37 protein-coding genes, 6 tRNA genes and 1 pseudogene are annotated in these 47,096 nt (G+C 39.5%); 25 read left to right on the top strand and 19 right to left on the bottom strand.

What is annotated here, in order from left to right:
* The first annotated feature begins 49 nt into the window (after positions 1–49).
* Positions 50–126: transfer RNA gene (locus CIK00_RS19080), tRNA-Trp, on the top strand.
* Between the two features lie 821 nt (positions 127–947).
* Here CIK00_RS19080 and ilvY read toward each other — a convergent pair.
* A complete protein-coding gene (ilvY, locus tag CIK00_RS19090) occupies positions 948–1,817 on the bottom strand; it encodes an HTH-type transcriptional activator IlvY (protein ID WP_101770220.1) in 870 nt (289 codons plus the stop codon).
* Between the two features lie 136 nt (positions 1,818–1,953).
* On the opposite strand from ilvY, the gene ilvC reads away from it, so the two are divergent.
* Positions 1,954–3,438, top strand: coding sequence for a ketol-acid reductoisomerase (gene ilvC, locus CIK00_RS19095; protein ID WP_101770191.1), 1,485 nt, complete (start codon positions 1,954–1,956; stop codon positions 3,436–3,438).
* A gap of 79 nt (positions 3,439–3,517) precedes the next feature.
* Here the strand turns inward: ilvC and ubiK are convergent, their stop codons facing one another.
* The 6 genes from ubiK to CIK00_RS19125 all read right to left on the bottom strand — a co-directional run bounded on the left by ubiK (position 3,518) and on the right by CIK00_RS19125 (position 13,214).
* A complete protein-coding gene (ubiK, locus tag CIK00_RS19100) occupies positions 3,518–3,787 on the bottom strand; it encodes a ubiquinone biosynthesis accessory factor UbiK (RefSeq protein WP_101770192.1) in 270 nt (89 codons plus the stop codon).
* A gap of 105 nt (positions 3,788–3,892) precedes the next feature.
* Complete coding sequence (locus CIK00_RS19105; RefSeq protein ID WP_101770193.1) at positions 3,893–6,970, bottom strand: multidrug efflux RND transporter permease subunit; 3,078 nt, start codon at positions 6,968–6,970, stop codon at positions 3,893–3,895.
* Positions 6,971–6,986: 16 nt separating this feature from the next.
* Positions 6,987–8,090: an efflux RND transporter periplasmic adaptor subunit gene (locus CIK00_RS19110; RefSeq protein ID WP_101770194.1), complete on the bottom strand. Its 1,104-nt coding sequence runs from the start codon at positions 8,088–8,090 to the stop codon at positions 6,987–6,989.
* A 27-nt stretch (positions 8,091–8,117) separates the two neighbouring features.
* Complete coding sequence (locus tag CIK00_RS19115; RefSeq protein ID WP_101770195.1) at positions 8,118–8,684, bottom strand: TetR/AcrR family transcriptional regulator; 567 nt, start codon at positions 8,682–8,684, stop codon at positions 8,118–8,120.
* A 233-nt stretch (positions 8,685–8,917) separates the two neighbouring features.
* Entirely contained in the window at positions 8,918–12,055 is a 3,138-nt protein-coding gene (locus CIK00_RS19120) for an efflux RND transporter permease subunit (protein WP_101770196.1), read from the bottom strand.
* Positions 12,056–12,068: 13 nt separating this feature from the next.
* Positions 12,069–13,214, bottom strand: a complete 1,146-nt coding sequence (locus CIK00_RS19125; protein ID WP_101770197.1) for an efflux RND transporter periplasmic adaptor subunit — start codon at positions 13,212–13,214, stop codon at positions 12,069–12,071.
* A 307-nt stretch (positions 13,215–13,521) separates the two neighbouring features.
* On the opposite strand from CIK00_RS19125, the gene rep reads away from it, so the two are divergent.
* Complete coding sequence (rep, locus tag CIK00_RS19130) at positions 13,522–15,537, top strand: DNA helicase Rep (RefSeq protein ID WP_101770198.1); 2,016 nt, start codon at positions 13,522–13,524, stop codon at positions 15,535–15,537.
* Between the two features lie 96 nt (positions 15,538–15,633).
* On the opposite strand, the gene CIK00_RS19135 is transcribed toward rep, so the two are convergent.
* Positions 15,634–16,044: a c-type cytochrome gene (locus CIK00_RS19135; protein WP_101770199.1), complete on the bottom strand. Its 411-nt coding sequence runs from the start codon at positions 16,042–16,044 to the stop codon at positions 15,634–15,636.
* A gap of 259 nt (positions 16,045–16,303) precedes the next feature.
* Here CIK00_RS19135 and CIK00_RS19140 point away from each other — a divergent pair.
* The 5 genes from CIK00_RS19140 to CIK00_RS19160 all read left to right on the top strand — a co-directional run bounded on the left by CIK00_RS19140 (position 16,304) and on the right by CIK00_RS19160 (position 16,944).
* A tRNA-Arg gene (locus CIK00_RS19140) sits at positions 16,304–16,380 on the top strand.
* Positions 16,381–16,415: 35 nt separating this feature from the next.
* Positions 16,416–16,491: transfer RNA gene (locus tag CIK00_RS19145), tRNA-His, on the top strand.
* Between the two features lie 161 nt (positions 16,492–16,652).
* Positions 16,653–16,729, top strand: a tRNA-Pro gene (locus CIK00_RS19150).
* Positions 16,730–16,738: 9 nt separating this feature from the next.
* A tRNA-His gene (locus tag CIK00_RS19155) sits at positions 16,739–16,814 on the top strand.
* A gap of 53 nt (positions 16,815–16,867) precedes the next feature.
* A tRNA-Pro gene (locus CIK00_RS19160) sits at positions 16,868–16,944 on the top strand.
* Positions 16,945–17,384: 440 nt separating this feature from the next.
* Here CIK00_RS19160 and CIK00_RS19165 read toward each other — a convergent pair.
* Positions 17,385–19,589 carry a hypothetical protein gene (locus tag CIK00_RS19165; RefSeq protein ID WP_101770200.1) on the bottom strand — a complete coding sequence of 735 codons (2,205 nt, stop codon included), beginning with the start codon at positions 19,587–19,589 and terminating at the stop codon, positions 17,385–17,387.
* Between the two features lie 317 nt (positions 19,590–19,906).
* Between CIK00_RS19165 and CIK00_RS19170 the strand changes: the two are divergent.
* Positions 19,907–20,071: pseudogene (locus tag CIK00_RS19170) on the top strand (ABC transporter permease); the annotation flags it as partial.
* A gap of 78 nt (positions 20,072–20,149) precedes the next feature.
* Here the strand turns inward: CIK00_RS19170 and CIK00_RS19175 are convergent.
* A complete protein-coding gene (locus CIK00_RS19175; protein ID WP_101770201.1) occupies positions 20,150–21,514 on the bottom strand; it encodes a YjiH family protein in 1,365 nt (454 codons plus the stop codon).
* A 558-nt stretch (positions 21,515–22,072) separates the two neighbouring features.
* Here CIK00_RS19175 and CIK00_RS19180 point away from each other — a divergent pair.
* The 3 genes from CIK00_RS19180 (at position 22,073) to CIK00_RS19190 (ending at position 24,383) form a co-directional block, all read left to right on the top strand.
* The gene (locus CIK00_RS19180; protein WP_101770202.1) at positions 22,073–22,465 is read left to right on the top strand and encodes a hypothetical protein; all 393 of its coding nucleotides are present in this window, start codon (positions 22,073–22,075) and stop codon (positions 22,463–22,465) included.
* Positions 22,466–22,682: 217 nt separating this feature from the next.
* Positions 22,683–23,273, top strand: a complete 591-nt coding sequence (locus tag CIK00_RS19185; protein ID WP_101770203.1) for a hypothetical protein — start codon at positions 22,683–22,685, stop codon at positions 23,271–23,273.
* A gap of 312 nt (positions 23,274–23,585) precedes the next feature.
* On the top strand, positions 23,586–24,383 hold the full coding sequence (locus tag CIK00_RS19190; protein WP_167388585.1) for a GGDEF domain-containing protein: 798 nt from the start codon (positions 23,586–23,588) through the stop codon (positions 24,381–24,383).
* An 82-nt stretch (positions 24,384–24,465) separates the two neighbouring features.
* Here the strand turns inward: CIK00_RS19190 and CIK00_RS19195 are convergent, their stop codons facing one another.
* The 3 genes from CIK00_RS19195 to CIK00_RS19205 form a co-directional block, all read right to left on the bottom strand.
* On the bottom strand, positions 24,466–25,920 hold the full coding sequence (locus CIK00_RS19195) for an EAL domain-containing protein (protein ID WP_101770205.1): 1,455 nt from the start codon (positions 25,918–25,920) through the stop codon (positions 24,466–24,468).
* 338 nt (positions 25,921–26,258) lie between these two features.
* Positions 26,259–27,614, bottom strand: coding sequence for a glutathione-disulfide reductase (gene gorA, locus CIK00_RS19200; RefSeq protein WP_101770206.1), 1,356 nt, complete (start codon positions 27,612–27,614; stop codon positions 26,259–26,261).
* 197 nt (positions 27,615–27,811) lie between these two features.
* The gene (locus tag CIK00_RS19205; protein ID WP_101770207.1) at positions 27,812–28,651 is read right to left on the bottom strand and encodes a 23S rRNA (adenine(2030)-N(6))-methyltransferase RlmJ; all 840 of its coding nucleotides are present in this window, start codon (positions 28,649–28,651) and stop codon (positions 27,812–27,814) included.
* Between the two features lie 213 nt (positions 28,652–28,864).
* On the opposite strand from CIK00_RS19205, the gene prlC reads away from it, so the two are divergent.
* Positions 28,865–30,907 carry an oligopeptidase A gene (gene prlC, locus CIK00_RS19210; protein ID WP_101770208.1) on the top strand — a complete coding sequence of 681 codons (2,043 nt, stop codon included), beginning with the start codon at positions 28,865–28,867 and terminating at the stop codon, positions 30,905–30,907.
* Positions 30,908–31,013: 106 nt separating this feature from the next.
* Here the strand turns inward: prlC and gppA are convergent, their stop codons facing one another.
* Positions 31,014–32,504: a guanosine-5'-triphosphate,3'-diphosphate diphosphatase gene (gene gppA / locus CIK00_RS19215; protein ID WP_101770209.1), complete on the bottom strand. Its 1,491-nt coding sequence runs from the start codon at positions 32,502–32,504 to the stop codon at positions 31,014–31,016.
* A 19-nt stretch (positions 32,505–32,523) separates the two neighbouring features.
* Complete coding sequence (gene rhlB / locus CIK00_RS19220) at positions 32,524–33,840, bottom strand: ATP-dependent RNA helicase RhlB (RefSeq protein WP_101770210.1); 1,317 nt, start codon at positions 33,838–33,840, stop codon at positions 32,524–32,526.
* A gap of 112 nt (positions 33,841–33,952) precedes the next feature.
* Between rhlB and trxA the strand changes: the two genes are divergently transcribed.
* The 5 genes from trxA (at position 33,953) to fre (ending at position 38,911) form a co-directional block, all read left to right on the top strand.
* A complete protein-coding gene (trxA, locus tag CIK00_RS19225; RefSeq protein ID WP_045032077.1) occupies positions 33,953–34,279 on the top strand; it encodes a thioredoxin TrxA in 327 nt (108 codons plus the stop codon).
* Positions 34,280–34,476: 197 nt separating this feature from the next.
* On the top strand, positions 34,477–35,742 hold the full coding sequence (rho, locus tag CIK00_RS19230; RefSeq protein WP_101770211.1) for a transcription termination factor Rho: 1,266 nt from the start codon (positions 34,477–34,479) through the stop codon (positions 35,740–35,742).
* 236 nt (positions 35,743–35,978) lie between these two features.
* Positions 35,979–37,841: a 4-hydroxy-3-polyprenylbenzoate decarboxylase gene (gene ubiD / locus CIK00_RS19235; protein ID WP_101770212.1), complete on the top strand. Its 1,863-nt coding sequence runs from the start codon at positions 35,979–35,981 to the stop codon at positions 37,839–37,841.
* An 86-nt stretch (positions 37,842–37,927) separates the two neighbouring features.
* Complete coding sequence (locus tag CIK00_RS19240) at positions 37,928–38,191, top strand: 2Fe-2S iron-sulfur cluster-binding protein (protein ID WP_101770213.1); 264 nt, start codon at positions 37,928–37,930, stop codon at positions 38,189–38,191.
* A gap of 9 nt (positions 38,192–38,200) precedes the next feature.
* A complete protein-coding gene (fre, locus tag CIK00_RS19245) occupies positions 38,201–38,911 on the top strand; it encodes an NAD(P)H-flavin reductase (protein ID WP_101770214.1) in 711 nt (236 codons plus the stop codon).
* A 47-nt stretch (positions 38,912–38,958) separates the two neighbouring features.
* Here fre and CIK00_RS19250 read toward each other — a convergent pair whose 3' ends face one another.
* On the bottom strand, positions 38,959–39,846 hold the full coding sequence (locus CIK00_RS19250) for a carboxylate/amino acid/amine transporter (RefSeq protein ID WP_101770215.1): 888 nt from the start codon (positions 39,844–39,846) through the stop codon (positions 38,959–38,961).
* A gap of 137 nt (positions 39,847–39,983) precedes the next feature.
* Positions 39,984–40,406 (bottom strand): universal stress protein, encoded by a 423-nt coding sequence (locus CIK00_RS19255; protein WP_101770216.1) that lies wholly within the window; start codon positions 40,404–40,406, stop codon positions 39,984–39,986.
* 254 nt (positions 40,407–40,660) lie between these two features.
* Between CIK00_RS19255 and ftnA the strand changes: the two genes are divergently transcribed.
* The 7 genes from ftnA (at position 40,661) to cspE (CIK00_RS19290) (ending at position 45,756) form a co-directional block, all read left to right on the top strand.
* Positions 40,661–41,191 carry a non-heme ferritin gene (ftnA, locus tag CIK00_RS19260; RefSeq protein ID WP_101770217.1) on the top strand — a complete coding sequence of 177 codons (531 nt, stop codon included), beginning with the start codon at positions 40,661–40,663 and terminating at the stop codon, positions 41,189–41,191.
* Between the two features lie 74 nt (positions 41,192–41,265).
* Positions 41,266–41,604 (top strand): universal stress protein UspB, encoded by a 339-nt coding sequence (uspB, locus tag CIK00_RS19265; protein ID WP_193435492.1) that lies wholly within the window; start codon positions 41,266–41,268, stop codon positions 41,602–41,604.
* Positions 41,605–41,752: 148 nt separating this feature from the next.
* Positions 41,753–42,862 (top strand): mechanosensitive ion channel family protein, encoded by a 1,110-nt coding sequence (locus CIK00_RS19270; RefSeq protein ID WP_101770218.1) that lies wholly within the window; start codon positions 41,753–41,755, stop codon positions 42,860–42,862.
* A gap of 146 nt (positions 42,863–43,008) precedes the next feature.
* Positions 43,009–44,196, top strand: coding sequence for a BaiN/RdsA family NAD(P)/FAD-dependent oxidoreductase (locus CIK00_RS19275; protein WP_101770219.1), 1,188 nt, complete (start codon positions 43,009–43,011; stop codon positions 44,194–44,196).
* Between the two features lie 381 nt (positions 44,197–44,577).
* Positions 44,578–44,784 (top strand): transcription antiterminator/RNA stability regulator CspE, encoded by a 207-nt coding sequence (gene cspE / locus CIK00_RS19280; protein ID WP_036789206.1) that lies wholly within the window; start codon positions 44,578–44,580, stop codon positions 44,782–44,784.
* Positions 44,785–45,123: 339 nt separating this feature from the next.
* Positions 45,124–45,333 (top strand): hypothetical protein, encoded by a 210-nt coding sequence (locus CIK00_RS19285; protein WP_045032057.1) that lies wholly within the window; start codon positions 45,124–45,126, stop codon positions 45,331–45,333.
* A gap of 213 nt (positions 45,334–45,546) precedes the next feature.
* Positions 45,547–45,756, top strand: a complete 210-nt coding sequence (cspE, locus tag CIK00_RS19290) for a transcription antiterminator/RNA stability regulator CspE (protein ID WP_011218617.1) — start codon at positions 45,547–45,549, stop codon at positions 45,754–45,756.
* Between the two features lie 55 nt (positions 45,757–45,811).
* Here the strand turns inward: cspE (CIK00_RS19290) and CIK00_RS19295 are convergent, their stop codons facing one another.
* Entirely contained in the window at positions 45,812–46,000 is a 189-nt protein-coding gene (locus tag CIK00_RS19295; RefSeq protein ID WP_144043185.1) for a hypothetical protein, read from the bottom strand.
* A gap of 83 nt (positions 46,001–46,083) precedes the next feature.
* The coding region (locus tag CIK00_RS19300) for an Orn/Lys/Arg family decarboxylase (protein ID WP_459178071.1) at positions 46,084–47,096 on the bottom strand (1,013 nt) is incomplete at its 5' end.

Here is a 47,096-nt window from a genome sequence, read left to right on the forward strand (position 1 = left end):
TCCACTCCGCCATTTATTTAAGACACAGTTAAGTCTTTAAAACAACTACAGGGGTGTAGCTCCAACTGGCAGAGCAGCGGATTCCAAATCCGCGTGTTGGGAGTTCGAATCTCTCCACCCCTGCCATCTTCAAGAAAGCCTCGATAGTAATATCGGGGCTTTTTTACGTCTGTATTATTATGATCGAGCGGTGTAGCGTTAATTGGCAGAGCAGCGGATTCACCATTCCGAAAATCAGCGCGTGTTGGGCGTTCGAGTATCGTAACTCCTGCCATCTTAAAGACGGTTCATATCGAAAGATATGAGCCTTTTTGCTATCTGTAATTTATGAATATAGTTCTTACTGGCAGAGCAGCAGATTCCGCCATACCGAAAATCAGCGCGTGTTGGGCGTTCACGTACCATAACTCTTGCCATATTCAAGAAAGCCTCGATAGTAATATCGGGGCTTTTTTATGTCTGTATTATTATGATCGAGCGGTGTAGCGTTAACTGGCAGAGCAGCGGATTCTCCATACCGAAAATTAGCGCGTGTTGGGCGTTCGAGTATCGTAACTCCTGCCATCTTAAAGACGGTTCATATCGAAAGATATGAGCCTTTTTGTTATCTGTAATTTATGCTTGTAGCGTTAATTGGCAGAGCAGCGGATTCGCCATTCCGAAAATCAGCGCGTGTTGGGAGTTCGAGTATCGTAACTCTTGCCATCTTAAAGAAGGCTCATATCGAAAGATATGAGCCTTTTTGCTATCTATAATTTATGAATATAGTTCTTACTGGCAGAGCAGCGGATTCGCCATTCCGAAAATCAGCGCGTGTTGGGCGTTCGAACCTCGTAACTCCTGCCATCTTCAAGATGGCCTCGACAGCAATGTCGGGGGCTTTTTTACGTCTGTATAATTTAAGTATTGCTTCAGCTGACAGAACGGTAGGTATTAATATAAAGAGATTAAAATAATTGCAGTAACGCCTTTAATACACTTTCTTGATGGCGTGATTGTTTACAACATAGTCCTAAGCTTAATGGCGCAATAAACTCAGCGGGGAAGCGCTGCACTTTATCACTCATTGGGCTGTTATTAATCACAATATCTGGTGCAATTCCAATACCACAGCCTAATGCTACCAGGCTCACAATGGCTTCATGGCCAGAAATCTGCGCGTAAATTGGTGGCGTGATCTTTTTGTCTTTGAACCAAGTATTCGCTCGTGATCTTGCAGGACCCGATTCTGCAACAATAAAAGGTAATGCTTGCCAGTTAGGACCATCATTTAATAATTGTTGAATCGCTGGAGGAGAAATAGCCGGCGAGATCACTGACATTGGGATATGGTCTAATTCAATATAAGTCAGCTTATTTGAGAGATGTTCGGGCTTTGCTGTAATGGCAACATCAACTTCGCCATTAAGTACTTTATCAATAGCTAATGCGGAGTCCCCCGTTAATAATTGAATTTCTATTTGCGGATAGCGATGTCGAAAAGCCGTTAGTATTGAGGGTAAATGACTATAACTAGCTGTTACAGAACAAAATATTTTCAGCTTCCCCTGTAATAATGAGCTATCACTGTTTAATTCTATTTTTAGTGAAAGCCAATTAGAAATGATAGTTGTGGCGACTGGGATCAATTTTTTTCCAGCTATCGTAAGTTCAACGCTGCGATTATCTCGACGAAATAAGCTTTGCCCTAACTCTTGTTCTAGGCGTTGAATAACACGACTCAGCGCGGATGGACTAATATGCATTGCCTGTGCTGTTTGATGAAAACTCAGCGAATCACTTAAGTGAATAAAAAGTTGTAGGTTTTTAATGTTCATCGGCTTATGTTGCATAATTTGCAATTAATTGTTGTGAATATATCACTTTGAGCAACAACTTTCCTGATCTACTATCAATCTATTCGATAAATAAATATCGAACCAAGGATAAATATATTTCACGGAGTTTGTTGTTATGGCTAATTATTTCAATACCTTAAATTTGCGCCAGCAGTTGGATCAACTGGGTCGTTGTCGTTTTATGGATCGTACAGAGTTTGCAACTGAAGCTGATTACCTCAAAGGTAAAAAGGTGGTTATTGTCGGATGTGGTGCGCAAGGTTTAAACCAAGGTCTTAATATGCGTGACTCTGGATTGGATGTGTCTTATGCCCTACGCCAAGCTGCGATTGATGAGCAACGTCCATCCTTTAAAAATGCACGTGATAATGGTTTTGACGTTGGTAGTTATGAACAACTGATTCCACATGCAGATTTAGTGGTAAACCTTACGCCTGATAAGCAACATACCAATGTGGTTGCAACGGTGATGCCACTGATGAAGCAAGGTGCTGCATTAGGTTATTCTCACGGTTTTAATATTGTTGAAGAAGGGATGCAAATCCGTAAAGATTTAACGGTGGTAATGGTAGCGCCTAAGTGTCCGGGTACGGAAGTGCGTGAAGAATATAAACGCGGTTTTGGTGTGCCAACCTTGATTGCTGTCCATCCTGAAAATGATCCTCATGCTGATGGTATTGAAATTGCTAAAGCATGGGCTGCGGCAACGGGAGGGCATCGCGCGGGTGTGCTTGAGTCATCATTTGTGGCTGAAGTGAAGTCGGATTTGATGGGAGAGCAAACTATTCTCTGTGGCATGCTTCAAGCGGGTTCTATTGTTTGTTATGAGAAAATGCTGGCTGATGGTATTGCGCCAGAGTATGCCGGTAAGTTGCTACAATTTGGTTGGGAAACGATCACTGAAGCACTGAAGTTTGGTGGTGTGACCCATATGATGGATCGCCTTTCAAATCCAGCTAAAGTCCAAGCATTTGATTTATCTGAGCAACTAAAAGCGTTGATGCGTCCGTTATATAATAAACATATGGATGATATTATTTCAGGTCATTTCTCAAATACCATGATGACTGACTGGGCTAACGATGACGCTGAATTATTAGGTTGGCGTGGTGAAACGGCTGAAACACAATTTGAAAACTATCCTGCATCAGATCTTCAAATTTCAGAGCAAGAATACTTTGATAACGGTATTTTGATGGTCGCGATGGTGCGTGCAGGGGTTGAGCTAGCCTTTGAGGCGATGACGGCGTCAGGTATTATTGATGAGTCGGCTTATTATGAGTCATTGCATGAGTTACCGCTGATTGCCAATACGGTCGCGCGTAAACGTTTGTACGAGATGAATGTGGTTATCTCTGATACTGCGGAGTACGGTAACTATTTATTTGCTAATGTGGCAACACCGTTATTGCGTGATCATTTTATGGCTACGGTCACTACGGATGTGATTGGTAAAGGTTTGGCGACAACAACTAACTTTGTTGATAATCAAAAGTTGATTGAAGTAAATGAAGCATTACGTAATCACCCAGTTGAAGTGATTGGTAAGCAACTACGTGGTTATATGAAAGACATGAAGCATATTGCTGTTGGTGGTTAATATTTAGTTTCAACTATAATTAAAAATAAAGCCCAGTTTGATGAGAACTGGGCTTTTTAATGGGTGTTGTTATCATTGATTAAGCGTTGGTGCTGTTGTCTTCAGCATTTAATTTAGCTTCAAATGCTGCCATTTTTTGCTCAAGCTCGGTCAATTTTTGACGAGTGCGCAATAGCACTTGCGTTTGGACGTCAAACTCTTCACGAGTGACAATATCAAGCTTACCTAATTGTGATTGAATCACCTGACGTACTTTTTGTTCAACATCATTACCTAGATCTTTAACTGGTTTAGGCATTGCGTCTTGAATTTGTTTAGCTATTTGCTCAAGTTTTTTTGAATCGAACATGATCCGTTTACTCCGTTGCGAAAATCGTTATTAACTATTGTAATTGTCGGTGAGATAAAAAGAAAAGGGCGCTGATGACTCAGCGCCCTTTTTTGTTTTGATAAATTAGAAGTGGTTATCTAAACCATCGTCATCTTCAACAAATACAGGTAGTGGTTTATGTTCACTTGCCAAGAACGTATAAATAACGGGTAATACGAACAAGGTAAATAGTGTACCGATAGATAAACCAGCAACGATAACAATACCAATACTGAAGCGTGATGCTGCGCCTGCACCTGATGCGTACAACAGTGGTACTAGACCTGCAATCATTGCACATGTTGTCATTAGGATTGGGCGAAGACGGATCTTCGCAGCTTCCATCACAGCATCCATACGGTTTTTGCCGTGGTAGAGCTGTTCTTCTTTGGCAACTTCACAAATCAATATACCGTGTTTGGTTATCAAGCCTATGAGGGTTATCAAACCTATCTGCGAGTAGATGTTCAGTGTTGTTGCACCCCACGCGAGGGCAATCAGTGCACCACAGATAGCGAGTGGTACTGAAACAAGGATAACGAGTGGATCACGTAATGATTCAAATTGAATCGCAAGCACTAAGAAAATAATTGCTAGTGCTAGACCAAATGTAGCGTATAGCGCATTACCTTCAGTCACATACTGACGGCTTTCACCTAAGTAGTCATGACCGTAACCTTTCGGTAATACTTTAGCTGATTCAGTATTTAACCAATTTACAGCTTCACCAATTGAGGTGCCTGGGGCTAATACTGCACCGATGGTTGCCGCATTTTGTTGGTTAAAGCTTGGTAAGGTTGGTGGTGCTGGGGTTACTCTGATCGTTACTAGACTACCTAGTGGAATCAAATCTCCGCTCTTTGTTTTGACATAATAATTGTTTAAATCTTGAGGATTAAAACGATCTTTACGCTCAACTTGTGGAATAACTTTGTAAGAACGACCCAAAATATCAACGCGGTTAATATCGCCACCGGCTAACATTGTACTTAGAGTATTACCAATAGCTTGCATGGTGACACCATAAGCACCGGCTTTATCTTTATCGATATCAATGTTCATGGTCGCAGAATCATACTTCAAGTCTAAATCTGAGTAGACGAACATTGGGTTATCTTTCACTTTAGTCAACATTTCAGCAGCCACTTGGAAGAGGCTCTTAAAGTTGTTAGGTGTAGTGATAACAAACTGCACTGGCAAACCAGAACCAGCACCTGGAAGGCTTGGCATTTGGAAGGCAGTAACCGCCATTTGTGGAATATTTTTGATTTTTTCAGTTACGTCATTCGCGACTTCAGTTTGGCTTTGATCGCGTTGGCTCCATGGTTTTAATGTAGCTAGACCAAATGCTTGGTTAGCCGAAGGAATACCTGAGAAGATCTGTGCATATTCAACATTTTTTTCTGAGGTTAATACTTTATTAACTTGATCCATGGTGTCTTGAATGAAATCAAGGTTGGCGTTTGCAGGCGCTGTACCCATAAATACCACCACACCATTATCTTCAGCAGGTGCTAATTCACTTGGAATAAATTTGAATAATAACGGCAAGCTTGCACAAGCACAGAGAGCAAACACGATAACAACTAAACGCATGTGCATGATGCCATTAAGCATTTTTTCATAACGTAACGTTAGTCGGTCAAGAAAACCGTGTACTATCAGTTCAAATTTATTAGGCTTTTCATTTTCTTTCAGGAAAGTTGCACACATTACTGGTGATAATGTTAAGGCAATAATTCCTGAAATAAATACCGCACCTGCAAGGGTTAGCGCAAATTCTTTAAATAATGAACCTGTTAAACCACCCATTAATGCAATTGGCGCGTATACCGCACCTAAAGCAATAGTCATTGAAATCACGGGAATAGCGATTTCACGAGTACCAAGAATGGCGGCTCTAAATGGCGTTTGTCCGAGCTTGATGTGCCGTTCAACGTTTTCTAATACTACAATCGCATCATCAACTACCAAGCCGATCGCAAGCACTAAAGCCAGCAATGTCATTAGGTTCCATGAGAAACCGAATAACTGCATTACTAATGCCACACCAACCAATGATAGTGGAATGGTAATAATTGGAATGATAACTGAGCGTAGTGAACCGATAAATAGTGCAATAACCACTAATACGATCAATGCAGCTTCAAGAATGGTTTTAATAACTTCATGAATAGAGTCATTAATCGCAATCGTTGAGTCATACATGATTGTCATTTTGATGGTGCTTGGCATGTTACGTTCAATGGTTGGTAATAATTCACGAACGTCTTTAGCAATGTTGATTGGGTTGGCACTTGGTGCCGCTTCAATCGCACCGACGACGGCTTCTTGACCATTTGCCGTTGCACGGTAGCTATCACTGCTACGTGATAATGTTACTTTAGCAATATCACCTAAACGGATCACTTGACCGTTATTACTTGATACAACTAGTTTCTCTAGTGATGCTGGGCTATTTGATTGTGTGTTGGCACTACCGTTGTACAACACGAAATCATTATTAGCTTGACCAACAGCAGATTGGTAGTTGTTTGCTTGTAGTACTTGAGTCACGTCACTAGCAGATAAGTTAAATGCTGCCATTTTTTGTGGATCAAGCCAAACACGTAATGCAAACGGTACACCACCGTACATATCTACTTTTGCCACACCACCAACCGTAAATAATTGCGGTTTTACTACACGTTCGATGTAGTCAGTAATTTGACTTGAGCTTAATGTTTTACTGGTGAAACCAAGGTAGAGCACACCAGTACCACCACCAGTAGAAAGTGAAATGGTTGGATCTTGAGTCTCTTTGGGTAACTGAGCCCGCACCGAGTTAACTTTGGCAAGAATATCCGCCAAGGCTGCATTCGGGTTGGTGTTTAATTTCATTTGTACGGTAATGCTCGACATTCCCATTATGCTTTTGGCAGTGATGTAGTCGATATTATCGGCTTGAGCAATTGCTTGTTCTAGTGGTTGAGTGATAAATCCTTGAATAAGATCAGCACTGGCGCCGTAGTAAGCCGTACTTATGGTTACTACGGTATTAGTCATGTCCGGATATTGACGAACCTGCATTTTAAAAATCGCCTGAAGGCCAAGCAATGCGATCATTAAACTGATCGAAATTGCTAATACCGGGCGTCTGATGAATATATCAGTAAAGCGCATCCTGAGCGTTCTCCAGTTACAGCAATGGGATTTCAGCAGGAGCCTTCAGTGCGTCATTTTTAACGACATGCACTAATGACTTGTTGCTAAGACGAATTTGACCGCTAGTTACGATCTGCTCTCCAGCTTTTAAGCCTGAAAGAACTCGCACTTTATTACCTTTATTTAAACCTGTTGTTACCACTGTTTGTATTGCACGTAATTTGCCATCAATAGTACGTAATACATACACTGTGTCGCCGTAAAGGGTGTAAGTAATCGCTGTTTGAGGCACTACGATTTGATCGGTAATGGTTGGTTGAACCACACGCGCACGGGCAAACATACCACTACGTAACATGCCACCGCTGTTAGGAATGTCAGCTTGTACTTGAATTAAACCTGTTTGGGCGTTAACAGCGGGTTCAATCGCTGTAATTTGGCCTTTAAAATCAGTATTTTTGTAAGCATCGATATTGATATCAACAGCTTGGCCTATTTTGATCTTAGATATATCTGTTTGTGGTACGGTAAAACGGAAACGCATCGTTGTCGTGTCTTCTAAACGAATAATTTTGGTACCAGGTTGAATATATTGACCTAAATAAACATTACGTAGACCAATTTCACCCGCAAAAGGTGCGCTTATATTACGACGTTGAATAGATTCTTTTAATGATTTGATTTGAGCAACTAGTGCTAGGTAGTTTGCTTTTGCTTCATCAAGACTAGATTTTGATACTGAGCCTTTACGATAAAGATCTTTATAACGTTGGTAAGATGCTTGTACTGATGGCAGTTTTGCTTCGGTACTTTGTAAGCTAGATTGCTCAACATTGGAATTAATAGAAACCAGAAGCTGGCCAGTTTTTACCTTTTGACCTGATTCGAAATTAATGTCACTGATCACGCCTGCCGCTTCTGATGTTAAGGTAACACCTTGCATTGGCTCAATGAAACCAATCGCTTGCAGTGCTGGGTACCAGTTTTCTGCTTTAGTCGTGGTTGCGGTTACCGGATAATTAGCTTCCGGCATATTTGCCATATATTCGGCTATTTTATGTTCTTTAAAAAGATTGAAACCAATTACGCTTCCAAATAGCAGAAGAGCAAGAAGTAACATCACGATCCATTTTTTCATTGTAAGGTACGCTCCGAAATTACAATATTAATGTTGAATAATGGCATCCCAAGAAGCATTGATAGCTGCATCAAGCTCGCTATCAGTGATCTCTAATCTACCATTGATTTTTCGACGAGCTAAATAGCAACTCGTTTCTAAGCTCAGTGTACTTAAAATCTCATTATTAAGCGGTTTAAATAAATGACAGGCTTTACCTTCGTCAAACATTTGATTGACGCAGCTAAAGAGTTGTTTATTTAATGCTTTCTTTTCAAAAGAATTGTTGCGAGGCAAGTGTTGAAATTGTCCTTGATTAATTAATGGAGCCTCACCATTAATAGACATATGCCATAGGTTTAGCCACATAATACGGTAGCGCTGTTTTATCGACATGCTATCGTTAATATTATGACTAATTTTTTTCGCGATATAACCTAAAATATGTTCATGGAGTTGATACAGTAAATCATCTTTATCGTTGAAATAGCGATAAATTGTGCCTGTTGCAACTTGAGCTTCTTTGGCGACCATTTGCATGGATAATCCATGAAAGCCATAGGTGGCTAATAGTTTTTCGGTTGCAGTTAATATTCGCTCTTTTTTATCAGTCATGGCTGTTTATATTTAATAGGAGTGGTATGAATGAATGTTCATTCAGCGCTATTGTAGGATTTGATTATTGATTCGCAAGCCTTATTTACGTATTTATATCATTAATTATAATGACTAGGTGTTTGCGGTTATGCTTATTGAGTGGGATGTGGAGAGACGTAGTGATAAAAAACAAAAAAAGCCCATATCAGTCTTGATATGGGCTTTTATATTAATGACGGTTTAAGCCGTTATTATTGCTGTGTTGGTGGTGTGTTCTTGGTTGCCGATTTTTCTTTACCGCGACTAAAGATACGCTCTACTACCACAAAGAAAATTGGAATAAAGAAAATACCTAAGAATGTCGAACTTAACATACCGCCAAGTACTGCGGTACCAATGGCATTTTTACCACCAGAACCAACACCCGTACTGATTGCTAATGGGACAACACCAAGACCAAAGGCCAGTGATGTCATTATAATTGGACGTAGACGAACACGAACAGCGTGCAATGTTGCTTCTACTAATCCAGCCCCTTTTTCGTAGTATTCTTTGGCAAATTCCACGATCAGGATGGCATTTTTGGTGGCTAGACCTACCGTCGTTAAGAGGCCTACTTGGAAGAATACATCGTTAGGCAGACCACGAGCATTCATGGCCAGTAGAGCACCGATAATACCGAGTGGTACTACTAATACCACCGCAAAAGGTACCGACCAACTTTCATAAAGTGCGGCAAGAACTAAGAACACCACCAAGATAGATAGTGCATAAAGCATGGGGGCTTGGTTGCCTGATAGTCGTTCTTCATACGATAAACCATTCCACTCAACACCAAAGCCTGGTGGTAATTTTTTCACCATCGCTTCAATATCAAGCATTGCTTGACCAGTACTGTAACCTGTGACAACACTGCCTTGAATGTTGACTGCTGGGGTGGCGTTAAAACGTTCTAGACGCGGCGAGGCATATTGCCATTCTCCAGTAGCAAAAGCTGAGAATGGCACCATTTCACCTTGGTTATTACGAACATACCAAGTATTAAGATCCCCTGGTTTCATACGGTATTGTGCATCGCCTTGAACGAAAACTTTTTTCACTCGCCCACGGTCAATGAAGTCATTGACGTATGAGCTGCCCCAAGCAGTACCTAAAACTTGGTTTACAGATTGAATATTAATTCCTAAAGCCCGAATTTTTGATTGGTCGATGTTGATTTGGTACATCGGTGCATCTTCTTGACCATTCGGGCGAACACCGACTAAGTTAGGGTTTTCAGATGCTAATTTAAGTAATTGGTTTCGAGCGGCAATCAGTTTGTCATGTCCTTGGCCACTTCGATCTTGAAGGTAGAAATCAAAACCACTTGCGGTACCCAATTCGATAACGGCTGGCGGTGCAAACGAGAATACCATCGCATTTTTAATTTTTTGGAAATAGCCCATGGATCGGTTAACGATTGAATTAACATCCATACCAGGCAGTTGACGATCGGACCAATCTTTCAAGCCCACAAACGCCATACCCATATTTTGACCACTACCCGCAAAGCTAAAGCCAGAGACACTAAATACGCTTGCGACGCTGTCAGCTTCTTGGGTTAAATAGTAATCAGATACTTTATCCATTACTTCTTGGGTTTGTTCTTGGGTTGAGTTGACGGGCAATATTGCCTGACTGAATAAGATACCCTGATCTTCATCGGGTAAGAAAGAGGTTGGCATCCGCATGAATATCCAGCCAACAGCAACGGTTAAACCAAGAAAGATTAGCATTACACGAATTGAACGTTTGATCATTGCCGCAACGCTAGATTCATAGCGGCTCGTTAACTTATCAAAGGTGCGGTTAAACCAACCAAAGAAGCCTTTTTCATTACTGCCATGCTCAACAGGTTTAAGCATGGTGGCACATAGCGCAGGGGTGAGGATCATTGCCACCAATACGGATAATGTCATTGCGGTTACAATGGTTATCGAGAATTGACGATAAATAACACCCGTAGAACCTGACATAAATGCCATTGGTACAAATACAGCTGAAAGGGTTAATGCAATACCAACCAGAGCGCCAGTAATTTGATCCATCGATTTTCGGGTTGCTTCAACGGCACTTAAGCCTTCTTCATGCATGACTCGTTCGACGTTTTCCACCACCACTATCGCGTCATCAACCAGCAAGCCGATAGCAAGTACCATGGCGAACATGGTAAGGGTGTTAATAGAAAAACCGGCTAATGACAGCACCGCAAAGGTACCAAGTAATACTACTGGTACAGCGATGGTTGGAATTAAAGTTGCTCTAAAGTTTTGTAAGAAGAGGTACATGATGATAAACACCAAAGCGACCGCTTCAAATAGAGTATGTACAACACCTTCAATCGATTTTTCAACAAACGGTGTTGTATCGTAGGGGTAAACTGCTGTTAGGCCTTCAGGGAAGAATGGCTTTAATTCTTCAATTTTAGCTTTAACCGCTTCTGCTGTTGCAAGAGCGTTTGCACCTGTTGCTAGCTTTATACCTAAACCACTGGCTTGTTTACCGTTATAAAATACTTGTACTGAGTAATCTTCAGCACCCAATTCAACCCGTGCAACATCACTTAAATGGACTTTTGCTCCAGAAGAATCAGACTTAACAATAATGTTCTTAAATTGTTCAGGGGTTTTTAAACGACTTTGGGCTGATACGGTTGCGTTAAGCTCTTGGCCTGGTAGTGATGGCGATGCACCAAGTTGACCGGCAGACACCTGCGCATTTTGTTCTTTGATTGCCGCAATGACATCAATACTTGTTAGGTTATATTTTGTTAGCTTGAGAGGATCTAGCCAAATACGCATCGCATATTGAGCACCAAAAGCTTGGATTTCACCTACACCAGCAACTCGACTCATTGGATCTGATACATTGGAACTGATGTAGTCCGAAATGTCATTTTTATCCATTGAGCCATCTTCGGAATAGAATCCGACCACCATTAAGAAGCTTGAGCTAGATTTATTAACTTTAACACCTTGTTGCTGCACTTCCATTGGTAGTAATGGCAGCGCCGATTGAAGTTTGTTCTGAACTTGTACTTGAGCAATATCAGGATCAGCCTCGGCATTAAAGGTTAGGGTAATTTGGGCATTACCAAAGCTATCACTGGTTGATGATAAGTAACGTAAATTATCGATACCCGTCATGCGTTGCTCGATAACCTGTGTAACCGTATCTTCCATTGTTTTAGCATTAGCACCAGGGTAGTTAGCACTAATGACAACGGTTGGTGGTGCTATGCTAGGGTATTGCGAAACTGGTAGTTTTAGAATGGATAAGACACCAGCTAACATAACAATAATGGCAATCACCCAAGCAAAAATAGGGCGATCAATAAAGAAGCGAGCCATAATTTATTCCCTATTATTGCGATTGAGTGGCTGTTGTTGGGGTTGGTTCAACCACAACGCCTGGACGGATTTTTTGTAAACCATCAACAATTACTTGATCGCCGTCTTTAAGTCCGCTAGTGATCCGCCATTGATTATCAATTGTTTCTGCTGTGGTCACCGTACGTGATTCCACTTTATTTTCAGCGCCTACAACCATCGCAATGGCTTGGCCTTTACTGTTGCGAGTAATGGCTTTTTGCGGGATCATGATCGCTTTTGGATCGGTTCCCGTATTCAGTACTGCGCGAACATACATTCCAGGTAGTAAAACGCCATTAGGGTTTGGGAATTCGGCACGTAAAGTAACGGACCCTGTATTTGGATCAACATTTACTTCAGCAAACTGTAGTGTTCCGTGATGAGAATAAACACTGCCATCTTCAAGAATGAGTTCAACATCAGCATTATCGCTAGCTTGAAGTTGACCTTGTTTAAGGGCTGATCTTAAACGTAGTAATTGGGTGCTTGATTGCGCGATATCAATATTAATCGGATCCAATTGCTGAATAGTGGCTAATACTAGCGGTTGACCCGCACTGACTAATGCACCTGGTGTTACGGATGATTGACCAATACGACCCGCTATTGGGGCTTTAACTTTGGTATAATTGAGATCTATTTTGGCTTTATTAACACTCGCTTTTGCAACATCAATACCAGCAAGAGCTACTTTATATTTTGCTTTGTTATCATCATAGGTTTGTTTACTGATAGCGCCGCGATTAACCAAGGTTTGGCTACGTTTAGCAAGTGCTTTGGCAGAATCTAGGTTGGCTTGAGCTTGGGCTAAACCCGCTTTTGCACTGAGGTATGCGGCGTTATAAGTTGCTGAATCAATGCTATACAATGATTGCCCTTTGCTTACACTACTGCCTTCTTTGAAACTACGTTCAGTGATGATGCCTGATACTTGAGGACGAACCTCTGCTTCAAGGTAGGCTTTACTACGACCAGGGAGTTCTACATGGATGGCTTGTGGATGAGAACTGACGATAAGTGTGTCTACAGGTACACTTTTTGTAGCTTGCTGAGATTGGTCTTTGGATGTGTTTTGGTCACAAGCTGATATCCCTAGTGTTAAGCTGATAATAGTAGCAATAGCTGCGATTTTCCGCATGAAATCTCCTAGATTTAAGCAATATAATTACTGTTAAGTATTATTTTCTTATTTAACAGTAATGTAACGTTTATTTGCTGTTTTGTAATCAACATTTAAGCTTATTTAGAATTCAGTTCGATTTGCTCTGATTAATTTTAGACCTTATTTAATATATTTAACCAAAATCTAGTGTTAAGTTGATTTAAATGATGAAATTAAAACAAAATGTTAATAAGTGATAAAGTGTCATTGCACGTTAAGTGAATAGACTTGTAATTAAAGCGCGTTAACATGCGCCCAATTTTTAATGACGTCAGGATAACTAATGAAACTGAACCCAAGGCAAACAGAAGCAGTTAAATACGTTTCTGGGCCGTGCTTAGTCTTGGCAGGAGCCGGCTCAGGTAAAACACGTGTTATAACCAATAAAATCGCTTACTTAGTTCAGAAGTGTGACTATAAAGCACGTAATATCGCTGCTTTAACCTTCACCAATAAAGCTGCGCGTGAAATGAAGGAGCGTGTTGGTCAAACATTAGGTCGTCAAGAGTCTAAAGGGTTGATGGTGTCAACTTTCCATACCTTGGGGCTTAATATTGTGCGTCGAGAATGTAAATATTTAGGCTTAAAAGCTAATTTTTCATTGTTTGACGATCAAGATCAGATGGCGCTATTGAAAGAGTTGACGGAAGAAGAACTCGATGGTGATAAGGATTTATTAAAGCAATTACAGTCAACAATTTCTAACTGGAAAAATGACATGTTGTCGCCGATTGATGCGGCAGGTCGAGCGCAAACTGAGCGTGATCAATTGTTTGCCCATTGCTATGAAATGTATCAGCGTCAAATGAAAGCTTATAACGCACTTGATTTTGATGATTTGATTTTAATGCCAGTATTGTTGCTACGTGACAATCAAGACGTACGCCAACGGTGGCGAAATCGAATTCGTTATTTGCTGGTGGATGAATATCAAGATACCAATACTAGCCAATATCTGTTTGTGAAATTGTTGGTTGGTGAACGAGCACGATTTACCGTAGTTGGCGATGATGATCAGTCTGTTTATTCATGGCGTGGTGCTCAGCCAGAAAACTTAGCCTTACTTAATAAAGATTTTCCGAATCTTAAAGTGGTTAAGCTTGAACAAAATTATCGTTCGACTAGTCGTATTTTGCGAACGGCAAATATTCTTATTGCTAACAATCCGCACTTGTTTGAAAAAGAACTTTTTTCTGCCATTCCTGACGGCGCAATGGTTAAAGTGTTAACCGCAAAAAATGAAGATCATGAAGCTGAAAAAGTGGTTGGCGAATTAATTGCGCATCGCTTTATGAATAATACTGCTTATAAAGATTATGCAATTTTATATCGAGGTAATCATCAGTCACGACTATTTGAAAAATCATTAATACAAAATCGGATCCCATATAATATTTCAGGTGGAACATCATTTTTTTCTCGGGCTGAAATTAAGGATATGATGGCTTATTTACGGCTATTGACCAACCCTGATGACGATAATGCTTTTTTACGTATAGTGAATACACCCCGACGTGAGATTGGTCCAGTTACCCTCGAAAAGTTGGGAACATATGCCAATATGCGAGGAAAGAGCTTGTTTGCTGCCAGTTTTGAAATGGGGCTTGAGCACCATCTTTCAGGGCGAGGCTTAGAATCATTGCAGCGATTTACTCACTGGATCAATCAGCTAACTGATAACGCTGAACGTGGTGATACGGTTGCGGCAGTGCGCCAATTAGTGCGTGATATTCATTATGACGATTGGCTTTACGAAACGTCTGCCAGCCCTAAAGCTGCTGAAATGAGAATGAAAAATGTCTCAGATCTATACAGTTGGATCACCGCTGATTTAGAAGGTGATAACTACGATAATGAAGTTAAAACGCTGAAAGAAGTAGTCCAACGATTAACCCTACGCGACATCATGGAGCGCGGGGAAGATGATAGTGATGCTGATCAAGTGCAGTTAATGACTTTACACGCATCTAAAGGATTGGAATTTCCTTATGTGTTCTTGGTTGGGGCTGAAGAGGGTATCTTGCCACATCAAACTAGTATTGATGAAGATAATGTCGATGAAGAACGCCGTCTTGCTTATGTGGGGATCACCCGCGCGCAACGAGAGCTGACGTTCACGTTATGTAAAGAGCGTCGCCAATATGGTGAGTTGCTCAAACCAGAGCCTAGTCGTTTCTTGTATGAATTACCGCAAGATGATCTCGACTGGGAAAGTGAACGTAAGCCTGTGACGGCAGAAGAGCGAATGCATAAGGGGCAAGCCCATATTGCTAATATTCGTAATTTGTTTAAAAAATAACGGCTAGCGAAAGATCTATCATAAGTAAGGGGGAGAGATCCCCCTTACTGATACTAAATACAGTCAATAAATCAAATGTAACGAGTAAAAATTATTTTAGTTTGGTTTAATCATGTAATTAATGGTGGCCACAATTTCATCATCACTGCAGTCCATACAAGTTCCTTTTGCAGGCATAGCATTAAAACCTTCAATGGCGTGTTTAGCTAGAACTGCATCACCTTGGCTCATACGAGTGGCCCAATCATCTGCGTCACCTTTTTTTGGTGCTCCCATCAAGCCATTGTTATGACAAGAAGCACAATATTGGTCATAAATGACTTGGCCTGTTCGCGAAGACGTTGCTATAGCAGCGATTGGCGGTGTCGTCCCTTCAATATGTATATTTCCTATGGGTTTTATTCGATCATTGATCGCAGTGGCTGACATGTCAGCTGCTATCGTCGTGGTCGAGAAACAAAGACTGGTACAAATAGCGATAAGGCATGGTCGTAAAGATAAATCCATTTTTGGCACCTTTATACATCCAGTTATTAAGGGAAAGTAATAAAATACTGCTTAAGAGTATGCTGATTTATACGTACAACAGATGTTGCAATTTGGTAAGTATAGCAATAATGATGAATGTTCAAGGCTGATGTCGTGCTGTGTATGATACGAATCAACATCGATTTGCTGATAAAATCAGCGAGCGGAATAAAAACAAAAAAAAACACTTGCCGAGTCGCGTTCTGATCCGTAATATTCACCTCGTCGATAGGGCAAGGCGCCCGTAGCTCAGCTGGATAGAGCGTTGGCCTCCGGAGCCAAAGGCCGAAGGTTCGAATCCTTTCGGGCGCACCATCATCCGGTCGTATTGGCAAAGGTAAAAAACATTGGTGGCTATAGCTCAGTTGGTAGAGTCCCGGATTGTGATTCCGGTTGTCGCGAGTTCGAGCCTCGTTAGCCACCCCATATTATAAGATGTTGATCTCCCTGTCAGCATGTTGGCTTTTAAAAGCCCGCTTGTTTTACAAGCACACAGAATTTAGTCAGTGATAACGTAGTTTTATAGCGTATCCCAGGCTTCTAGGATTAGCGGACCAGATGGTTTGTTTTCTTAGTAACGATTTAGTCGGTGAATAGCGCAGTTTGGTAGCGCATCTGGTTTGGGACCAGAGGGTCGGGGGTTCGAATCCCTCTTCACCGACCACTAACAATGGTGGCTATAGCTCAGTTGGTAGAGTCCCGGATTGTGATTCCGGTTGTCGCGAGTTCGAGCCTCGTTAGCCACCCCATTATTCAGGTTATCTTTTATTAGAGACCTTGGCCTTGTAAGCCTAAACATTGTCGGTGAATAGCGCAGTTTGGTAGCGCATCTGGTTTGGGACCAGAGGGTCGGGGGTTCGAATCCCTCTTCACCGACCACCATTAAGAAAACCGTATTGAAAGATACGGTTTTTTTTCGTCTGTATAAAAGTAAATCGGTATCATTGGTTTAAAGCTAGAGGATCGGGGGTTCACCGATATTAGAATCTAGCTCTTCACCTACCATCATTAAGAAAACCTGAATCGAAAGATTCAGGTTTTTTTTCGTCTGCAGTTTGTGAAAATAGTGGCTAGCTCAGTTTGGTGGCGCATCTCTGAGTTTTAAGAAAATAGCGGACTAGAGGGGCGTTGATAGTGTTGGTTTAATTATGTCAACCATCGGTAGGTTTAGTGATTAACTTGCTAGGTGATTGGTTGCGGGATGTGTTTAACCCTAAGATTTATAAAGGTTAGATTAGATTTGCTATCTTGAGAGTAAATGAAGAAAGGCGACCGTGTGGTCGCCTTTGTTGATTAGTCCGCTTTGGCTACGGGAGAAATCACTTGAGACTTAGAGTACGCCATTTATTAGCAATGCTTTGTGCTGTTTGCTGGTTAGTAAACAAGATATTAAGATTGATTGTATCTCTTTCTGTGTCTTGTTTGCTTTCTAATAATATAGTGCCATCTTTTTGATTTACTTCAAGAATATTGTATGTTGTATAATCTAAAGTAATTTCCCCGGAATCAGACATATTCTCATTAGTAAGAGTTACTGATTGGACATTGATATTATCGGGGTAACTTTCTAAATAATAATAAGTATTATCTTGAAATTGTTCTTTTTGAAGATCTTTAGCTATTTGGTTGTTAATTGGGTGTGTTAACCAAATATCAAGTGGGCCTTTTTGCTCGGTTGGATCACCTGCAAGAATGATATTTGACGATGAGTAAAAAATATTAAATGTTTGGTTTTCTTTTGGGATGTTAATGCTATTAGATTTATCCACATTAAAAGTATAAATACCACCGAACTCAGGATCTTTGATATTTATGTGGCTACCATCAACAATTTTTGCAATTATTGGTTTTGAGCTTTCTTCTACAAGATATGAGGTCATATACCATTTTTTACCATCAATAAAATCTTTTTTGATACTCTCTGGCGTTATTACATAAGGTGCATCTGGCTTCAGAGGCTCAGGTTTTACACCTTTTGCAATATTGAACGTAATAGTTGCTTCCGCACTTTGAGCATTGATACCATCATTGGCTGAAATGGTTAACGTCATTTCGTCTGCATTGATTGGAGTGCCAGATAAGATCAGGTCGCTATTTTGCTGTGTTACCGTAATACCGTTGCTCGTATTTGTCTTTGTAGATTTAAATGTAGGAGTAATTGTTAATGAGTCGCCATCAGTATCGCTAAATAAAGATGATACAGGGTAAGTCACATCACCGATCGGCTCACCTTGTGTTAACTGTAAGCTATCAGCATCATTTTGAAGTTCTGTTTGTCCTGCTTTGATCAACGTTGGTGCAGCATTAGGTGTAACAGCGGTAACTTTTAATGTAATAATGGCTTTTGCACTTTGAGCGTTAACACCATCATTGGCTGAAATGGTTAACGTCATTTCGTCTGCATTGGTTGGTGTGCCTGATAATATAAGCTGATTACCTTTTTGTGTTACCGTAATACCGTTGCTCGTATTTGTCTTTGTAGATTTAAATGTAGGAGTAATTGTTAATTGATCGCCATCAATATCGTTGAATAAATCGGAAATAGTATAAGTCACATCATCACCGATCGACTCACCTTGGGTTAGCTTTAAGCTATCAGTATCATTTTGAAGTTCTGTTTGTCCTGCTTTGATCACTGTTGGTGCTGTATTAGGTACAACAGGAGTAATTTCAAATGTCAGCGTTGCTGGCTCACTGAGTGCGCCGTTATTGTTAGCAATAACTTCTATTGTGAACGCGCCTGCTTGAGTGATTGCACCTTCAATTGTATTGCCTTTATTGGTTAACCCTTGTGGCATACCTTTTACATGGTATGTTAATACCGAGCTATCACCATCAAGGGTAAATAGAGTCGTTAGATCAATTGGTTGGATTTTATCTTCAATCTTTAAAACTTGCGGCTTGATTGTTTTTGCATCTTGACTTAGTTGCGGTTGTTCGATGTTTTCAGTTGAACCCCCCTCTTGAATTACAGGCACCGATGTATCTGATACATCCATCGCTTTATTTACTAAGTCTGCAATATCAACACTATTGTACTTAACTGATGTTTCTTCTAGCGCATTAATAATTTTTTCTAAGATTGGGTTTTTATTTGGGTTTCCAAAAATATTAATGTTTGGATATTTATTAGTAAATTCAGAAAAATTGTCTTTAACAGTATTTTTAGCATCAGTAACCGTTAGATTTTTATTATTTTTCATCGCATTAACAACTAATGTTGTTATTGGTGTTACAAATGTTGATGTTGCTGGCGCGGAAAAAGTATGTCCATCTGTTTCGACAATAATCGTTTTATTTTTATCTTGCGCGGTAATAACGAGTTGACCAATACCATCATTATTTGTCATAACGCCATTGTTATCACATGCAATAGGATTGCTTGTCAGGCACATTTTCACATTAGGAAAGTCACTATTAATTGTTGTTGTAGATGTTGCTGTGTCACTACTACCACTATTACAACCAGAAAGTGTCAAGACTGAAAGAAGTGCGGTTGCGAGGATAGATTTCTTGAATTGCATTATTATGCCTATTTAGTATATATATATGCGTTGAATTTTAGATATTTTCGCAAATAAAACAAACCTATTGCATACTAAATTTGATTTGTATCAAGTTATATATTCTGTAGGTGAATGGTTTGTATTAGTAGTATTAAAATGTGTTCAATTTATATAGATGTAATGATAATAATTATATAAATTAATTGCTTACTTACTAATAGATGTTGATAGCGCTGAGGATGTACAGTTATGTTTTTTAATCATAATGATTGCTCTTATTGGCTCTGTAGAGTGTTGGCTGTGTTCTCTAATAAGCACGTGCTTCTATTTATTAGCCATCGTTAGGCTCACTGATCAGCATTGGCTTTAACTATATTTTCTCTGGCTCATGGTGGATCACCGCGTTCACTGGAATAGTACTAATTACCTTAGTGTTAGTGATTAACTGGCTAGGTGATTGGTTTCAGAATGTATTTAACCCTAAGATTTATAAAGGTTAGGTCTGTGTGGTTATCAAGTGAGTAAATGAAGAAAGGCGACCGTGTGGTCGCCTTTTTGGTATTTATTAACCGTATAATTTAGAAAATCAAATGTGCCATTAGCGCAATTACTGGCAGAGTGACTAAGGTACGCAGAATGAAGATCACAAACAACTCCCATGCTTTAACGGGGACTTTACTACCAATGAGTAGTGCGCCAATCTCAGACATATAAATCAATTGGGTGACTGACATCGCGGCAATAATAAAGCGGGTCATATCACTTTGAATGGTTGATGCCAAAATTGATGGCAAGAACATATCAGCAAACCCGACGACGATTGTTTTTGATGCTGCTTCTGCTTCTGGAATATGTAGCAATTCAAGGAATGGAATAAATGGCATTCCTAGGTAATCAAAAATAGGGGTGTTTTCAGCGATCACTAATGCGATGGTACCAATTGCCATCACAACCGGCAGCACGCCAAACACCATATCAACCGCGTTTTTAATACCATCAAGCAGAATTGCAGGTAAGCTTTTTACTTCAGCTGCTTTTTTTAGTGCTTGCTCTAGTCCGTACGAGAAAATGTTATGACCTTCAGGAACCGTTTCATCATGTGATGATTCAGTGGTGCCATTAATATAGATATTTTTCTTACGTGATAACGGTGGTAAGCGTGGCACGATAATCGCGGCAACTAAACCCGCTAAACAGATGGTTAAGTAAAACGGGACAAACATATGCTCTAAATTAACTTGAGCAATGACCACTAAGCTGAAAGTAATCGATACTGCTGAGAATGTTGTTCCAATAACCGCGGCCTCACGCTGGGTGTACATGCCTGATTCATATTGCTTACTGGTCAGTAATACGCCAACAGAGCCATCACCTAACCATGAAGCAATACAGTTAACAGATGAACGACCAGGTAGCCCAAAAATAGGGCGCATGATCCGAGTAAATAAAGTACCAAAGAATTCGAGTAAGCCAAAATTAAGCAGTAGTGGTAATAATAATCCCGCAAAAATAAATACTGAAAACAATACTGGCAATAAATCATTTAAGACTAAGCCACCGGTGGCATCGTTACGGAACATTACCGGGCCAAGGCTAAAGTAGGTCATCACCGCAAAGATAGCGCCAAGTTGTTGCACAATAAACCACATGGGAGATGGGTTTAATATACCATTGACGAAGCTATTACGGATGATAAATCCGGGTTTAAACAGTTTAGTGATAATAGACATTATAGCAGTGAAGCTAATAATAGCCGTCACAATGGATGTTAGCGAATTTTCAAAATGGCTTTGAATAGTTTTGGCTAATACTGCAATGGGAATAGTGATATCACCATCAAAGTTAATTGGTGCCATAAATAAAAATACCCCCATTAATGATGGGATGATAAACATTAACCAATTATGGATATTTTTAGGTGGTGTTACTGCTTGTTGATGCATATTTTTATATAACCTACTGGTAGAAACGGCCGAATTAATGGGGGTATCCCCGAGGTCTTGTTAGAATAACTATTCATTGTTATCCCATAAATAAGAATTTGAAGACTACCGTTTTTATTGAATAGATGGAATAGTCAGTAACGAAAAAATTGGTTATTTATGCTGTTTTTTAAGTTTTTTATTCGAACTAAGCGTTTTTTCTACTTGAAGCATATAGTGTCTACATACTATTAAAAATAAAATACTTATTTATAGTGTCAGAGCGTTATTACTCGCATATTGTTACCGTATGGTAATAGTCTTTATATTTTTAAGCTATTGTTGATTTTTTGTGATCCGTTAGACTCCATCACACCAGAAAGCATCACCCAAGATGATGCCTAATTAAATAAATATTTGGTTGAGGTTATGAGAATAACTTAGCGAGTACCGACATTTATTTATGTGACTTCTAAATCCAATAATAGATCGTATTACTATCAAGGTAATACGATCACAAATACTCAATAAGATGAAAGTATTAACTTTGGTCTTATATATGAAAATAAGGATCTACCAATGACAACATTAACAACTAAGCCAGGTATTACACTGATTAAATCAGGTACTTTTAAACTTAATGATTTAAGTAAATTACTTGAAGTTGAAGGCTTAAAAAGTGACATGGCTGAAGTTGCTGTAACTACTAACAGTAATGCACTAACGATTGGTCACTTCACCATGTCTCCTGGTGTTGAATTTGAATACTTTTATGATTCTGTTGAGTACAAAGTGATCACTAAAGGTAAAATTGTGGTTCGTGATGAAGCGGGTACTAAATATGTTGCTGAAGTTGGCGATGTTATTTTATTTAGCCCTGATGTTAAGGTTATCTTTGATGCTGAGAGTGATGGTGAAGCTATCTATACTGCACATCGCCCAGCGGCTGCAGATTTCGCACCTGCAAAATAAAAGATATAATATTTAGTTTTTATAAATTAAAGCCTTAACTTATTGTTAAGGCTTTTTTATGATTTTAAAATATAACTATTACTGTTTGGTAACAGTGTTTTTGATTTTGATAGTATTGTTAATCACAAGGTAATGGTTAGAATAGATCTATATCATAAATGCTTGTTAATTTCGTATAGACTGAAATGATTGAGCTTAAATAACGATGAGGTACACCATGGCAGTACATTCAAATCAGCAATTTCATGTCGGTCAGATCATTGATGAACATCCGTTTGTTGCTGGTGATGGCGCAGTTATTGAGATGTTCCGTAATGATATGAGTAATATCGTTTTTATTGGCTTAACGGGCATCACAGCAGAAGAACAACAAATGATGGCAGAAGCCACTGCAGAGTTTGGTTTGATGAAAACTGATAATGGTGGTTGCTTGGTTGTCTTTAAATTAGCTGAGCTAGCGTTTGATATTCAGTTTAATGCCGCAGCTATCCCAAGTGAGTATTTTCAACAGCCAACAACATCAACATTGGCATTATCAATGATGGCACTTGATACTGCTAACAATGAACTTAAAGTGATCCGTGAGTTGTCGTTACCAGAAGCTGTGACTCAACAGATGATTGACGTCATGCAAGCTCAACGTGCAATTGAAGACCCAATGGCCGTTAACGCTGAGAACATGCATTTATTAAATACTGTTAGTACTGAAGAGTTATTAACTAAAATTACCTTAACCCCCATTCAAACGGTGATTGCGCCAAGCTGTAGCTGTGGTCATAACCATGAAGATGGTCATCATCATCATTAGTTAGCTTGATAAAACTCAAAACAAAGACACTGCTTTTAAGCGGTGTTTTTTTATCTTAATAATTAAACCGCAGTGAAAACATGGAAATTAAGTTGTCGGTACTAACTGTGTTTCATATGAATTTTTGATATAATATATTATAGGGTGATACTCTTCAGGATTGTTATAAGATATAAAGGATGTTTTTAAAAGATGTTTAAATTGTACCAATTACTAAAAAAGCACAAAAAAAAACTTTCAACGTATAATCGTACAAAGGGAGTTCTTATTATTACACTATTTTTATGTGTTTTTTCTAATATATGCATTAGTATGATTTTATTTTCTGATATAAAAATCCCGCATGAGAATAATATATTGTATAAATATTCATTTGATATACTAAATTTAGTATTTATATTAATTTCTTTTATATTACTTCAATGGACTAATTTTTTAGTTAAAGAAGCATATATAATTTTGAGTATTGGTTTGTTTTTATGGGGCGGTTCTTTATTAGCTACTGTTTATAATGATGTTAGTATACAACCAATATGGGTTTCACTATGGATATATAATGTATTTAAAACAATAGGTATATTATTATTAATAACCGGAATAATTATTTCAATAAAAAAAACAAATAAACAATGTAATTATTTTAAGATGCTTGCAACAATTGATGATTTAACTGAACTTCCTAACCGTAGATATTTCTATGACGAATTAAGAAAGCATGAAAATAAGATGCTTTTATTTATTATGATTGATATTGATAATTTTAAAAAAATCAATGATAAATATGGACATGAAGAAGGTGATAGAATTTTACATTGTTTTGGGAAGGTTTTATTAAATTATAAATATGAAAATATATTTTCTGCACGATTAGGTGGTGATGAATTTTCAGCATTCATTATCAGTAATGATAAACAAGAGGCTGTTATTTTTGCGGAGTATCTTTTAAATGAGATAAAAGAAATTATAGTTAGAGATGAAAATTATATGACACTGAGTATAGGTATGGCATATAAATCACCCGTTGAATCAAATAAAGTAGGATTACAAAGAGCAGATAAAGCACTATATAAAGCTAAAAGTAACAATATAAATCGATTTGAATGGGAATAATTTAGCTGTGTTTTATTTTTAGATAAACAACATGACATGATATAAAAATAAATATAGATAGTACTTTTAATTATAAATGTTATTATTTGTATAGATGTGGTTCACTAACAGTTCTATTTATAAACTCACTTGAATTACAAGGAGTTGAATAATAAAACCCTTGGCACAAATCAATATTTAAGCTATTTATTTTTTCTAATTCTGATATCGTTTCGATGCCCTCTGCAACAATCATTAAATTCAAAGAATTACCTAAAATAGCCAAAGTTTCAAGCATATTACTTTTTGACACGGCAAATTTATCTGATATAAAACATCGATCTATTTTCATTATATCAAAAGGTAATTCTTGTATGGTTATTAGATTGGAATATCCAGTACCTACGTCATCAATAGAGAGTAATACTGATTCTTTTTTTAATTGATGCATTATTTTATTTATTTCATTTAGATAAATAAAATTATTTTCGCTTTCGGTTAATTCAATGATAATTCGATTTTTTACCATTGGATTTTCTTTAATGAAACTGATGATTTTAGTCATAAATATTTCATCAAGAAGCATTGTGACGGTAAAGTTGAAACTTAGCATAAAGTCTTTATTTATATTTGATTTTTTTATAGTAGCAAATGATTTTTTTATTAAAGTGAAAGTGACTTCTTTTATATCATTAGTTTTTTCTAGGTCAGAAATAAATTCAGATGGTGGGATGATAAGTCCATTTGAATGCCATCGACATAATACTTCAGCTGCAATAAATTTCTTTTGTTTAGCAGAATATATTGATTGATAAAAAGGTACAAATTCATTATTAATGACAGCTTTTTTCATTTTTCTATTTAAAACTCTTTTACTATCAAAAAATGAGGTTAGTAGAAATGAAATTGTATATATACATAGTAATGACAGAATGAAACTACTAAATAATAATGAGATGAATTTATTTAATGTTAATCCGCTAGTAATGACTAAATGTAAGTGTTTTATATTATTGGTTAAACTATAGTATAAAAAAGACATAGGAGATTTGTCATTATTGTCTTTGACTTGATAATTTGTTATTGCGTTGTGACTAAAATCGTTTAATAATTTGGAATAGAAATTTATTATATAATAACCATTATCATATTTAAAAATATAAATTAGATTATTTTTATTATAAGGGTCAGTGAAAAATTTAACAGGAAGATTTTTGTTTATCACATCTTTTATATAATTAGGAATTGTATTACTAATACTACCATTATTACCATAATAATATTTCCCGTTTTTTATATATGAAATCCCCATTATTTCTGGATGTTTTCTGTCAATTAAATCTAAAATTCGTTCATTTTCTTCATCATTATTGGCTTGTAGATTGTCTAGATGCTCAATATGTTGCTTAGGTTTATATATAACATTATCTAATAATGCTTCAATTGTAGCTATTTGTTTTTGTTCTATATAACGAATAGTAATATGACTTATTAATAAAGATAATAAAGCACTTAATAAAATAGCGATCATAAATGGAAATATTTTTTTCAGTTTCATCTTTTCATACTACATTTGAATAATATTTTTAAATAAAGCATGATTTATCTTTATCGCCATCATTAAATATAATTTTAGGCGTATATTTACCATAACTGTATTGTTGTTACAATTAAATATTTCCATTGTAATAAATAATTAAGTACATGAAGTTAAATTAGTTATTTTTTATGAAACAAGATTAACATTGAAATGAATATAATATGGAATTTATTTTTAATTAAATGATATATTTGTTGTTGTTATGTAAATTCACAGAATAAAAAAGCTGGTTATCAATATAGATATAACCAGCTTAAATTAACCCCATTAGATGTTAATGGTGGTCTAATGCATGACTATCGCATCGTAACAAATTCTTCCGAACCTGTTGGGTGGATAGCAACAACGCTATCGAAATCAGCTTTGGTTGCGCCCATCTTGATGGCAACACCAAAACCTTGAATCATTTCATCAACGGTATAGCCGATACCATGTAAACCAACAACTTTTTCATCTGCACCCGCACAAACAAGTTTCATTTTGCATGGCTGGCGATGAGTCGTTATTGCGGTGTACATTGAGGTAAAGCCTGATTGATAAACTTTGACGTTTTCTTCGCCATATTGATCAATCGCTTCTTGAGTTGTAAGGCCAATAGTACCAATTGGCGGGTGGCTAAATACCACTGTTGGTACCAGTTTGTAGTCCATTTTTGCTTCAGGCTTGTTGTTAAACAAACGCTCAGACAATTGACGACCGGCTTTAACAGCAATGGGTGTTAGTTCGATACCGCCTTCCATGATGTCGCCAACACAATAAATGCCATCAATATTGGTTTGTTGGTATTGATCAACCTTGATGTAACCACGAGCGTTAGTTTCAACACCAGCAGCTTGAAGGTTGATTTTGTCCGTGGTTGGGTGACGACCAATCGCCCAAATCAATAAATCGGTGTTATGTGATTTACCGTCTTCAAAATGAAGTGTAATAGAACCATCGGCTTCTTTAACTACTTCTTTAGGAATTGAATGGGTGTGAAGGGTTGGGCCTTCTGCTGCCATTACTTCCACTAAAGTATCCACGATCATTGGATCGAAGCTACGCAATGGTGATTCTTTACGAACGAACAGATGGGTATCTGTGCCGAGAGCACTTAATACACCCGCGATTTCAACCGCGATATAACCAGCACCTACAATCGCAGTACGCTTTGGTTGCTCAACAAGTTTAAAAAATCCGTTAGAGTCGATACCATGTTCAGCACCGGGTACATTTGGAATTGATGGCTCACCACCAACTGCAATTAAAATATGATCAGCGGTGTAATGCTCACCGTTAACGGTAATAGTTTTTGCGTCAACAAAGGTCGCAAAACCATTAATTACTTCGACGTTATTATTGCCAAGTACATTGTCGTAAGAAGCGTGAATACGGCTGATGTAAGCTTCACGGTTTTCAACCAGTTTAGCCCAGCTAAATTCTTTCACATCAACATTAAAGCCATAGTCTTTAGCGTAAAGGTGAATAGCTTCAGCGATTTGAGCACCGTGCCACATTACTTTCTTAGGTACACAACCGACGTTAACACAAGTGCCACCAAGTGCTTTTGCTTCAATGATTGCTACTTTAGCGCCATACATTGCTGCACGGTTTGCTGATGCAATACCACCGCTACCACCACCGATACAGATGTAATCAAAATGCTTCGCCATGACTTTACTCCAATAGATGTTATGAATATTCACTGTCACCTAGTGTAATCAAGATTGGGCTGAGTGACGAGGATTTAAAATCGGAAAAATAGATTAGTATGATGTTTTACCATCGAAAATGATGATTGTCACGAGGGAAATGTAACAGCCACAAGTAAATGTGGCTGCTTATTGAGTCGATAGATTATCGCTGTTGTTTACTCAGGTACTATCCACTCGATTTTATGGTGACCATGATTTGGTGCTATCGCTTGTTGTAACCATGGCAGTATTTGCTGCATTTGGCTGGCTAGTTTCCATGGTGGATTAATCACAATCATGCCTGAAGCCGTCATACCACGTTCTTCAGTGTCCGGTTCTACACCCAGTTCAATTTGAAGAATATTGCGAATATTTAAGTCTTTTAAACCTTGAATCATATTATCAATTGTTTCGCGGTAAACCACCGGATACCAAATTGCATAGGTACCTGTCGCCCAACGTTGGTGGCTATGCTTAATTGCTTTGACCACATCTTGATATTCATGTTTAAGCTCATAAGGAGGATCAATAAGCACCATACCGCGGCGTTCTTTAGGCGGTAAGCTCGCTTTTAGACGCGCAAAAGCATCTTCTTGATACATCTTTACTTGGCGATCACCGCGGAATTCTTGTAATAATAATGGGAAATCACTTGGGTGCAACTCGGTTAACACCATTCGATCTTGTGCGCGGATTTGTGAACGAGCGACCTTGGGTGAACCTGGGTAATAACGCAGTTCGTCACCGTTGTTAAGGGCTTTGATCGTATCAATATAAGCAGCAATATCACTTGGTATATCGTCGCGTGACCAAATACGGGCGATACCTTGCTTAAACTCACCAGTTTTTTCGCTGCGCTCGTCTTGGAGATCGTAACGACCAACACCTGAGTGAGTATCGTGATACACGAATGGTTTATCTTTCTGCTTGAGTGCATCCAGAATTAAGCTTTGAACAATGTGTTTAACCACATCTGCGTGGTTGCCAGCATGAAAGCTGTGGCGATAACTCAGCATGAAATTAGTCTCTATCGGTATCTAAAGCAGGGATGCTAATGGCTATTATCGTCAATTATTCATCAATATCCAACCATGACGCCAACCTTTGCTACTATCAGAATTAAGGAAATGCGTTATTTGGGTCTTTTTAGATTCTAAACTAAGCAAATGATTGAAATTTATCTATCACGGGCGCATGTTAATAATAAGATAAAAATAAAGGAAAAATGTATGTCTAATCCATTGTTGACGATGACTGATTTACCACCGTTTGCTCATATTAAGCCAGAACACATAAAACCTGCGATTGAACAAGCGATCACTGATTGTCGAAATAACGTTGAAGCTGTGTTATCTCAATTTCAGATGCCGACATGGGATACGATTTGTCGTCCATTGGCTGAATTAGATGATCGTCTTGGACGTATTTGGTCACCAGTAGGGCATCTTAATGGGGTGAAAAATAGCCCTGAGTTACGCCAAGCGTATGAAAGTTGCTTACCGTTATTATCAGATTACGCGACGTGGGTTGGACAACATAAAGGCCTTTATGATGCGTATAAGATGATTCAAGCTAGTGATGATTTTGCTGATTTAAGTCAAGCCCAACAAAAAGCAGTTACTGACGCCCTGAAAGAGTTTGAGCTTTCTGGTATTGGTTTACCTGTTGAGCAGCAACAACGTTTTGGTGAGATCAGTAAACGCTTATCCGAATTAGCCTCAACGTTTAGTAACAATGTACTCGATGCCACTATGGCGTGGAGCAAAGTGATCACTGATGTTGAGCAACTTCGCGGCCTACCAGAATCCGCATTGCAAGCAGCACAAGCGAATGCACAAGCTAAAGATGAGCAAGGCTATCTATTTACGTTAGATATTCCTTCATACCTACCTGTGATGACGTACTGTAATAACCGCGAGTTACGCGCCGAAATGTATCAAGCATTTAGCACACGAGCGTCTGATCAAGGTCCAAATACGGGCGAGTTTGATAATACTGACATCATTGCTGAAAAACTAAAATTAAGTCATGAAGTTGCATTGTTATTAGGTTTTAGCAGCTACGGTGAGAAATCACTGGCAACTAAGATGGCACAATCGACTGACCAAGTGCTGGGCTTTTTAAATGACTTAGCTGATCGCGCCAAGCCACAAGGTGAGCGTGAAGTGGCTGAGTTGCGCGACTATGCGCGTAATGAATTTAAGGTTGAACAGCTTGAGCCGTGGGATTTTGCTTTTTATTCTGAAAAATTAAAGCAACATCGTTACAGTATTTCTGATGAAGAATTACGACCATATTTCCCTGAACAAAAAGTGGTTGCGGGATTATTTGAAGTACTAAATCGTGTGTTTGGGCTTGAGATAAAACAGCGCCATGGGGTGCAAGTGTGGCATGAATCGGTGACCTTCTATGACATCTTTGATGCTAAAGGTACGTTGCGTGGTAGTTTCTATTTAGATTTATATGCCCGTGAACATAAACGTGGTGGCGCATGGATGGATGAGTGTATGGTTCGCCGTACTCGCATTGATGGTAGCCTGCAAACACCAGTGGCATATTTAACCTGTAACTTTAATCGTCCTGTTGGCGATCAACCTGCATTGTTTACGCATAACGAAGTTACAACCTTGTTCCATGAAACAGGGCATGGTATTCACCATATGCTAACCCAAATTGATGTGGCGGCGGTATCAGGTATTAATGGTGTGCCGTGGGATGCAGTGGAATTACCAAGTCAATTTTTAGAAAATTGGTGTTGGCAGGAAGAAGCGTTAGCGTTTATTTCTGGTCATTACCAAACAGGTGAACCATTGCCTAAAGCGATGCTAGATAAAATGCTAGCGGCTAAAAATTTCCAATCTGCGATGTTTATTTTGCGTCAGCTTGAATTTGGTTTATTCGATTTCAGTTTATACACTAACTACGATCCACAAGTTGGTGCCCAAGTGTTAGAAACCTTGTTTGCAGTTAAAGACAAAGTATCTGTGGTGCCTAGTCCTGAGTGGGGTCGTTTCCCGCATAGCTTTAGTCATATTTTTGCAGGTGGTTATAGCGCAGGTTATTACAGTTACTTGTGGGCAGAATTATTGTCAGCCGACGCATTCTCTCGTTTTGAAGAAGAAGGTATTTTTAATACTCAAACCGGTAGCGACTTCCTAACATGCATATTAGAAAAAGGTGGTAGCGAAGAGCCAATGGAATTGTTTAAGCGTTTCCGTGGCCGTGAGCCACAACTTGATGCGATGTTGCGTCACAGTGGTATTACAGGTTAAGACCAGCTAATCGTAAAGTAATAGCTAATAAAAAAGGCTCCTTGGGGAGCCTTTTTTGATCATAGTGCTAAGAGGAAAATCCGCTTAACTAAATTATTAAGTGCTATCAGTCTTGTGCCGTTACTGTCATTGGCCAGCCCATATCTGTTTGGCGGGTGGCTTCTTGGGTAAGTTCACTACGAGTTAATGGATTATTGATCAACCATTTTGCCGATAATAATAACGTCAATTTGTTGTCTTCCATGCGTAAGCTAAAGGGAGGCAAACAGTTTTGATCTCGGCGGTGGCATAAAATAATCGCTAATCGCAGTAGACGTAGTAAACGAGCAGCACTTGGCGCCGATAACGCATGTTGCTCTGGTAAGCTGGTTAATGGGCCGTTATGGCGGCGCAATAGCTCAGCAATAAGATTTTTTTGAGCGCGAGTAAAGCCCGGTAAGTCCATGTGCTTAATTAAATAAGCCGCATGTTCACCACTTTTTTTAAATTCAATGCTAGCACCAATTTCATGTAATTTGGCCGCCGCTTGAAGCAAGTTTTCAGCTGGTGGCTCCAATTGCCAACTTGGGCATTGGGCTAATAACGCTAACGCCATATCACTGACGTTATCGGCATGGGTATGATCTAATTGAAACCGTTGTTGCATGCTCATAATAGTACGAGAGCACACATCGTGATGACGCATTTGATCCATCATTTCATAAATCAAGCCTTCACGTAGCGCACCGCCAGCAAGGGTCATAGATTCAATCTCCAATGATTCAAACAGCGCAATTAGTATCGATAATCCACTAGGGAAAACCAGTGCACGCTCTAATGTCAACCCTTCAATATCAAGGTCTTCTAAGCGTTCATATTGCATTGCTTGGCGTTGAAGGCGCTTAAGTTTTGGCAGAGTGATAATCTCATCCATGCCTTGTGCTAGCATAATTTCTTGTAATGCTTGCACGGTGCCGCTAGCGCCAACACAGGTTTCCCAACCTTGGTGGGTGTAACGTTCAATAATGGTTTCAATCGCTTCTTTAGCACCGTTAATGGCAGCATCAAAGTTGACCGAGGTTAGGTAGCGATCTTTAAAATACCGCTCTAGCCAAGTGACACAACCAATTTTTAGGCTCGTCAGGGCGCTGGCATCAAAACCTTCACCAATAATGACTTCGGTACTGGCACCACCAATATCGACCACCAAGCGTTTATCACTGCCACCCGAGGTATGTGCTACCCCTTGATAGATAATACGTGCTTCTTCTTTACCCGCAATCACACTCACTGGATACCCAAGTATACTGTGAGCTTGGGAAAGAAATTCGTTAGCATTGACCGCTGTGCGCAAGGCGGCTGTGCCGACAATGCGAATATGATCAGGTTTAATATCCTGTAAACGCTCGGCAAATATTGCCAAACAGTCAAGACCCCGTTGAATGGCATCTTGGCTGAGTTCGTTTTGATTATTCAAACCCGCAGCTAAACGTACTTTTCGTTTAATTTTAGCTAGCGTTTGAACACTGCCATTGACTTCACGAACAACCCACATATGAAAACTGTTCGAACCTAGATCAATAGCGGCATAAAGCGGTGATACTGAATTTCTTTCCATAGAGATACTTTAACTTATTTTATGCTGGTTTGTTTTGTGGCGGACGACGGCGATTATTTCGCTGACGAGATTGCCCTTGGCCCTGGCCTTGACCTTGACGCTGGTTATTACGACGACCACCTTGACGAGGAGTACGCTGTAAGCGAATCGGCGCAGGTAAATCATCTAAAAGTGCTTCAGAGTCATACTTTGATTGTGGAATACCATGCTCAATGTAAGCCTCAATCGCTGTCAAGTTAATCGCGTATTCTTCACAAGCAAAACTAATGGAGTTACCGCTTTCACCTGCACGACCAGTACGGCCAATACGGTGAACATAATCTTCTGCATCATCAGGAAGATCGTAGTTAAATACGTGCGTAACCATTGGGATATGTAAACCACGAGCAGCAACATCAGTAGCTACTAGGATATCAAGATCACCTTTAGTGAATTCTTCTAGAATACGTTCACGTTTTTTCTGTGGTACATCACCATTGAGTAGACCAACGCGATGACCATCAGCGGCTAAATGCCCCCAAACATCTTCACAACGATGCTTAGTGTTAGCGAAAATAATCGCACGATCTGGCCATTCTTCTTCAATTAACGTTTGTAATAAACGCATTTTTTCTTGGTTTGATGGATAGAACAACTCTTCTTGAATGAGATGGCCTGTTTTTTGTGAAGGTTCAACCACAACACTTTCTGGGCTATTCATGTGCTCAAATGCAAGTTCTTTAACGCGGTATGATAACGTTGCTGAGAACAGCATGTTTAAACGCGCTTTAGGTTCAGGCATGCGGCGGAACAAGAAACGGATATCTTTAATAAAACCTAAATCGAACATACGATCGGCTTCATCCAATACCACCACTTGAATGCTGGCAAGGTCGATAACACGCTGCTTATAAAAGTCGATAATACGGCCACAAGTACCGATTAAAAGATCAACGCCTTCGTCAAACACTTGTTTTTGTTTTTCATAAGGTTCACCGCCGTAAGCAAGGCCAGCTTTAAGGCCAGTGCTTGCAAGTAGCGATGACGCATCATTGAAAATTTGGATCGCCAACTCACGTGTTGGCGCCATAATGATCGCCCGCGGTTGATTGGTTTTACGCTCTGCTGGTGCAGGTGTCTCCAATAGATAGTTAAAAGTAGCGGTCAGAAAGGCAAGGGTTTTACCCGTACCTGTTTGAGCCTGTCCCGCGATATCATGGCCAGTGAGCACAACTGGCAATGCCAAGGCCTGGATCGGGGTACAATAATGAAACCCTTTCTCTTCCAATCCTTTTAGCACTAGAGGGTTTAACCCTAGTTCGGCAAATTTCTGCTCTGTGATATGTGTCGTTTTCATTACTATAGAATATCAGCTTAGGGTTGCAATACGAAACGTATTCCATTCAAATAGGATAACGATTTGCTGGTTAATTCAATATCAGCTAACAAAATCACTGTTGGAGTGGAAGATGAGCGATAAGATTGTGCAGCTTACCGATGAAAGTTTTGATACTGATGTTGTCAATGCTGCGGGCCCGGTACTGGTTGATTTTTGGGCTGAATGGTGTGGTCCATGTAAAATGATTGCCCCGATTCTTGATGAAATCGCTGATGAATACGAAGGCAAATTAACGATTGGTAAATTAAATATCGACCAAAATGCGGCAACACCGCCAAAGTTTGGTATTCGTGGTATTCCAACGTTATTACTGTTTAAAGATGGCGCAGTGGCAGCAACTAAAGTTGGCGCGTTATCAAAAACTCAACTGAAAGAGTTCCTTGAAGCGAACTTATAAGTGATATAATACCAGCCATGCACAATTTCTAAGTTGTGCATGGTTGGTCTAGCGACTATGCTAGACTGGTAGAACATTTAGTGTTAACGTAATGCACAGAAATTGCATTTCCGTTCAATTCTTGACCAAACCCTATTGGTCATCCTTATCTCAACTAATATAGAACCCCGATTTTGACAGACAAGAAACCCACCACTATGAATCTTACAGAACTCAAGAGCCAACCTATTCCTAAGTTGGTATCACTTAGCGAAAGTTTAGGATTGGAAAACCTGGCCCGCTTACGTAAGCAGGACATCATCTTCTCCATTCTTAAGCAACACGCGAAGAGTGGTGAGGATATTTTTGGCGACGGTGTTCTAGAGATTTTGCAAGATGGCTTCGGCTTTCTGCGTAGCGCAGACAGTTCTTACCTTGCAGGCCCTGATGATATTTATGTATCACCAAGCCAAATTCGCCGTTTTAACCTTCGTACTGGCGACACCATTGCCGGAAAGATTCGTCCACCGAAAGACGGTGAACGTTACTTTGCTCTATTAAAAGTTAACGAAGTAAACTACGACAAACCTGACAACGCTCGCAATAAAATCCTTTTTGAAAACCTTACTCCACTACACGCAAACGATCGTATGCGTATGGAACGTGGTAATGGTTCAACAGAAGATATTACAGCGCGTGTTCTAGATTTAGCCTCTCCAATCGGTAAAGGCCAACGTGGTTTGATTGTTGCACCGCCAAAAGCCGGTAAAACAATGTTACTGCAAAATATCGCTCAAAGTATTTCTCACAACCACCCAGAATGTGTGTTGATGGTATTGCTTATCGATGAGCGTCCGGAAGAAGTAACTGAGATGCTACGTCTTGTAAAAGGCGAAGTCATTGCATCAACGTTTGATGAACCAGCTTCACGTCACGTACAAGTGGCAGAAATGGTTATCGAAAAAGCAAAACGTTTGGTTGAACATAAGAAAGATGTTGTTATCTTACTTGACTCAATTACTCGTCTAGCGCGTGCTTACAACACCGTTATTCCTTCTTCAGGTAAAGTATTAACAGGTGGTGTGGATGCTAACGCTCTTCACCGTCCTAAGCGCTTCTTTGGTGCGGCACGTAATGTCGAAGAAGGCGGTAGTTTAACTATCATCGCAACAGCGCTAGTGGATACTGGCTCTAAAATGGATGAAGTTATCTACGAAGAATTTAAAGGTACAGGTAACATGGAACTGCATCTTTCTCGCAAAATTGCTGAGAAACGTATTTTCCCTGCGATTGACATTAATCGTTCTGGTACCCGTCGTGAAGAGTTATTGGCGAAAGCTGATGAGCTACAGAAAATGTGGATCCTGCGTAAGATCGTTCACCCAATGAGTGAATCTGACAGCATGGAATTCTTGATCGACAAACTATCAATGACCAAAACTAATGAAGAGTTCTTTGACGCAATGCGTCGTCAGAAATCATAATTCATTTAAGCAGTTATTGAATTAAAAGCGCTACCTTAGGGTGGCGCTTTTTTATGGCTAAATTTTAAATAATGCTCTTATGATTATGGCTTAACCCACAGAATATAAAAGGGTATTTTCTTTTTGTGGGCGACGGGTGTTTTCCATCTCACAACTGGTTATACTAGCAAAAATCATTCTCATTAAGTTAATGTCAGCAATGCTGGTTTGACTTTGTTTAGCTACAGGTAGTCGCTATGAAATACAAAGATCTACGTGACTTTATTGCCTATTTAGAGCAGCAAGGGCAATTACAACGTATTCAACAGCCGGTTAATCCTAATCAGGAAATGACGGAGATTTGCGATCGTACTTTGCGTGCTGGTGGTCCGGCATTGTTATTTGAAAATCCTGTAGGTTATGACATGCCTGTACTGGCAAACTTGTTTGGTACGCCAGAGCGAGTTGCAATGGGAATGGGGCGCGACAATGTTAAGCAGTTACGCGAAGTCGGAGAATGGTTAGCGTATTTAAAAGAGCCCGAGCCACCGCATGGCTTGCGGGATGCGATCAATAAAATTCCGATATTTAAGCAAGTGCTTAATATGCCCACTAAAGTATTGCGTAAAGCGCCTTGCCAACAAATCATCTGGCAAGGTGATGAGATTGATTTAGATAAAATCCCAGTGATGAGTTGTTGGGCTGGCGATGTCGCACCGTTGTTAACATGGGGGTTAACTATTACCCGTGGCCCCAATAAAAAGCGCCAAAATCTTGGTATTTATCGTCAGCAAAAAATTGCTAAAAATAAAGTCATCATGCGTTGGTTGGCGCATCGTGGTGGCGCGTTAGATATGCGTGAATGGTGTGAAGCCCATCCGGGTGAAAAATTTCCTGTCACGGTTGCTTTTGGGGCTGATCCTGCAACCGTGCTTGGTGCAGTAACCCCTGTACCTGACTCACTGTCTGAATATGCATTTGCTGGTTTATTGCGTGGTAGTCGTACTGAGGTGGTTAAAAGCATCAGTAACGACTTACAAGTACCAGCCAGTGCTGAAATTGTGATGGAAGGCTATATCGACCCTGAAGAATATGCTGATGAAGGCCCTTATGGTGATCATACCGGCTATTACAATGAGGTTGAACGCCATCATGTGTTTACCATTACTCATATTACGATGCGTAACGATCCGATTTATCACAGTACCTATACCGGGCGTCCACCGGATGAACCCGCAGTGCTTGGGGTGGCATTAAACGAAGTCTTTGTGCCGATTTTACATAAGCAGTTTCCTGAAATTGTCGATTTTTATCTGCCGCCAGAAGGGTGTTCTTATCGCATGGCAGTGGTAACAATGAAGAAGCAATATCCCGGCCATGCTAAGCGGGTGATGATGGGGGTATGGTCGTTCTTACGTCAGTTCATGTATACCAAGTTTGTTATCGTGTGTGATGATGACGTTAATGCCCGTGATTGGCAGAGCGTGATTCATGCGATGACGATGCGAATGGATCCGGTGCGAGATAGCCTATTTATTGATAATACTCCGATTGATTCGCTGGATTTCGCCTCGCCCGTAGTGGGTTTAGGTTCAAAAATGGGGATTGATGCCACCATTAAATGGCCTGCAGAATTGGCAATAATGCAAACAGAGGCTACGTCTGTTAAGACTGCGTTTGATATTGAGGCTGGATTACTTGCGTTGAAGTTACAATTCCCTGCCATTATTGATTGCTATCTACCGCTTGAAGCCGCTAATTACAGCATGGCAATCATAAGTATGAATAAAACCATTGCGGGTGAAGCCGAGCAAGTGATGACTGGTGTATGGGAATTTTTAAATCAATTTACCGATGCTAAGTTTGTGATTGTGTGTGATGGTGACGTTAATGTACGCGATTGGAATGATGTTATTTGGGCGGTGACGACACGGATGGATCCTAGTCGTGATACGGTATTAATTGCAGCCACACCGACTTGTTGTTCGAAAATTGGCTTTGATGCGACTAATAAAATTGGCGTAGAAACCCACCGTGAATGGGGAACTCCAATCGTTAAAGATCCACAGATAGTGGCGCAGGTTGATGCAATGTGGGCCCAATTAGCGATTAAAAACTAAATTGGATCGCTATCATAAGCACTAATTAATCGCCTGATGTTTTTATATTTCAGTGACAATATTCGTCATTGAACTGAGAGTTTTTTATGTACCAAGTACGCCTGTTGCCAAATAACATTACGTTTACTGCTAGCCCGCAGCAAACTGTATTACAAGCAGCGCTCAACGCAGGTATCGCTTTTCCTAATCGCTGCCAAGTGGGTGCTTGTGCGATGTGTATGTGTCGTAAACAATACGGTCAAATAAGCTATGAGCTTGAGCCGATGTTGACGCCACAAGAGCAGGCACAAGGCTGGATTTTTGCTTGTCTTGCGAGGGTGGAAAGCGACTTGGTATTATCGTTAGACTAGAGGAAAACCATGTCTATCCAATGTGAAGTAAAGTCAGTTGAACCGTTGGCATGTAATACATACCGTATTTTATTAACGCCATTACAAGCCCTCGATTTCAAAGCAGGGCAATACTTATTAGCGGTAATGGGAGAGCAAGATAAACGTCCGTTCTCGATTGCTAGCAGCCCTTGTCGTCAAGATGAGCTTGAACTTCATATTGGTGCTGCTGAGCATAATGCGTATGCGCTAGAAGTGGTTGATACAATGAAGAACGCGTTAGCTACTCACCAAACAGTGACGGTTGAAGCTGCGCATGGTGAAGCTTGGTTACGCCATGAAAGTCAGCGTCCATTATTGATGATTGCGGGGGGGACGGGTTTTTCTTATATTCGCAGTATGGTTGATAATTGTATTAGTCGTGGTTTAACTCAGCCGATCTTTGTTTATTGGGGAGGGCGTGATGTGTGCCAATTATATGCTAACGCCGAAATGCAGGCATTAGCCCAGCAATACCCCAATATTAGCTATGTGCCCGTGGTAGAAACCGCAACTGAAGGTTGGCAGGGTAAAGTTGGTAATGTGCTTGATGCGGTTGCTGATGATTTTGTAAGCTTATCTGCCTATGACATTTATGTGTGTGGTCGTTTTGAAATGGCGGGTGCGGCACGTGAACGTTTCTGTACTGAAAAAGGTGCATTACGCGATCATATGTTTGCTGATGCGTTTGCGTTTATTTAACGAATGAACCGCATGAGAAAGGCGCGATAGTCGCGCCTTTTTTGTGCCTATTTTTTGATGGATAATTCTCTTTGGGTCGCAACCTTTTGTTTAACCCATGTTTCGTTAAACCATAATGATAATAAAATAATCCCGCCACCAATAATTAATCGTGAGTAATCCACATCGTGGTTCCAGATGACAATATTAACGATTAGCCCTGCGGGGACTAAGGCGTTATTCATTATTGCTAACGCGCCAGCATTGACCATTGTCGCGCCTTTGTTCCAAATGAAATATCCTAATCCAGAAGCAATCACACCGAGGTAGGTTAAAATTCCCCACTGTAATGATGTTGTGGGTAATTTGGCACTATTACCAAATAATAAATACATCGGCACTGCCACGCAAACTGCCCCTAAATAAAACCAGCCAAAGACCGTATGCTGTGGAATATTCGTTTGTTCTTGTTCAATAATGCGTTTATAGCCAACCTGACCAATCGCAAAGCATAGGTTAGCGCCTTGAACAATGAAAAATCCAATAATGAAGTGTTGGTTAATTCCCTCAAATTTAATTACCGCCGCCCCAATCACTGCGATCACTGCACTCAGTAAATACCATGGCGAGAATTGTTTATGTAATGCGTCATAAATAAGGGTGACATAAATCGGAGTGAAAATAGTGAACAGCAACACTTCTGGTACGGTTAGATACAAGAACGATTGATAATAAAAACAATACATCAACCCTAACTGAAACGCGCCGACAACCATTAATTTGAGAGCAAGCTTTGGGTGTAGATATTTGGTACGTAAAAACGGTAAGAAAACTACTGCGGCTAAGCAGACACGGGTTAATACTGAAAACCAAGCATCAACTTGGCCCGCAAGATAAACGCCAATTAAGCTAAAAGAAAATGCCCATAAAAGGGTAATTACAGATAAGTATCTCATCGTCGCAACATGGTATGTTGTAAAAGGTGACGGCAGTGTAACTAAATTGTGGCGTGAGGAATATGATAATTATAATGCTGAAATCATAACAACAGATTAGTCACCGTTATAATAACGGTGACTATTGTTCATTGGTGTTACTTGAGCGGTACGATAAGTAGATCAACAGGAGTACGGCTAATAAGTTGACGCGTTGATGATAAAATCTTACTCCAGAAATCTTGATGATGACCACAGATAACTAAATCAACATTAAGATCTTTGATAGCGCCACAAATTTCTTCACTTAGATCACCACTACCCACTAGGGTGTGAGCAACAGGGTAACCCGCATTATTGGCAAGCTCATGTAATCTGTTTTGAGCATCGCTTTCAGCACGTTCGTGCATTTCTGCTAAGTTAATATCAATTAAACCAGTGTAGAGATCAGCATAGTCAACATCGATATGGACCAGTGATAATTTTGCATCCAACGATTGTGCTAATTTAGCGGCTTTATTGACGAGATAGGCGCTGTCTTCAGAAAGGTCGATAGCAGCGAGAATATGTTTATAAACCATCACTTACATTCCATGACTATATAATAATGATCTATGTTAGCACTGGTATACACTTAAAAATATCGATTAGATCGCATCTATAGGTTACGAAATGGTTAATTATTTTTCGTAATCACTGAGTCACTTTTATTGTTATTTTAGTAGCTTATACTAATAGACGTTTTCTTTTTGAGGACGTTTTGTCCCTTTGTTGCATTCTTAACAATGCATAGTGACAATGTATTGATTACACTTAAACAGACAGGAGTAGTGCTATGTTAGCCAAGGCAATGGTTGAAAATCTTAACGAGCAAATTAATTTAGAATTCTTTTCTTCAAATTTATATCTGCAAATGAGCGCATGGTGTGAAGATAAAGGTTTTGAAGGTGCTGCGGCGTTCTTACGTGTGCATGCTGCTGAAGAAATGCAACATATGCAACGCTTGTTTACTTATGTAAGTGAAACGGGTGCATTACCTATTTTAGGTACTATTGAAGCACCAAAACATCAGTTTGCTTCTCTTGGTACGGTGTTTCGTGAAACGTATGAGCATGAACAACTAATCACTAAAAAAATTAATGAATTAGCTCATGTTGCATTTTCTACTCAAGATTATTCAACCTTTAATTTCTTACAGTGGTATGTATCAGAGCAACACGAAGAAGAAAAATTATTCAAAGGTATTTTGGATAAAATTGAATTAGTCGGTGAAGATGGTAAAGCACTATTTTTTATTGATAAAGACTTAGCAGCGATGGCTAAAGGTGAATCTGCACCAACATCGGTAATGGACTCACAAGCTTAAATGATTCTGGGGACGATAATAAAATATCGCCCCTTTTATCCCTATAAGCAAATGATATATAAGAGGGGATAACTATGATCAGTGGTGATGCACTTTTGGTTGCAATTTTTATGGTAGCAACGGTTAATACTTGTAGATATATCAGTACACTACGCTCTTTACTCGTGGTAATGAGAGATTGCGACCCATTGTTATATCAACAGGTAGATGGGCGTGGTTTCTTTTCGTCTCAAGGTAATGTTAGTAAACAGATTCGCTTATTTCATTACATTCGTAGCCAACAGTATAAAAAACATCACGATCCGTTATTTATGGCTAAATGCATGAAAGTCCGTAAATTATTTGTATTGGCCACTACTTTTATGATCACTTTCTTTGTGGCTATTTTTGCTGTCGCGTTCCTCGGACTCTAATCTTCGTTTTATGTATTTAGGTGTCACTTTTCTGGTGGCACTTTCTTTGCTGTATCCTCATTCAGTGTTATATCATTGGTATTGATATAATCACAGCTTATCAATTACCTCTCATTTTTACCCATTTAGCATCGGAAACTAAGTCGTTATGGATCAATTTGTCATCTGGTGGTCATCCCTTGAAAAAGGAGCATCTGTTAATTGGATGTATAACATCGGCCTGTTACTACTGTTAAGTACATTATTATGGTGTGGGTGGTTATTACTCTCACGCCGCTTAGCTACCATGGCAAGTAAAACCCATTTAATTTGGGATGATGCCTTAATTGATGCTGTTCGAACACCGGTTTCATTATGTATTTGGGTGTGGCCTGGGCTGATGGCATTAGGGATCATGGTCGATAATGTTACGACCTATTCCAGTGGTTTTTTAGCGTCATTACGCCATCTATTATTGGTTGGGGTCTTTATTTGGATTGTGATGCGGTTGATCACCAATATTGAACAAACCATCTTAGATAATCGTCCCCATCGCGATGCAACTACGGTAACTGCTATTTCAAAAATATTACGCTTACTGGTAATAGTGTTGAGCAGTTTAGTTGTGATGCAAAATTTCGGCTTAAGTTTGTCGGGGTTACTCACCTTTGGTGGTGTCGGTGGCTTAGTGGTCGGTATGGCAGCTAAGGATTTATTGGCTAACTTCTTTGGTGGGATGATGCTTTATTTTGATCGACCTTTTAAAGTGGGTGACTGGATCCGCAGTCCAGATCGACAAATAGAAGGTACTATTGAGCGGATTGGGTTTCGTATGACAGTGATTCGTACCTTTGATAAGCGACCATTGTATGTACCGAACTCCGTCTTTAGTTGCGTGGTGGTTGAGAATGCTTCACGGATGCAGAATCGACGTATTAAACAAAGTGTCGGTTTACGTTATTGTGATGCGGCTGTGGTGGGGCTGGTAGTTGATGATATTAAAAAAATGCTCCAAAATCATGCTGATATTGAAACGCGTCAAACCTTGATTGTCAGTTTTGACACTTATGGACCCTCGTCGCTGAATATTTTGGTTTACACTTTTACCAAAACGGTTGATTGGGTCAAATACAAAGCGGTGCAGCAAGATGTGATGCTGCAAATTGTCGCGATTGTACATGCTCATGGTGCTGATTTTGCGTTCCCAACCACGACATTAGATATGCCAACAGCTGCAATTACCGCATTAACTGCTATTGATAGTCGTCAACAAGCTTGATTTTAATCGAATAAATCGCTGTGATTGGATAGCGGTTGGTATTGGGCTAAGAGGCAGGTAAAATAGAGCCAACAATAGAAAAAGGATGCTAATCGTTAGCATCCTTTTTGCGTTTATTTAGTGACATTTAAGGCTGATTGAAATCGATGGCAAACAAATATGATGTAGTAATTATTGGTGCAGGTGCTGCAGGCTTAATGTGCGCTGCCACTGCAGGTAAGCGTGGACGCTCAGTGTTAGTGCTTGATCATGGTAAGAAACCTGGCCGTAAAATTTTAATTTCAGGTGGCGGTCGTTGTAACTTCACTAATAATGATGTTGCCGCCAATAATTATGTTTGTCGTAATCCCCATTTTGTTAAATCAGCATTATCGCAATACAGCCAATGGGATTTTATCGGCTTAGTGTGTCAGCATGAAATTGACTATGAAGAGCGTGATCACGGCCAGCTATTTTGTATTGATTCAGCGAAAGATATTGTCAAAATGTTAGTTGCTGAATGTGACTTGCCAAATATCAGTTTACGTTATCAGACCGATATCTCCTCAATCATGCAATTAGAGACAGGTTTTAGTCTGAGTGTTAATGGTGAAATCATCAGTTGTGAATCGCTGGTGGTAGCAACTGGCGGCTTATCGATGCCGAAATTGGGCGCAACCCCGTTTGGTTATCAATTAGCACAACAGTTTGGTTTGAAAATGGTGCCAACTACCGCAGGTTTAGTGCCATTTACACTGCATCAACAAGATAAAAATAGTTTTGAAGAATTATCGGGTATTGCTGTACCTGCGGTGATCACAACCGCTGACGGTACCAGTTTCAAAGAAAATTTATTATTTACCCACCGTGGCTTATCGGGCCCTGTGGTTTTGCAAATTTCATCTTACTGGCAGCCTGGTCAGAAAGTGAGCATTGATTTATTACCGATGCTTAATTTAGCTGAAACGTTAATTGAATTACGCGAACAGCATCCTAATCAGAGTCTAAAAATCACCTTATCTCGTTTGTTACCTAAGCGTTTAATTGAGGTGCTGATTACCCGTGGTGATATTACGGATAAGCCATTAAAGCAACTTAATCACAAAGAATTTGAACAGCTAGCAACCTATTTTCATCAATGGAACATTGCGCCAAATGGCACTGAAGGCTACCGCACTGCTGAAGTGACGTTGGGTGGGGTTGATACTGATGAATTGTCATCAAAAACCATGGAATCTAAAAAAATTAAAGGTCTGTTTTTTGCTGGTGAAGTGATGGATGTTAGCGGTTGGCTTGGCGGTTATAACTTCCAGTGGGCATGGAGTTCTGGTTATGTTGCTGGTCAGAATGCTTAATATTTAAGCGATAATTTTTATGATTTAAATGCTTAAAAGATTCAAATTTTATCCAAAATGATGTTTTTTTATCGGTATTACTTGGTTAAGTATAAAATGTTTCCAAGTAATATCATCTACTTATGTTTTTTTTGATGTTTTTTGTGAAAATAAGTCTTTACAATAAGTGCGAACCACATAATAATGATGTCGCTCTGTTGTTCAGAGTTATTAATGAAAACATCAAGTAAAAGAAAAACCCTCAGAATATCTTCGTTATTGTTGCATTCCTTAGTGTTTCCCTTAGCTTCATAGTCACATTCAATAATTCAAGCTTTCAGTGCATCGTGATATAATCACGGTAAATATTATGAATTTTAATCCAATATTAAGGGACACATTATGTCTACTACTGGTATCGTTAAGTGGTTCAACGAAGAGAAAGGTTTCGGTTTCATTACTCAAGACAATGGCGGTGCTGACGTATTCGTTCATTTCCGTGCAATCGCTTCTGAAGGTTTCAAAACTCTTGCTGAAGGCCAAAAAGTGTCTTTTGAAGTAGAGCAAGGCCAAAAAGGTCTTCAAGCTGCAAACGTTGTAGCTTTATAATATTCTAAGTCGACGTAAATGGTCTTTGTACCATTTACGTCACTTTTAACTAAAAAATTATTTATACAATATCATCGAAATATAAAACACTTCCAACATCTGCATCTGCATCTGCATCTGTCGTTACGTTCCTTATTTTCTTCGTTACATTATTATAAATAGCATTTTAATACTTAATCCGTAGAAAAGATTTAGATGAATTTTATCATCTTAATATTTTGTTACGCATAAACAATTGAGGATACTTATGTCTCGTTCATTAGGCCGTAAGCGGTTTTGGTTCCAACAAACTCGCCCAGAAAACCCTGTAAATTCAAATGAAAACCAAGAGGTTAAACAATGATAGTAAATTTTAATTTAGTAAAAGATCAACGTGCTTGGACTGCCAATATTCACCAGTTAAACAGTGATGTGTTAAAACGCCATATTCTTATTAACGGTAATGTTGATAATCTAGATATATCATTTAGTTACTGTGAAAAAACAGCCGCAGGCAACATAACGAACAGCAGCAATAAAGTAATTGGTAATTTCTACATTTCTTATTAATACCTCAGGGGATTTAATTAAGAAATGATTTTAATTAAATGTCTTATCTCGCCAAATGACATTATTTAATGATTATGTAAGTATTGAATGCCTTCTATGACAACACGGTATTGTTATAGTGATTACGCGAAGATTATTACTTATATAAATATTATCATTTCAGATTATTACGCTACGCAATAATATAATTACATTTAAGTTAAGGGACACATTATGTCTAATACAACAGGTATCGTTAAGTGGTTTAACGAAGAGAAAGGTTTTGGTTTTATTACTCAAGACAACGGCGGTGCTGACGTATTCGTTCACTTCCGTGCTATCGCTTCAGAAGGCTTCAAAACGCTTGCTGAAGGCCAAAAAGTGTCTTTTGAAGTAGAGCAAGGCCAAAAAGGTCTGCAAGCTGCGAACGTTGTAGCTATCTAATTTATCCTCGCTGATAAATAATAAAAATGCTGGCTAAGGCCGGCATTTTTTATATCTATACATTGCTATTACGGACACGTTTTCTAAGAATATCCTGCATATCCTGCATATCCTGCATATCCTGCATATCCTGCATATCCTGCATATCCTGCATATCCTGCATATCCTGCATATCCTGCATATCCTGCATATCCTGCATATCCTGCATATCCTGCATATCCTGCATATCCTGCATATCCTGCATATCCTGCACATTACCGACATAAAAAAATCCCCCACAGTTACCTGCGAGGGATTGAAAGGCAGTCACACTATCGTGTTAAACGATTATAGTGCTTCTTTCTTGATACAAAGAACGTGGTATTTACCGTCTTCGATTTCTGCGCCTTCAGTTTCGTGTTCGAAACCAGGGAATTCAGCATCCCATGCTTCTAGTGCTTTCAAGTACTGGATTTGAGGACTTGTATCATCACCAAAGTTTTCGCCACCCATTAGCATTGGGATGCCTGGTGGGTAAGGGATAACAGAGTTCGCTGCAACGCGGCCAACAAGTTTATCCGAAGCCACTAGCTCTACGTCATCTGATACGACGAACTGGTAAGCAGTACGTGGTTTCACTTCCATTACTGGAAGGCTTGAGTAAGCGTGGTTCAATACTTGGCTTGGGTTGTGACGTACTAGGTACTTGTACATACGCTCGCCAAGATCTTTCAGACCAAGACCACGGTAAACTTCTGGAGCAGAAGCGACTAGTTCAGGTAATAGTGTTTCGATGTCTGCGTTAGCATCATAGTGACGTTTGAACGACAACAATGTGTTGATCAATGTGTCACGCTTACCTTTAGTAATACCCATTGAGAATAGGAACATTACTTGGAAGTCAGTTGTACGTGTTGGTACGATACCAAAACGACCTAGGTAAGCAGTTACAAGTGCTGCTGGAACACCTGTTTCTAGGAAGTTACCGTTGTCATCAAGACCCGGAGTTAGCAAGCTAACTTTGATTGGATCAAGCATACACCAGTCATTGTCGATTTCGTCAAAGCCGTGCCACTTGTCACCAGGAGTCAGTTTCCAGTTCTGTTGGATAGTCATTAGTGACTCAACAGAAGCGTCTTCGAAATTAACCTTGTCACCGTTCATTTCTGTAACAGTTTCAGCATTCCAAGGTTTGAAGAACCAGTCTTTTTCGCTAGTGTATTCGTTAAATAGCTGACGCATGTTCTGACGGAAGATGATCGCTTCGCGGTTCACTTCGTTAGTTAGCGATAAACCACTTTCGCCTTTCATCATGTTCGCTGCAATATCGTTAGACGCACAGATTGCGTAAAGTGGCGATG

It is taken from the genome of Photobacterium carnosum (assembly GCF_002849605.1).
Classification (GTDB): Bacteria; Pseudomonadota; Gammaproteobacteria; order Enterobacterales; family Vibrionaceae; genus Photobacterium; species Photobacterium carnosum.

Excerpts from the sequence above, each read along its gene's own strand:
- ilvY (WP_101770220.1), bottom strand. The coding sequence starts at position 1,817 with ATGAACATTAAAAACCTACAACTTTTTATTCACTTAAGTGATTCGCTG.
- ilvC (WP_101770191.1), top strand. The coding sequence starts at position 1,954 with ATGGCTAATTATTTCAATACCTTAAATTTGCGCCAGCAGTTGGATCAA.
- ubiK (WP_101770192.1), bottom strand. The coding sequence starts at position 3,787 with ATGTTCGATTCAAAAAAACTTGAGCAAATAGCTAAACAAATTCAAGAC.
- CIK00_RS19105 (WP_101770193.1), bottom strand. The coding sequence starts at position 6,970 with ATGCGCTTTACTGATATATTCATCAGACGCCCGGTATTAGCAATTTCG.
- CIK00_RS19110 (WP_101770194.1), bottom strand. The coding sequence starts at position 8,090 with ATGAAAAAATGGATCGTGATGTTACTTCTTGCTCTTCTGCTATTTGGA.
- CIK00_RS19115 (WP_101770195.1), bottom strand. The coding sequence starts at position 8,684 with ATGACTGATAAAAAAGAGCGAATATTAACTGCAACCGAAAAACTATTA.
- CIK00_RS19120 (WP_101770196.1), bottom strand. The coding sequence starts at position 12,055 with ATGGCTCGCTTCTTTATTGATCGCCCTATTTTTGCTTGGGTGATTGCC.
- CIK00_RS19125 (WP_101770197.1), bottom strand. The coding sequence starts at position 13,214 with ATGCGGAAAATCGCAGCTATTGCTACTATTATCAGCTTAACACTAGGG.
- rep (WP_101770198.1), top strand. The coding sequence starts at position 13,522 with ATGAAACTGAACCCAAGGCAAACAGAAGCAGTTAAATACGTTTCTGGG.
- CIK00_RS19135 (WP_101770199.1), bottom strand. The coding sequence starts at position 16,044 with ATGGATTTATCTTTACGACCATGCCTTATCGCTATTTGTACCAGTCTT.
- CIK00_RS19165 (WP_101770200.1), bottom strand. The coding sequence starts at position 19,589 with ATGCAATTCAAGAAATCTATCCTCGCAACCGCACTTCTTTCAGTCTTG.
- CIK00_RS19175 (WP_101770201.1), bottom strand. The coding sequence starts at position 21,514 with ATGCATCAACAAGCAGTAACACCACCTAAAAATATCCATAATTGGTTA.
- CIK00_RS19180 (WP_101770202.1), top strand. The coding sequence starts at position 22,073 with ATGACAACATTAACAACTAAGCCAGGTATTACACTGATTAAATCAGGT.
- CIK00_RS19185 (WP_101770203.1), top strand. The coding sequence starts at position 22,683 with ATGGCAGTACATTCAAATCAGCAATTTCATGTCGGTCAGATCATTGAT.
- CIK00_RS19190 (WP_167388585.1), top strand. The coding sequence starts at position 23,586 with ATGATTTTATTTTCTGATATAAAAATCCCGCATGAGAATAATATATTG.
- CIK00_RS19195 (WP_101770205.1), bottom strand. The coding sequence starts at position 25,920 with ATGAAACTGAAAAAAATATTTCCATTTATGATCGCTATTTTATTAAGT.
- gorA (WP_101770206.1), bottom strand. The coding sequence starts at position 27,614 with ATGGCGAAGCATTTTGATTACATCTGTATCGGTGGTGGTAGCGGTGGT.
- CIK00_RS19205 (WP_101770207.1), bottom strand. The coding sequence starts at position 28,651 with ATGCTGAGTTATCGCCACAGCTTTCATGCTGGCAACCACGCAGATGTG.
- prlC (WP_101770208.1), top strand. The coding sequence starts at position 28,865 with ATGTCTAATCCATTGTTGACGATGACTGATTTACCACCGTTTGCTCAT.
- gppA (WP_101770209.1), bottom strand. The coding sequence starts at position 32,504 with ATGGAAAGAAATTCAGTATCACCGCTTTATGCCGCTATTGATCTAGGT.
- rhlB (WP_101770210.1), bottom strand. The coding sequence starts at position 33,840 with ATGAAAACGACACATATCACAGAGCAGAAATTTGCCGAACTAGGGTTA.
- trxA (WP_045032077.1), top strand. The coding sequence starts at position 33,953 with ATGAGCGATAAGATTGTGCAGCTTACCGATGAAAGTTTTGATACTGAT.
- rho (WP_101770211.1), top strand. The coding sequence starts at position 34,477 with ATGAATCTTACAGAACTCAAGAGCCAACCTATTCCTAAGTTGGTATCA.
- ubiD (WP_101770212.1), top strand. The coding sequence starts at position 35,979 with ATGAAATACAAAGATCTACGTGACTTTATTGCCTATTTAGAGCAGCAA.
- CIK00_RS19240 (WP_101770213.1), top strand. The coding sequence starts at position 37,928 with ATGTACCAAGTACGCCTGTTGCCAAATAACATTACGTTTACTGCTAGC.
- fre (WP_101770214.1), top strand. The coding sequence starts at position 38,201 with ATGTCTATCCAATGTGAAGTAAAGTCAGTTGAACCGTTGGCATGTAAT.
- CIK00_RS19250 (WP_101770215.1), bottom strand. The coding sequence starts at position 39,846 with ATGAGATACTTATCTGTAATTACCCTTTTATGGGCATTTTCTTTTAGC.
- CIK00_RS19255 (WP_101770216.1), bottom strand. The coding sequence starts at position 40,406 with ATGGTTTATAAACATATTCTCGCTGCTATCGACCTTTCTGAAGACAGC.
- ftnA (WP_101770217.1), top strand. The coding sequence starts at position 40,661 with ATGTTAGCCAAGGCAATGGTTGAAAATCTTAACGAGCAAATTAATTTA.
- uspB (WP_193435492.1), top strand. The coding sequence starts at position 41,266 with ATGATCAGTGGTGATGCACTTTTGGTTGCAATTTTTATGGTAGCAACG.
- CIK00_RS19270 (WP_101770218.1), top strand. The coding sequence starts at position 41,753 with ATGGATCAATTTGTCATCTGGTGGTCATCCCTTGAAAAAGGAGCATCT.
- CIK00_RS19275 (WP_101770219.1), top strand. The coding sequence starts at position 43,009 with ATGGCAAACAAATATGATGTAGTAATTATTGGTGCAGGTGCTGCAGGC.
- cspE (WP_036789206.1), top strand. The coding sequence starts at position 44,578 with ATGTCTACTACTGGTATCGTTAAGTGGTTCAACGAAGAGAAAGGTTTC.
- CIK00_RS19285 (WP_045032057.1), top strand. The coding sequence starts at position 45,124 with ATGATAGTAAATTTTAATTTAGTAAAAGATCAACGTGCTTGGACTGCC.
- cspE (WP_011218617.1), top strand. The coding sequence starts at position 45,547 with ATGTCTAATACAACAGGTATCGTTAAGTGGTTTAACGAAGAGAAAGGT.
- CIK00_RS19295 (WP_144043185.1), bottom strand. The coding sequence starts at position 46,000 with ATGCAGGATATGCAGGATATGCAGGATATGCAGGATATGCAGGATATG.